The sequence below is a fragment of the Frondihabitans sp. GW821-FHT04F02 genome (assembly GCF_059420045.1).
On record NZ_JBWKSZ010000004.1, the window covers coordinates 392,688 to 448,994 of the forward strand.

The 56,307-nt window shown below is 69.2% G+C and carries 58 protein-coding genes (2 of these 58 running past the window's edge); 49 read left to right on the forward strand and 9 right to left on the reverse strand.

What is annotated here, in order from left to right; translation table 11 throughout:
- The 9 genes from rpsH to map form a co-directional block, all read left to right on the forward strand.
- Positions 1-201 carry the 3' portion of a 30S ribosomal protein S8 gene (rpsH, locus tag AC07TY_RS13490; protein ID WP_123507117.1) on the forward strand. It extends 198 nt beyond the left edge of the window, so 201 of the gene's 399 nt are visible here — the last part of the coding sequence; the start codon falls outside the window, past its left edge; its stop codon occupies positions 199-201.
- Positions 202-207: 6 nt separating this feature from the next.
- A complete protein-coding gene (gene rplF / locus AC07TY_RS13495) occupies positions 208-744 on the forward strand; it encodes a 50S ribosomal protein L6 (RefSeq protein ID WP_123506950.1) in 537 nt (178 codons plus the stop codon).
- A 2-nt stretch (positions 745-746) separates the two neighbouring features.
- Positions 747-1,118 (forward strand): 50S ribosomal protein L18, encoded by a 372-nt coding sequence (rplR, locus tag AC07TY_RS13500; protein WP_123506951.1) that lies wholly within the window; start codon positions 747-749, stop codon positions 1,116-1,118.
- A complete protein-coding gene (gene rpsE / locus AC07TY_RS13505; protein ID WP_494785661.1) occupies positions 1,115-1,837 on the forward strand; it encodes a 30S ribosomal protein S5 in 723 nt (240 codons plus the stop codon). The genes rplR and rpsE overlap by 4 nt, the downstream gene beginning before the upstream one ends.
- Positions 1,837-2,019 (forward strand): 50S ribosomal protein L30, encoded by a 183-nt coding sequence (gene rpmD / locus AC07TY_RS13510; RefSeq protein WP_194600685.1) that lies wholly within the window; start codon positions 1,837-1,839, stop codon positions 2,017-2,019. The genes rpsE and rpmD overlap by 1 nt, the downstream gene beginning before the upstream one ends.
- Complete coding sequence (rplO, locus tag AC07TY_RS13515; protein ID WP_123506953.1) at positions 2,019-2,585, forward strand: 50S ribosomal protein L15; 567 nt, start codon at positions 2,019-2,021, stop codon at positions 2,583-2,585. Before rpmD ends, rplO begins: the two co-directional genes overlap by 1 nt.
- A gap of 69 nt (positions 2,586-2,654) precedes the next feature.
- Positions 2,655-3,977, forward strand: coding sequence for a preprotein translocase subunit SecY (gene secY, locus AC07TY_RS13520; protein WP_123506954.1), 1,323 nt, complete (start codon positions 2,655-2,657; stop codon positions 3,975-3,977).
- The gene (locus tag AC07TY_RS13525) at positions 3,974-4,591 is read left to right on the forward strand and encodes an adenylate kinase (RefSeq protein WP_123506955.1); all 618 of its coding nucleotides are present in this window, start codon (positions 3,974-3,976) and stop codon (positions 4,589-4,591) included. The genes secY and AC07TY_RS13525 overlap by 4 nt, the downstream gene beginning before the upstream one ends.
- 8 nt (positions 4,592-4,599) lie before the next feature.
- Positions 4,600-5,433, forward strand: a complete 834-nt coding sequence (gene map, locus AC07TY_RS13530; RefSeq protein ID WP_123506956.1) for a type I methionyl aminopeptidase — start codon at positions 4,600-4,602, stop codon at positions 5,431-5,433.
- A gap of 94 nt (positions 5,434-5,527) precedes the next feature.
- Here map and AC07TY_RS13535 read toward each other — a convergent pair whose 3' ends face one another.
- Complete coding sequence (locus AC07TY_RS13535) at positions 5,528-6,829, reverse strand: LCP family protein (RefSeq protein WP_233580043.1); 1,302 nt, start codon at positions 6,827-6,829, stop codon at positions 5,528-5,530.
- A gap of 273 nt (positions 6,830-7,102) precedes the next feature.
- On the opposite strand from AC07TY_RS13535, the gene infA reads away from it, so the two are divergent.
- From infA to AC07TY_RS13590, 11 genes are all read left to right on the forward strand, one after another.
- A complete protein-coding gene (gene infA / locus AC07TY_RS13540) occupies positions 7,103-7,324 on the forward strand; it encodes a translation initiation factor IF-1 (protein ID WP_055965022.1) in 222 nt (73 codons plus the stop codon).
- Between the two features lie 87 nt (positions 7,325-7,411).
- Positions 7,412-7,528 (forward strand): 50S ribosomal protein L36, encoded by a 117-nt coding sequence (gene rpmJ / locus AC07TY_RS13545; protein WP_055965025.1) that lies wholly within the window; start codon positions 7,412-7,414, stop codon positions 7,526-7,528.
- Between the two features lie 144 nt (positions 7,529-7,672).
- Complete coding sequence (gene rpsM, locus AC07TY_RS13550; protein WP_123506958.1) at positions 7,673-8,047, forward strand: 30S ribosomal protein S13; 375 nt, start codon at positions 7,673-7,675, stop codon at positions 8,045-8,047.
- Positions 8,048-8,089: 42 nt separating this feature from the next.
- The gene (gene rpsK, locus AC07TY_RS13555; protein ID WP_055799944.1) at positions 8,090-8,488 is read left to right on the forward strand and encodes a 30S ribosomal protein S11; all 399 of its coding nucleotides are present in this window, start codon (positions 8,090-8,092) and stop codon (positions 8,486-8,488) included.
- 191 nt (positions 8,489-8,679) lie between these two features.
- Complete coding sequence (locus AC07TY_RS13560) at positions 8,680-9,672, forward strand: DNA-directed RNA polymerase subunit alpha (protein WP_123506959.1); 993 nt, start codon at positions 8,680-8,682, stop codon at positions 9,670-9,672.
- 46 nt (positions 9,673-9,718) lie between these two features.
- A complete protein-coding gene (gene rplQ, locus AC07TY_RS13565) occupies positions 9,719-10,315 on the forward strand; it encodes a 50S ribosomal protein L17 (protein WP_123506960.1) in 597 nt (198 codons plus the stop codon).
- A 99-nt stretch (positions 10,316-10,414) separates the two neighbouring features.
- A complete protein-coding gene (locus AC07TY_RS13570) occupies positions 10,415-11,323 on the forward strand; it encodes a tRNA pseudouridine synthase A (RefSeq protein WP_494785662.1) in 909 nt (302 codons plus the stop codon).
- Positions 11,324-11,495: 172 nt separating this feature from the next.
- Entirely contained in the window at positions 11,496-11,942 is a 447-nt protein-coding gene (gene rplM, locus AC07TY_RS13575) for a 50S ribosomal protein L13 (protein ID WP_123506962.1), read from the forward strand.
- Between the two features lie 31 nt (positions 11,943-11,973).
- The gene (gene rpsI, locus AC07TY_RS13580) at positions 11,974-12,459 is read left to right on the forward strand and encodes a 30S ribosomal protein S9 (RefSeq protein WP_123506963.1); all 486 of its coding nucleotides are present in this window, start codon (positions 11,974-11,976) and stop codon (positions 12,457-12,459) included.
- Between the two features lie 19 nt (positions 12,460-12,478).
- Positions 12,479-13,849, forward strand: a complete 1,371-nt coding sequence (glmM, locus tag AC07TY_RS13585) for a phosphoglucosamine mutase (protein WP_494785663.1) — start codon at positions 12,479-12,481, stop codon at positions 13,847-13,849.
- A 27-nt stretch (positions 13,850-13,876) separates the two neighbouring features.
- Positions 13,877-15,055, forward strand: coding sequence for an MFS transporter (locus tag AC07TY_RS13590; RefSeq protein ID WP_494785664.1), 1,179 nt, complete (start codon positions 13,877-13,879; stop codon positions 15,053-15,055).
- Between the two features lie 19 nt (positions 15,056-15,074).
- Here the strand turns inward: AC07TY_RS13590 and coaA are convergent, their stop codons facing one another.
- Entirely contained in the window at positions 15,075-16,025 is a 951-nt protein-coding gene (gene coaA / locus AC07TY_RS13595) for a type I pantothenate kinase (RefSeq protein WP_123506965.1), read from the reverse strand.
- 65 nt (positions 16,026-16,090) lie between these two features.
- On the opposite strand from coaA, the gene glmS reads away from it, so the two are divergent.
- From glmS to AC07TY_RS13645, 10 genes are all read left to right on the forward strand, one after another.
- Positions 16,091-17,938 carry a glutamine--fructose-6-phosphate transaminase (isomerizing) gene (glmS, locus tag AC07TY_RS13600; protein ID WP_123506966.1) on the forward strand — a complete coding sequence of 616 codons (1,848 nt, stop codon included), beginning with the start codon at positions 16,091-16,093 and terminating at the stop codon, positions 17,936-17,938.
- Between the two features lie 3 nt (positions 17,939-17,941).
- Positions 17,942-18,316, forward strand: coding sequence for a holo-ACP synthase (locus AC07TY_RS13605; RefSeq protein ID WP_494785665.1), 375 nt, complete (start codon positions 17,942-17,944; stop codon positions 18,314-18,316).
- Complete coding sequence (gene alr, locus AC07TY_RS13610; protein WP_123506967.1) at positions 18,313-19,413, forward strand: alanine racemase; 1,101 nt, start codon at positions 18,313-18,315, stop codon at positions 19,411-19,413. Before AC07TY_RS13605 ends, alr (AC07TY_RS13610) begins: the two co-directional genes overlap by 4 nt.
- Positions 19,410-20,681: an alanine racemase gene (gene alr / locus AC07TY_RS13615; protein WP_494785666.1), complete on the forward strand. Its 1,272-nt coding sequence runs from the start codon at positions 19,410-19,412 to the stop codon at positions 20,679-20,681. Before alr (AC07TY_RS13610) ends, alr (AC07TY_RS13615) begins: the two co-directional genes overlap by 4 nt.
- Entirely contained in the window at positions 20,678-21,190 is a 513-nt protein-coding gene (tsaE, locus tag AC07TY_RS13620; RefSeq protein ID WP_494785667.1) for a tRNA (adenosine(37)-N6)-threonylcarbamoyltransferase complex ATPase subunit type 1 TsaE, read from the forward strand. The genes alr (AC07TY_RS13615) and tsaE overlap by 4 nt, the downstream gene beginning before the upstream one ends.
- A gap of 46 nt (positions 21,191-21,236) precedes the next feature.
- The gene (tsaB, locus tag AC07TY_RS13625; protein ID WP_488625415.1) at positions 21,237-21,938 is read left to right on the forward strand and encodes a tRNA (adenosine(37)-N6)-threonylcarbamoyltransferase complex dimerization subunit type 1 TsaB; all 702 of its coding nucleotides are present in this window, start codon (positions 21,237-21,239) and stop codon (positions 21,936-21,938) included.
- Positions 21,935-22,387, forward strand: coding sequence for a ribosomal protein S18-alanine N-acetyltransferase (gene rimI, locus AC07TY_RS13630; protein ID WP_494785668.1), 453 nt, complete (start codon positions 21,935-21,937; stop codon positions 22,385-22,387). The genes tsaB and rimI overlap by 4 nt, the downstream gene beginning before the upstream one ends.
- The gene (gene tsaD, locus AC07TY_RS13635; RefSeq protein ID WP_488625417.1) at positions 22,384-23,439 is read left to right on the forward strand and encodes a tRNA (adenosine(37)-N6)-threonylcarbamoyltransferase complex transferase subunit TsaD; all 1,056 of its coding nucleotides are present in this window, start codon (positions 22,384-22,386) and stop codon (positions 23,437-23,439) included. The genes rimI and tsaD overlap by 4 nt, the downstream gene beginning before the upstream one ends.
- 146 nt (positions 23,440-23,585) lie before the next feature.
- Positions 23,586-23,888: a DUF4190 domain-containing protein gene (locus tag AC07TY_RS13640; protein WP_488625418.1), complete on the forward strand. Its 303-nt coding sequence runs from the start codon at positions 23,586-23,588 to the stop codon at positions 23,886-23,888.
- Between the two features lie 109 nt (positions 23,889-23,997).
- Complete coding sequence (locus AC07TY_RS13645) at positions 23,998-24,522, forward strand: DUF4190 domain-containing protein (RefSeq protein WP_494785669.1); 525 nt, start codon at positions 23,998-24,000, stop codon at positions 24,520-24,522.
- A 6-nt stretch (positions 24,523-24,528) separates the two neighbouring features.
- On the opposite strand, the gene AC07TY_RS13650 is transcribed toward AC07TY_RS13645, so the two are convergent.
- Positions 24,529-25,719 carry a class I SAM-dependent methyltransferase gene (locus AC07TY_RS13650; protein WP_494785670.1) on the reverse strand — a complete coding sequence of 397 codons (1,191 nt, stop codon included), beginning with the start codon at positions 25,717-25,719 and terminating at the stop codon, positions 24,529-24,531.
- 149 nt (positions 25,720-25,868) lie between these two features.
- Here AC07TY_RS13650 and groES point away from each other — a divergent pair, with 149 nt between their 5' ends.
- The 4 genes from groES (at position 25,869) to AC07TY_RS13670 (ending at position 29,596) form a co-directional block, all read left to right on the forward strand.
- Positions 25,869-26,165 (forward strand): co-chaperone GroES, encoded by a 297-nt coding sequence (groES, locus tag AC07TY_RS13655; RefSeq protein WP_123506974.1) that lies wholly within the window; start codon positions 25,869-25,871, stop codon positions 26,163-26,165.
- 147 nt (positions 26,166-26,312) lie between these two features.
- A complete protein-coding gene (gene rarD, locus AC07TY_RS13660) occupies positions 26,313-27,269 on the forward strand; it encodes an EamA family transporter RarD (protein ID WP_494785671.1) in 957 nt (318 codons plus the stop codon).
- Between the two features lie 111 nt (positions 27,270-27,380).
- The gene (locus AC07TY_RS13665) at positions 27,381-28,712 is read left to right on the forward strand and encodes an ABC transporter substrate-binding protein (RefSeq protein WP_123506976.1); all 1,332 of its coding nucleotides are present in this window, start codon (positions 27,381-27,383) and stop codon (positions 28,710-28,712) included.
- Between the two features lie 128 nt (positions 28,713-28,840).
- Positions 28,841-29,596, forward strand: coding sequence for an SGNH/GDSL hydrolase family protein (locus AC07TY_RS13670; protein ID WP_494785672.1), 756 nt, complete (start codon positions 28,841-28,843; stop codon positions 29,594-29,596).
- Positions 29,597-29,783: 187 nt separating this feature from the next.
- Here the strand turns inward: AC07TY_RS13670 and AC07TY_RS13675 are convergent, their stop codons facing one another.
- From AC07TY_RS13675 to AC07TY_RS13690, 4 genes are read right to left on the reverse strand one after another with little or no spacing between them, the layout of a single operon-like run.
- On the reverse strand, positions 29,784-30,506 hold the full coding sequence (locus AC07TY_RS13675; RefSeq protein WP_370454121.1) for an ABC transporter ATP-binding protein: 723 nt from the start codon (positions 30,504-30,506) through the stop codon (positions 29,784-29,786).
- A gap of 59 nt (positions 30,507-30,565) precedes the next feature.
- Positions 30,566-31,585 carry an ABC transporter ATP-binding protein gene (locus AC07TY_RS13680; RefSeq protein WP_123506979.1) on the reverse strand — a complete coding sequence of 340 codons (1,020 nt, stop codon included), beginning with the start codon at positions 31,583-31,585 and terminating at the stop codon, positions 30,566-30,568.
- Entirely contained in the window at positions 31,578-32,564 is a 987-nt protein-coding gene (locus AC07TY_RS13685) for a branched-chain amino acid ABC transporter permease (RefSeq protein ID WP_123506980.1), read from the reverse strand. Before AC07TY_RS13685 ends, AC07TY_RS13680 begins: the two co-directional genes overlap by 8 nt.
- 12 nt (positions 32,565-32,576) lie before the next feature.
- A complete protein-coding gene (locus AC07TY_RS13690; RefSeq protein WP_370454112.1) occupies positions 32,577-33,878 on the reverse strand; it encodes a branched-chain amino acid ABC transporter permease in 1,302 nt (433 codons plus the stop codon).
- Positions 33,879-34,237: 359 nt separating this feature from the next.
- On the opposite strand from AC07TY_RS13690, the gene guaB reads away from it, so the two are divergent.
- From guaB to guaA, 7 genes are all read left to right on the forward strand, one after another.
- Positions 34,238-35,740 carry an IMP dehydrogenase gene (gene guaB / locus AC07TY_RS13695; protein WP_488625426.1) on the forward strand — a complete coding sequence of 501 codons (1,503 nt, stop codon included), beginning with the start codon at positions 34,238-34,240 and terminating at the stop codon, positions 35,738-35,740.
- Positions 35,741-35,879: 139 nt separating this feature from the next.
- On the forward strand, positions 35,880-37,001 hold the full coding sequence (locus AC07TY_RS13700) for a GuaB3 family IMP dehydrogenase-related protein (protein ID WP_123506982.1): 1,122 nt from the start codon (positions 35,880-35,882) through the stop codon (positions 36,999-37,001).
- Between the two features lie 234 nt (positions 37,002-37,235).
- Positions 37,236-37,778, forward strand: a complete 543-nt coding sequence (locus AC07TY_RS13705; RefSeq protein ID WP_123506983.1) for a cation:proton antiporter regulatory subunit — start codon at positions 37,236-37,238, stop codon at positions 37,776-37,778.
- A 3-nt stretch (positions 37,779-37,781) separates the two neighbouring features.
- Positions 37,782-39,311, forward strand: a complete 1,530-nt coding sequence (locus tag AC07TY_RS13710) for a cation:proton antiporter (RefSeq protein ID WP_494785673.1) — start codon at positions 37,782-37,784, stop codon at positions 39,309-39,311.
- Positions 39,311-40,180, forward strand: a complete 870-nt coding sequence (locus tag AC07TY_RS13715) for an SURF1 family cytochrome oxidase biogenesis protein (RefSeq protein ID WP_494785674.1) — start codon at positions 39,311-39,313, stop codon at positions 40,178-40,180. Before AC07TY_RS13710 ends, AC07TY_RS13715 begins: the two co-directional genes overlap by 1 nt.
- 10 nt (positions 40,181-40,190) lie before the next feature.
- Positions 40,191-40,634 (forward strand): DUF3817 domain-containing protein, encoded by a 444-nt coding sequence (locus tag AC07TY_RS13720; RefSeq protein ID WP_494785675.1) that lies wholly within the window; start codon positions 40,191-40,193, stop codon positions 40,632-40,634.
- On the forward strand, positions 40,631-42,214 hold the full coding sequence (gene guaA, locus AC07TY_RS13725) for a glutamine-hydrolyzing GMP synthase (protein ID WP_123506987.1): 1,584 nt from the start codon (positions 40,631-40,633) through the stop codon (positions 42,212-42,214). The genes AC07TY_RS13720 and guaA overlap by 4 nt, the downstream gene beginning before the upstream one ends.
- A gap of 622 nt (positions 42,215-42,836) precedes the next feature.
- Here guaA and AC07TY_RS13730 read toward each other — a convergent pair.
- Entirely contained in the window at positions 42,837-43,676 is an 840-nt protein-coding gene (locus AC07TY_RS13730) for a Bax inhibitor-1/YccA family protein (protein WP_123506988.1), read from the reverse strand.
- Positions 43,677-43,876: 200 nt separating this feature from the next.
- Here AC07TY_RS13730 and AC07TY_RS13735 point away from each other — a divergent pair, with 200 nt between their 5' ends.
- Together AC07TY_RS13735 and AC07TY_RS13740 are read left to right on the forward strand one after the other, a co-directional pair.
- Positions 43,877-44,881, forward strand: a complete 1,005-nt coding sequence (locus AC07TY_RS13735; RefSeq protein ID WP_494785676.1) for a glycerophosphodiester phosphodiesterase family protein — start codon at positions 43,877-43,879, stop codon at positions 44,879-44,881.
- Between the two features lie 37 nt (positions 44,882-44,918).
- On the forward strand, positions 44,919-47,396 hold the full coding sequence (locus AC07TY_RS13740; protein WP_123506990.1) for an ATP-dependent helicase: 2,478 nt from the start codon (positions 44,919-44,921) through the stop codon (positions 47,394-47,396).
- A gap of 53 nt (positions 47,397-47,449) precedes the next feature.
- Here the strand turns inward: AC07TY_RS13740 and AC07TY_RS13745 are convergent, their stop codons facing one another.
- Positions 47,450-49,435, reverse strand: coding sequence for a hypothetical protein (locus AC07TY_RS13745; RefSeq protein WP_494785677.1), 1,986 nt, complete (start codon positions 49,433-49,435; stop codon positions 47,450-47,452).
- A gap of 280 nt (positions 49,436-49,715) precedes the next feature.
- Between AC07TY_RS13745 and sucC the strand changes: the two genes are divergently transcribed.
- The 6 genes from sucC to AC07TY_RS13775 form a co-directional block, all read left to right on the forward strand.
- Positions 49,716-50,894, forward strand: a complete 1,179-nt coding sequence (gene sucC, locus AC07TY_RS13750) for an ADP-forming succinate--CoA ligase subunit beta (protein ID WP_494785678.1) — start codon at positions 49,716-49,718, stop codon at positions 50,892-50,894.
- Positions 50,895-50,907: 13 nt separating this feature from the next.
- Positions 50,908-51,801, forward strand: a complete 894-nt coding sequence (gene sucD / locus AC07TY_RS13755; RefSeq protein ID WP_494785679.1) for a succinate--CoA ligase subunit alpha — start codon at positions 50,908-50,910, stop codon at positions 51,799-51,801.
- A 201-nt stretch (positions 51,802-52,002) separates the two neighbouring features.
- Complete coding sequence (locus tag AC07TY_RS13760; RefSeq protein ID WP_494785680.1) at positions 52,003-53,433, forward strand: cell division protein PerM; 1,431 nt, start codon at positions 52,003-52,005, stop codon at positions 53,431-53,433.
- A 47-nt stretch (positions 53,434-53,480) separates the two neighbouring features.
- Positions 53,481-54,074, forward strand: a complete 594-nt coding sequence (gene purN / locus AC07TY_RS13765; protein WP_494785681.1) for a phosphoribosylglycinamide formyltransferase — start codon at positions 53,481-53,483, stop codon at positions 54,072-54,074.
- Positions 54,071-55,750 carry a bifunctional phosphoribosylaminoimidazolecarboxamide formyltransferase/IMP cyclohydrolase gene (gene purH, locus AC07TY_RS13770; RefSeq protein ID WP_494785682.1) on the forward strand — a complete coding sequence of 560 codons (1,680 nt, stop codon included), beginning with the start codon at positions 54,071-54,073 and terminating at the stop codon, positions 55,748-55,750. Before purN ends, purH begins: the two co-directional genes overlap by 4 nt.
- A 451-nt stretch (positions 55,751-56,201) precedes the next feature.
- Positions 56,202-56,307, forward strand: the 5' portion of a protein-coding gene (locus tag AC07TY_RS13775) for an ABC transporter ATP-binding protein (RefSeq protein WP_488625437.1). 1,706 nt of this gene lie beyond the right edge of the window; 106 of the gene's 1,812 nt are visible here — the first part of the coding sequence; the start codon lies at positions 56,202-56,204; the stop codon falls past the right edge of the window.

The following is a 56,307-nucleotide window of genomic DNA, read 5'->3' on the forward strand; positions in this document are numbered from 1 at the left end:
GGCCCCGCTCGCGAGCGCTCCTTCGTGGGCATCAAGCGCGTGTCGAAGCCGGGCCTCCGTGTCTACGCGAAGTCGACCGAGATCCCTCAGGTTCTCGGCGGTCTCGGCGTGGCCATCCTGTCGACTTCCTCCGGTCTGCTGACCGACCGCGAGGCCGAGAAGAAGGGCGTGGGTGGGGAAGTCCTCGCCTACGTGTGGTAATCCGTCATGTCACGAATCGGACGACTCCCCATTCCGATCCCCACCGGGGTCGATGTGAAGATCGACGGCCAGGCCGTCACCGTCAAGGGCCCGAAGGGCGAGCTCTCGCTCGTCATCGCGAGCCCCATCGAGGCGAAGCTGGAAGAGGGCACCGTTCTGGTGACCCGTCCTGACGACGAGCGCTCCTCGCGTTCGCTGCACGGCCTCACCCGCACTCTCATCGCGAACCAGATCACCGGCGTCACCGAGGGCTACACCAAGGGCCTCGAGATCGTCGGCACCGGTTACCGCGTGCAGGCCAAGGGTCAGAACGTCGAGTTCGCGCTCGGCTACTCGCACCCCATCACCGTCGAGCCGCCCGCGGGCATCAGCTTCACGGTCGAAGGCAACAACAAGATCACGGTCGTCGGCATCGACAAGCAGGCCGTCGGCGAAGTCGCCGCCAACATCCGCAAGCTGCGCAAGCCCGAGCCCTACAAGGGCAAGGGTGTCCGCTACGCCGGCGAGGTCGTCCGCCGCAAGGCCGGAAAGTCAGGTAAGTAATCATGGGTCTCGGAACTAGAGGCAAGAGCAAGTCGGCCGCTACCAGCCGCCGTCACACCCGCCTGCGCAAGAAGATCGTGGGCACCGAGCTGCGCCCGCGTCTCGTCGTCAACCGATCGGCCCGCCACGTCTTCGTGCAGGTCGTCGATGACAGCAAGGGCCACACCGTCGCCAGCGCATCGACCCTCGAGGCCGACCTGCGTACGTTCGACGGTGACAAGACCGCCAAGGCCAAGAAGGTCGGCGAGCTCGTCGCCGAGCGCGCCAAGGCTGCCGGAATCGAAGCGGTCGTTTTCGACCGCGGTGGTAACAAGTACGCCGGACGCGTCGCGGCAATTGCCGAGGGCGCCCGGGAAGGTGGGTTGAACCTGTGAGCGACGCAACGAACAAGACCCCCGAGGCTGAGGCCCCGGCTGTCGTCGAGCGCCCCGTCGAGACGGCTGCCGGCTCCGAGTCGAACAACCGCGAAGGCGGCAACACCGGTCGTACCGACCGTCGTGGCGCCGGTCGCGGCGACCGGAACCAGGGCCGCGGCGGACGCGACGACCGCGACAAGAGCCAGTTCCTGGAGCGCGTCGTCACCATCAACCGCGTGTCCAAGGTCGTCAAGGGTGGTCGTCGCTTCAGCTTCACCGCTCTCGTCGTCGTCGGCGACGGCAACGGACTCGTCGGTGTCGGCTACGGCAAGGCCCGCGAGGTCCCCACGGCCATCTCGAAGGGCGTCGAGGAGGCGAAGAAGAACTTCTTCCGCGTCCCTCGCATCGCCAACACGATCCCGCACCCCGTCCAGGGTGAGGCTGCAGCCGGTGTCGTCCTGCTGCGTCCTGCTGCGGCCGGTACCGGTGTTATCGCCGGTGGTCCCGTCCGCGCCGTGCTCGAGTGCGCCGGCATCCACGACGTCCTGAGCAAGTCGCTCGGCTCGTCGAACACCATCAACATCGTGCACGCGACCGTCGCGGCACTGAGGCAGCTGGAAGAGCCGCGCGCCGTCGCAGCTCGCCGCGGTCTCGACATCGACGCCGTCGCACCCGCTCGTCTGCTTCGTGTCGAGGCTGAGGCTCGCGCTGCCGCAACTGAGAAGGCAGGTGCCTGATGGCTCAGCTCCGCGTGACTCAGATCAAGTCCAAAATTAGCGAGAAGCAGAACCAGCGCGACACGCTGCGCAGCTTGGGTCTCAAGCGAATCGGCCAGACGGTCGTTCGCCCGGACGACAAGCAGAACCGCGGTTACGTCGTCACGGTCGCTCACCTCGTCAAGGTCGAGGAGATTGACTAATGGCTGAAGCAAAGGAAGCAACCACCGAGGCTGCTGCCCCCAAGGCAGCTGCCAAGAAGCCCGCTACCAAGGCGGCTTCGACCAAGGCCGCCGCGGCGAAGTCGGAGACCTCCGACGTGGCCCGTCCGCAGATCCTCAAAGTCCACCACCTTCGTCCGGCTCCCGGTGCCAAGAAGGCTCGGACCCGCGTGGGTCGCGGTGAGGGCTCGAAGGGCAAGACGGCAGGCCGTGGTACCAAGGGAACCAAGGCCCGCTACCAGGTCAAGGTCGGCTTCGAGGGTGGGCAGATGCCGTTGCACATGCGCACCCCGAAGCTCCGCGGCTTCAAGAACCCGTTCCGCGTCGAGTACCAGGTCGTCAACCTCGACAAGCTGAACGACCTCTACCCGGCCGGCGGAGACGTCACCGTGAGCGACCTCGTCGCCAAGGGGGCCGTTCGCAAGAACGAGAAGGTCAAGGTTCTCGGTCAGGGTGACCTGTCCGTGAAGCTGACCGTCTCCGTCGACAAGGTCTCCGGCTCTGCCGAAGAGAAGATCGTCGCCGCAGGCGGAACCGTCACCAAGTAATACCTGAGGGGGTGGCCCGGATACGGGCCGCCCCCATCAGTCGTCTATCCTCATCACCGGGAGGCCCTTGTGTTCAGAGCTGTATCGCGGATTCTCCGCACACCCGACCTACGCCGAAAGATCGGGTTCACGCTCGGCATCATCGCGCTCTTCCGCCTGGGAAGCTTCATTCCCTCGCCGTTCGTCGACTACAGCAACGTCCAGGTCTGCCTGGCCGGCAACCAGTCGACGTCCGGTCTCTACGAGCTCGTCAACCTGTTCTCCGGCGGCGCGCTCCTCCAGCTCTCGATCTTCGCGCTGGGCATCATGCCCTACATCACGTCGTCGATCATCGTGCAGCTGCTCCGCGTGGTCATCCCGCACTTCGACAACCTCTACAAAGAGGGTCAGTCGGGCCAGGCCAAGCTCACGCAGTACACGCGCTACCTCACGATCGCGCTGGGCATCCTCCAGTCGACGACCCTCATCACCGTCGCCCGCTCGGGTGCGCTGTTCGGCTCGTCGACCGTCTCCGAGTGCAGCCAGCTGATCACGAACAACGCCTGGTATGCCATCCTCCTCATGGTCATCACCATGACGGCCGGCACCGGACTCATCATGTGGATGGGTGAGCTCATCACCGAGCGCGGCATCGGCAACGGCATGTCGCTCCTGATCTTCACCTCGATCGCCGCCAAGTTCCCCACGGCCCTCTGGGCCATCGAGCAGGCCAAGAGCTTCGAGGTCTTCCTGATGGTCATCGTGGTCGGCATCGTGATCATGGGTCTCGTCGTCTTCGTCGAGCAGTCGCAGCGGCGGATACCCGTCCAGTACGCCAAGCGGATGGTCGGTCGCCGAACCTACGGCGGCAACAACACGTACATCCCGATCAAGGTCAACATGGCCGGCGTGGTGCCCGTCATCTTCGCCTCGTCGCTGCTGTACCTGCCGGCGCTCGTGGCCCAGTTCAACACGCCCTCCGACGGCTCGGCTCCGGCTGCCTGGGTCACCTGGGTGCAGACGAACCTCACCTCGGGCGACAAGCCTCTCTACATGCTCCTGTACTTCATGCTCATCATCGGCTTCACCTACTTCTACGTGGCGATCACGTTCAACCCCGAAGAGGTCGCCGACAACATGAAGAAGTACGGCGGGTTCATCCCCGGCATCCGCGCCGGTCGACCCACCGCCGACTACCTCGACTACGTCCTGACGCGCGTGACGCTCCCCGGATCGCTCTACCTGGGCCTGGTAGCCCTCATCCCGCTCATAGCGCTGGCCACCGTCGGGGCGAACCAGAACTTCCCCTTCGGCGGGGCGAGCATCCTGATCATCGTCGGTGTCGGTCTCGAGACCGTGAAGCAGGTCGATTCCCAGCTGCAGCAGCGTCACTACGAGGGGCTCCTTCGATGACCGACGGTCCGAGTGCGGACGGCGCACGTCTCCTGATCGTCGGGCCTCCCGGCGCCGGCAAGGGCACACAGGCGGTGCGCATCGCCGAGTCGTACGGCATCCCGGCCATCTCGACGGGAGACATCTTCCGCGCCAACGTCAAGAACGAGACGCCCCTCGGCCTCAAGGTCAAGGCGATCATGGACGCTGGCGACTACGTGCCCGACTCGCTGACCAACGAGCTCATCGACGACCGCCTCGCACAGTCCGACGCGGCCGAGGGCTTCCTCCTCGACGGCTATCCGCGCACGTCCGACCAGGTCGCGCACCTCGACGCCCTCCTCGCGTCGTCGGGTCTCGAACTCACCGCCGTCGTCCAGCTCGTCGCCGATCGCGACGAGATCGTGGAGCGTCTGCGCAAGCGCGCCGTCGACCAGGGGCGCAGCGACGACACTGAAGATGCGATCCGTCATCGCCAGGACGTCTACCTCCGCGAGACGGGTCCGCTCATCTCGGCCTACGCCGACCGCGGGATCCTTCTGGAGGTCGATGGTCTCGGCACGATCGACGAGGTCGCCGACCGCATCGACGAAGTGCTGTCGGCACGGGGCATCCGCCCCACCGCCGCGGCCTGACGCGGGCAGTGGCGTTCTCCAAGCCGGGCATCTACAAGAAACCCGACGAACTCCGGCGCCTCGTGGCGCCGGGGCTGCTGACGAGTGCCTCGCTCGACGCGGTGGCGGCGGCGATACGCCCCGGACTCACCACGGGTGAGCTGGATGCGATCGCCGAGCGGGTCATCCGCGACGGCGGGGGTGAGCCGAACTTCATGCTGGTCCCCGGCTACCGTCACACGGTGTGCTCGTCGGTGAACTCAGACGTCGTCCATGGGATCCCCGGCGGTCGGGTGCTGCAGCCCGGCGACATCGTGTCGATCGACAGCGGCGCCCAGCTCGACGGCTGGAACGGCGACAGCGCCCGCTCCTTCGTGCTGGACGGCGACCCCGACGACGATCGCGCCCTCGTGCGGACGACCCTCAACCGCGTCACGGAGCAGTCGCTCTGGCACGGCATCGCCGCTCTCGCGTCGGCCAAGCACCTCAACGAGGTCGGCGACGCCATCGAGGGCTACGTCGAAGAGCAGGGCGAGTTCGGGATCCTCGAAGACTATGTCGGGCACGGCATCGGCCGATCGATGCACGAGGAGCCCCCGGTCTTCAACTACCGTGTCCGCGGCCGCGGCCCTGCAGTTCGTCCCGGTCTCGTCGTCGCCATCGAGCCGATGATCACCGCCGGCGGCATCGACACCGTCACCCAGGACGACGACTGGACGGTCACGACCGTCGACGGCTCCGATGCCGCGCACTGGGAGCACTCGGTGGCGGTGCACGCGGACGGCATCTGGGTGCTGACGGCGGCCGACGGCGGAGCCGCGGGGCTGGCCCCGTTCGGCATCAGGCCCGTCCCGATCCCGTAGCCCCGGACCCCGGTCGAGCACGGTGCCGTTGCGACCGCGTCAGAACGGCGGCCACCGGAGTCGGTGGGCGCCGTTCCTGCGCTGACGAGTGCTTCTAGTAGCCGTTGCCGACGGAGCAGGTCGCCTCGGAGGCCGCCTGCCCGGTGATGGTGGAGGGCAGGGCCGTCGACGAGGAGGTCGGCGTCGAGGTGGCCTTGCCGGTGGCTGTCGACGACGACGTGCCGCTGGAGGCGGACGACCCCGAGGAGGTGCCGGTTGACGTGCCCGACGAGGCGCCGCTGCCGGAGGTGCCCGACGACTCCGCCTGCGATGCCCGGCCCGTGCTGTCGTCGCCGAGCGAGAACTTCGTGTCGTTCTGCAGGGCTGTGTCCAGGACGGTGGCGTCGGCCTCGCTGGCCACGACCCGGTTGGAATCCTGGGGATCGGCCGTCGTCGGGTACTGGACGAACAGGACGTTCGACAGGTCGATGTTCTTGAGAGCCAGGCCGAGCTCGACCATGGTGTCGGTGTTGCTGAGGCTGGTCGAGAGCGTCATGTTCTTCACAGCCGCCGACGCCAGCGCGTAGAGCTTGACGGGGTTGCCGAGGGTTCCGGCGGACGCGATCTTGCGCATCATCGCCGAGAGGAAGACCTGCTGCGACGAGATGCGCGCGAGATCGCTGCCGTCGCCGACGCCGTGACGGGTGCGGAGGAAGGCGAGCGCGGTCGAGCCCTGGAGGACGTGCTTGCCGGCGGTCAGATCGAGGCCGGTGTCGCTGTCGACGATGGGGGAGGCGACGCACACGGTGACCCCGCCGATCGCATTCGACATCGAGATGACGCCGTCGAACGTGATCTCGGCTGCGTAGGGGATGGTGAGGCCGGTCATCGACTCGACCGTCGCGACCGTGCAGCCGAGGCCCTGGCCGAGGGTCGTGTTGAACTGCTGATAGGAGAGCGCAGGGAAGGTCGACCCGTCGGTGCCGGTGCAGGAGGGGATGTCGACCATCAGGTCGCGCGGGAAGCTGACGGCCGTCATCTGCTTGTGGTCGGCCGACAGGTGGATCAGGATCGTGACGTCGTTGCGGCTGCCGTCGGCGACGCCGGCCTGCACCTCGGTCTGGCCGGAGCGCGTGTCGCTGCCGACGAGGAGGATGTTGGCGCCCCCCTCGATGGCTCCGATGGAGGTCTGCTGGGCGATCCTGTCTTCCTTGGAGCCGATCGACACGCTCTTCACCGAGCTGGCGACGTCGTGGAAGGCGTAGGCGCCGACACCCGCCACCGTGACGACGGAGACGCCCAGCGCGACCGCGACGATCATCGCCGCGAAGCGGATCGGGTGAGGTCGACCAAGGCGGCCATGGCGGGCGGCGCCGGGGATACGGGGGGCTCGGCGGCTCGAACGCTCTTCGGGCACGGGTCTCTCTTTCGTTGCTCTGAGGCGCACGCCCGGTGATCGCCGTAGGCGGACGAACCGAACGACTCAGGGTCGACTGCGGCGTGTCGAGTTGACCCACCAGGTTGGCAAACAGTAGCGCAATCCCATAAGATTGACCCTTGGTGCCGTGGGCGCCTGCCCGCGTGCAATCTTCAAGCTGCTTCCTGTGAATCCGCTTGAGCCGCGACAGGTCATTCTCCGGCGCCACTCCCCGCAAGACCAGAACAACCAATTTTTAGCGACAGTGAGGCTATGGCCAAAAAAGACGGTGTCATCGAAATCGAAGGCGCAGTGGTCGAAGCGCTGCCCAACGCGATGTTTCGCGTTGAGCTGAGCAACGGACACAAGGTCCTCGCGCACATCTCCGGCAAGATGCGGCAGCACTACATCCGCATCCTCCCCGAAGACCGTGTGATCGTGGAGCTCAGCCCCTACGACTTGACCCGCGGCCGGATCGTCTACCGATACAAGTAGGCCAGTCCTAGAAACACGGCGCGTTCTGGAAAGGAACGGCCCGGCGCACCCGTCGGGCACGAGGCCAGCGAGTCAAAAGGAAGCAACATGAAGGTCAAGCCCAGCGTCAAGCGCATCTGCGAGCACTGCAAGGTGATTCGCCGCAACGGTCGCGTCATGGTGATCTGCAACAGCAACCCGCGCCACAAGCAGCGCCAGGGCTGAGCGGTTCCCTAGCTCCACCAGCATCACCCCACTGCAGCACCAGAGCCGTCCGGCGCCGAGAGGCGCAGGACGGGGACACCCCGGGCGGAGGCCCTGGCACCGGCGCTGCGACACACCTCCACCATCTCTCAAGGAGAAGCCACAATGGCACGTCTAGCAGGCGTTGACATCCCGCGCGACAAGCGCGTGGAAGTCGCACTGACCTACATCTACGGAGTCGGCCGCACCCGCTCGCTCAAGGCTCTGGCCGAGACCGAGATCGACGGCAACATCCGCGTCAAGGACCTCACCGACGACCAGCTCGTCGCGCTCCGCGACTACATCGAAGGCAACTTCAAGGTCGAGGGTGACCTCCGCCGTGAGGTGGCCGCCGACATCCGCCGCAAGGTCGAGATCGGCAGCTACGAGGGCATCCGCCACCGCCGCGGCCTGCCCGTCCGCGGACAGCGCACCAAGACGAACGCTCGCACCCGCAAGGGCCCGAAGCGCACCGTCGCCGGCAAGAAGAAGGCTCGCTAGGCCCGGCGTCCGCCGTAGCCTTCAAGGTTGTAGGAGAAAAAATTGGCAGCACCTAAGTCGGCCGCGCGCAAGCCCCGCCGTAAAGAGAAGAAGAACGTCGCCGTGGGCCAGGCCCACATCAAGTCGACGTTCAACAACACCATCGTTTCGATCACCGACCCGTCCGGTGCCGTCCTGAGCTGGGCTTCGTCCGGCGCGGTCGGCTTCAAGGGCTCGCGCAAGTCGACGCCGTTCGCCGCACAGCTCGCCGCTGAGTCGGCTGCGCGTCAGGCGCAGGAGCACGGCGTCAAGAAGGTCGACGTGTTCGTGAAGGGTCCGGGCTCGGGCCGCGAGACCGCGATCCGCTCGCTCCAGGCCGCCGGCCTCGAGGTGGGCTCGATCAACGACGTCACCCCGCAGGCGCACAACGGCTGCCGCCCGCCGAAGCGCCGTCGCGTCTGAGTTAAGCGTCGCGCCGCGCCTCTGACAGCCCCTTCCCGGGGTGTCAGAGGCCGCGGCGCTCGCCTCGTTCTACCGTCACCCGGGCGCGTCCGCGCACTCGGGGCACCTCACAACTCAAAAGACCGACTGACAGCCACCCAGTCGTACCGCCAAGAGTCATATAGCGGACTCTTCGCCGAAAGGAATCCACAGTGCTCATTGCACAGCGCCCCACTCTCACCGAGGAGAACATCTCGGAGTTCCGCTCCCGCTTCGTGATCGAGCCCCTCGAGCCCGGCTTCGGCTACACGCTCGGCAACTCGATGCGTCGCACCCTCCTTTCGTCGATCCCCGGAGCGGCTGTCACCAGCATCCGTATCGACGGCGTCCTGCACGAGTTCACGACCGTTCCCGGTGTCAAGGAAGACGTCACCGAGATCATCCTGAACATCAAGAGCCTGGTCGTCTCGAGCGAGCACGACGAGCCCATCACCGCCTACCTGCGCAAGCAGGGCGCCGGTCAGGTCACCGCCGCCGACATCTCGGTCCCGGCCGGTGTCGAGGTGCACAACCCCGAACTCGTCATCGCGACGCTGAACGACAAGGCGAAGTTCGAGCTGGAGCTCACCATCGAGCGCGGCCGCGGCTACGTCACCGCGGTGCAGAACCGCTCGGAGTTCTCCGAGGCCGGCCAGATCCCGATCGACTCGATCTACTCGCCCGTCCTCAAGGTCACTTACCGCGTCGAGGCGACTCGTGCCGGTGAGCGCACGGACTTCGACCGCCTGGTCGTCGACGTCGAGACCAAGCCCGCGATCAGCCCCCGCGACGCCATCGCCTCGGCCGGCCGCACGCTGACCGAGCTGTTCGGACTCGCTCGCGAGCTCAACAACGCGGCCGAGGGCATCGAGATCGGCCCGGCTCCCGTCGACGCCGTCCTCTCGAGCGAGCTCCAGACCCCGATCGAAGACCTCGACCTGTCGGTCCGCTCGTACAACTGCCTCAAGCGCGAGGGCATCAACACGGTCTCCGAGCTCGTCGCTCTGTCCGAGACGCAGCTGATGAACATCCGCAACTTCGGTCAGAAGTCGGTCGACGAGGTGAAGGACAAGCTCGTCGAGCTCGGCCTCTCGCTCAAGGACACCGTGCCCGGTTTCGACGGCGCCCACTTCTACAGCGGCTACGACGAGGAGGAGACCAACTAGGTCTCCGCCCGCCCGCCCTCCTCACTCACACACTTAGGAATCCACTATGCCCAAGCCCACGAAGGGTGCCCGCCTCGGCGGCGGTCCCGCCCACGAGCGTCTCCTCCTGGCCAACATGGCCGGTCAGCTGTTCACCTACAAGAGCATCAAGACGACCGAGACGAAGGCCAAGCGCCTCCGTCCCGTCGCCGAACGCCTGGTCACGTTCGCGAAGCGCGGCGACCTCCACTCGCGTCGTCGCGTGATGAGCATCCTCCGCAACAAGGAGACCACGCACATCCTGATGTCGGAGGTCGCGCCGCTGCTCGAGCTGCGCGAAGGCGGCTACACCCGCATCACGAAGCTCGGCTTCCGCAAGGGCGACAACGCCTCGATGGTCCAGATCGAGCTCGTGCTCGAGCCGGTGACCCCGAAGGCCAAGAAGTCCTCGTCGAAGAAGGCCGCCGCCCCCGCGACGACCGAGGCCCTCATCGAGGAGCCCGCCGAAGAGCTCACCGCCTCCGACGAGACGATCATCGAGGCGACCACCGAGGCCCCCGAGGCCGAGGCGCAGGGCACGACCGAGGCTGACGCCGAGGCCGCATTCGAGGACGCCCCCGCCGACGAGGCGGCCGAGGCTCCGGCCGACGGCGACAAGAAGTAGTCCGTTCCACTGCACCACAGCCGTGAAGGCCCGCCTCCTCCGGGAGGCGGGCCTTCTGGCGTCCCGCCGACGATCGCGTGCGTAGACTTTTCTCTCGTGATGAGCGACGCCCCCGAGCCCGAGGTTCGGCTGAAGAGCGGAGACACGCGACTCCGGCTCGACATCTCGTACGACGGCACCCGATTCAACGGCTGGAGCACGCAACCGGGCCTGCGCACCGTCCAGGGCGAGATCGAGGCGGCCATGGCGACCACGTTCCAGCGCACGCTCCCGGCTCCGAGGCTCGTCGTCGCGGGGCGTACCGACACGGGCGTCCACGCGACCGGCCAGGTCGCCCACCTCGACCTCAGCCCCGAGCAGCTCGCCTTTCTCCAGGTCCCGCACCGCAACAAGACGAAGTACCCTCCCTTCCCGCCCGCGAAGCGCCTCGCCCGGCGGATCAACGGCCTGGCCGGCGCCGAGGACGACCTCTTCGTCACCGACGCGACGATCGTCGACGGCGCCTTCGACGCCCGCTACTCGGCGCTGTGGCGGGAGTACGAGTACCGCGTCTCGGACCTCACCGGCCCCCGGCACCCGATCCGCCGTCTCGACACGCTGTGGACCGACGTCACCGTCGACGTCGACCTCATGAATGCCGCCGCGCTCTCGCTCCTCGGCCTGGACGACTGGGCCGCCTACTGCCGACAGCGCGAAGGCGCCACGACGATCCGCACCCTCCAGGAGTTCCACTGGCGTCGCGACCCCGACGGCGTGCTGGTCGCGCGTGTCCGTGCCGACGCCTTCTGCCACAGCATGGTCCGGTCGCTGGTCGGCGCCACGCTCGCCGTGGGGCAGGGGCTGCTCGCGGTCGACGACGCCGTGCGGATCCGCGACTCCCGGGCCCGCAAGGGGCAGTTTAAGGTCGCGGCGGCCCACGGCCTCACGCTGCGCGAGGTCCGCTACCCCGAAGCGCAGGAACTCGGGGCCCGCGCGTCCGTCACGCGGGCCCGCCGTCAGTCGATGTGACGCCTGTTGCCGCCCGGCCGGTGATCCTGTAGCGTATCCCCTTGGTGTCTGCGCAACTGCGCGCTTCACCCGAAGTTGAGCCCTCCACCTGACTCATTCGCCCGCATCGCGATCGAATGGCAACGGAGCGGGATTCACGAACCTCTCACCTCGACAAGAAAGCAGCACTACTGTGACGCGCACTTTCTCCCCCAAGCCGGCTGATGTCCAGCCGGAGTGGCTGATCATCGACGCGAACGACATCGTTCTCGGCCGTCTCGCCAGCCACGTCGCCGCCCTCCTCCGCGGCAAGCACAAGCCGACCTTCGCTCCGCACATGGACATGGGCGACTTCGTCATCGTCATCAACGCCGAGAAGATCGCCCTGACCGGCTCGAAGCTCCAGACCAAGCTGGCCTACCGCCACTCGGGCTACCCGGGCGGCCTCTCGGCTCAGACGTACTCCGAGATGCTCGAGAAGCACCCGACTCGCGCCGTCGAGAAGGCCATCCGAGGCATGCTGCCGAAGAACTCGCTGGGCCGCGCCCAGATCGCAAAGCTGAAGGTGTACGCGGGTCCTGAGCACCCCCACGCCGCGCAGAAGCCCACGGTGTACACCCTCGACCAGGTCGCCCAGTAGCGACCGCTGAAGACCTAAAGGACTTATTACAGTGGCTAGCATCGCCGATTCCATCGAATCCACCCCCGAGAGCTTCACGACCGAGAGCGCCGCTCCTGTCGCTGCTGCAGCTCCCCGCCCCGTCCTGACCGTCGGCGGCGGCGCCGTCGGCCGTCGCAAGCAGGCCATCGCCCGCGTGCGCCTCGTCCCCGGCACCGGCAACTTCGTCGTCAACGGCCGCACCCTCGAGGACTACTTCCCGAACAAGCTGCACCAGCAGCTGATCAACGACCCGTTCAAGGTCCTCGACCTGCTCGGCTCGTACGACGTCGTCGCGAAGATCTCCGGCGGTGGCCCTTCGGGTCAGGCCGGCGCCCTCCGCCTCGGCATCAGCCGCACGCTGAACGAGATCGATGAAGAGAACAACCGCGCCGAGCTGAAGAAGGCGGGCTTCCTCAGCCGCGACGCTCGCGTCAAGGAGCGCAAGAAGGCTGGTCTCAAGAAGGCCCGTAAGGCTCCTCAGTTCTCCAAGCGCTAACACCTGGCGAGGCTTCGCGATGACGCGACTTTTCGGAACCGACGGAGTTCGGGGCCTTGCCAACCGTGAGCTGACGGCCGCGCTCGCCCTGGGTCTCGCCCAGGCGAGCGCGGTCGTGCTCACGAAGGGGCACCACGCCGATGCCCGCCGCGCCGAGGGGCGACGTCCTGTCGCCGTCCTCGCGCGGGACCCTCGCATCTCGGGGGAGTTCCTCGCCGCTGCGGTGGCCGCCGGTCTCGCGTCCTCCGGGGTCGACGTGCTCGATGCCGGGGTGATTCCGACGCCGGCTCTCGCCTTCCTCGTCGAGAACTCCGGCTCCGACTTCGGCGTCATGATCAGCGCGTCGCACAACCCGGCTCCTGACAACGGCATCAAGTTCTTCGCGTTCGGCGGCACGAAGCTGCCCGATGAGGTCGAAGACCGCATCGAGGCCACGATGGACGCCCCCCGGCTCATGCCGGTGGGTGGCGACGTCGGCCGCATCCGGCGGTTCGCCGATGCCGAAGACCGCTACGTCGTGCACCTGATGGGCGCGGTGCGCAACCGCCTGGACGGCATCCACGTCGTGCTGGACTGCGCCCACGGCGCGGCCGCCGGCGTCTCGCCCGAGGTCTTCCACGACCTCGGTGCCCGTGTCACCGTCATCGGCGCCGACCCCGACGGCATCAACATCAACGACGGCGTGGGCTCGACCCATCTCGACCAGCTCGCCGCCGCCGTGCTCGAGCACGGCGCCGATGTCGGCATCGCCCACGACGGCGACGCCGACCGGTGCCTGGCTGTCGACGCCTCGGGCGCCGCCATCGACGGCGACCAGATCATGGCGATCCTCGCCATCGCGCTCAAGGAGCGCGGCGACCTCGCCCAGGACACCCTCGTCGCCACCGTCATGTCGAACCTCGGCCTCAAGCGCGCGATGCGCGACAACGGGATCGCGGTCGTCGAGACCGGCGTGGGCGACCGCTACGTGCTCGAGGCCATGAACGAGCACGGCTACAGCCTCGGCGGCGAGCAGTCGGGCCACATCGTCTTCCAGCAGCACGCCACCACCGGCGACGGCATCCTCACCGGCCTCTCGCTCGTGGCCGAGATGGCCCGCACGGGCAAGTCGCTCGCCGAGCTCGCTTCGGTCATGACCGTCTTCCCGCAGATCCTGATCAACGTCCGCGACGTCGACCGCTCGGCCCTCGACGGCAACGAGGTCGTCGCCGCAGCCGTCGCCGAGGCCGAGGCCGAGCTGGGCGACTCGGGGCGGGTGCTCCTTCGCCCGTCGGGCACCGAGCAGCTCGTCCGCGTCATGGTCGAGGCGGCGTCGCAGGACGACGCGGACCGCATCGCGCACCGTCTCGCCGACGTCGTCCGCGTGCAGCTGGCCGCCACGCCCGCCTAGCCGACTCCGGAGCGGTACCGTCGACCGGTGACGTCCAACCCCCGCTCGACTCTCGGCTTCGCCGCAACCCTCTTCGTCTTCGCCGTGGTCATGATCGGCACCACGCTGCCGACGCCCATCTACCCGGAGCTGCAGCGGGAGTTCGGCTTCAGCGGCTCGACGACGACGGTGCTATTCGCGGTGTACGCCGGCGGTGTCATCGTCGCTCTCGTGACGGTCGGCCGCCTCAGTCAAGTCGTCGGGCGAAAGCCGCTGCTCCTCGCGGGCATCGTGCTCTCGCTGATCAGCGCCGTGCTCTTCGCGATCGCCACGGCCGAGTCGCTGCTCTTCATCGGCCGCATCATCTCCGGATTCTCTGCGGGCATCCTCACCAGCACGGGCACGGTCGCCGTCCTGGAGGCGGCACCCGACTCGAAGCGCCGCATCGCCGGACCTCTCGCGACGGCGGCGAACATCGGCGGCCTCGGTCTCGGCATGCTCCTCGCAGGACTCGTGGCGCAGCTCACGCCGTGGCCGACCAGGGCGCCGTTCGTGATGCACGCCGTCCTTCTCGTCATCGCCGGCATCGCCCTCCTCGCGATCCGAGAGAGCGTGGAGAAGCAGCCGGGAGCCCGCTTCCGCCTGCAGCGGCCCGGTGTGCCGGTCGAAGCGCGCTCCGTGTTCGCGGCGGCGGCCTTCGGAGCGACGGCGGGCTTCGCGGTCTGCGGCCTGTTCTCATCGGTCGCGCCGAACTTCGTCGGGATCGTGCTCGGCATCCACTCGCCCCTCGTCGTCGGCGTCGTGACGGCCTCGCTGTTCATCGCGTCGGCCGCGGCGCAGATCGCCTTCGGCGGTCTCGCGGTGCGGCGAGCCATCGCGCTCGGCGCCGTGCTCCTGTTCATCGGCATGGCCCTGCTGGCGGCGGCCCTGCCCCTCGCGTCACTCGCCCTTCTGGTAGTGGCCTCGATCGTCTCGGGCGCGGGTCAGGGACTCCTCTTCAGCTTCGGCCTGCGCGCCATCACCGGTGCCTCGCCGGATGCCGTCAGGACGGAGGCCACGAGCGCCTACTTCATCGTCGCGTACCTCGCGATCTCCGTCCCCGCTATCCTCGCCGGGGTCGCGGTGAAGCTCGTTGGGCTGTCCGAGACGGGGATCGGATTCGCCGTCGCGGCCGCAATCGTGTGCGTCTTCGCCTTCTCGGGTCGGCGGCGCTTTCCCGCGAGCTGAGGCCCGTCGAGAGGCGCCTCTAGATCTTCCGGAGCAGCACCGACGCCACCTTGTGGTCGGCGCCCTTCCGCAGCACGAGCGTCGCGCGCGAGCGGGTGGGCTGCACGTTCTGCTTCAGGTTCGGCTCGTTGACGCTCCGCCAGACCTGCCGGGCGAAGCCGAGCGCCTCGTCTTCGGGGATCTCGGCGAAGCGATGGAAGAACGAGTCCTTCTGGTTGAACGCGCCTTCGCGCAGCGATCGGAACCGCTCGACGAACCAGTCCTCGATGTCGTGGGTGCGCGCGTCGACGTAGACGGTGAAGTCGAACAGGTCGGACAGGGCGAGGCGGCCGCCGATGGGCGGCTGCAGCACGTTGAGGCCCTCGACGATGAGGATGTCGGGCTGGCGCACGACGACCTCGGCACCGGGCACGATGTCGTACTCGAGGTGCGAGTAGAACGGCGCGCGCACCTCGGGGGCGCCGCTCTTGACCAGCGAGACGAACTTGAGCAGCGATCGTCGGTCGTACGACTCGGGGAAGCCCTTGCGGTCCATGATGCCGCGACGCTCGAGCTCGGCGTTCGGGTACAGGAACCCGTCGGTGGTGATCAGCTCGACGCGCGGGGTGTCGCTCCAGCGCGAGAGCAGCTCGCGGAGCAGGCGCGCGACGGTCGACTTGCCGACGGCGACGCTCCCGGCGACGCCGATCACGAACGGGGTCCGCTGGGCCCGCTCGCCGAGGAAGTCGCTGGTCGCCCGATGCAGGTTCCGGGCGCCGGCAGCGTAAAGGTTGATGAGGCGGCTGAGCGGCACGTAGACGTCGCTGACCTCCTGCAGGTCGAGCCGGTCGCCCAGCCCCCGAAGCTGCACCAGCTCGGTCTCGGTCAGGGGATTCTGCGCCCGAGGTGCCAACGCCGCCCACGCGTCGCGATGGATCTCGACGAACGGGGTGGGGTGGGTCGGGGGAGCGGCTGCGGTCGCATCGGCCATAAGTAGAGAGGCTATACGCCGAGCGGCGGACGAGTCCCCGGGCGGCGTCGAATAGGCTGGCTGGCATGTGTGGAATCGTTGGATATGTCGGCTCTGACAAGAGCGTCGAGGTTCTCCTCGGCGGCTTGAAGCGTCTGGAGTACCGGGGCTACGACTCGGCCGGAATCGCCGTGATCGCGCCCGACGGCTCGCTCGGCATGCGCAAGAAGGCCGGCAAGCTGCAGATGCTGGTCGACGACCTGACCGCGGCGCCGCTGGCCGACGGCAGCACCGGAATCGGCCACACGCGGTGGGCGACGCACGGCGGCCCGACCGACCAGAACGCGCACCCGCACCTCGCCGACGGCGGCCGGCTCGCCCTCATCCACAACGGCATCATCGAGAACTTCTCCGAGCTCAAAGAAGAGCTGCTGCTCGAGGGAGTGCAGTTCCTGAGCGAGACCGACTCCGAGGTGGCCGCTCACCTGGTGGCCCGCGCCTACCGCGAGACCGGCGACCTCGGCGAGGCCCTTCGCGCGGTCGTGAAGCGCCTCGAGGGGGCCTTCACCCTGCTGGTGGTGCACGCCGACCAGCCCGGCGTCGTGGTCGGGGCGCGCAGGAACTCCCCGCTGGTCATCGGCCTCGGCGACGGTGAGAACTTCCTCGGGTCCGACGTCGCCGCGTTCATCGAGTTCACGCATCGCGCCATGGCCATCGGCCAGGACCAGCTCGTCACGATCACCGCCGACGAGGTCACCGTCGTCGACTTCGACGGCAACCCCGTCGAGGCCACCGAGTTCGAGGTCACCTGGGACGCCAAGGCGGCCGAGAAGGGCGGCTGGTCGAGCTTCATGGCGAAGGAGATCTCGGAGGAGCCCGAGGCCGTCGCCAACACGCTGCTGGGCCGCGCCGTCGACGGCGCCGTGCACCTCGACGACCTGGAGCCGCTCCGAGAGCGCCTCCTGACCGTCAACCGGCTCATCATCATCGCCTGCGGCACAGCCGCCTACGCCGGGATCCTCGGCAAGTACGCGATCGAGCAGTGGTCGCGCCTCCCCGTCGAGGTCGAGCTCGCGCACGAGTTCCGCTACCGCGACCCGGTGCTCGACGAGCACACGCTCGTCGTGTCGATCAGCCAGTCGGGCGAGACGATGGACACCCTCATGGCCGTCAAGTTCGCTCGCGAGCAGGGCGCCCAGGTGCTGTCGATCTGCAACACGCAGGGCGCGACGATCCCGCGCGAGAGCGACGCCGTCATCTACACGCACGCCGGCCCCGAGGTCGCTGTCGCGTCGACCAAGGCGTTCGTCGCGCAGGGCACGGCGCTCTTCCTGCTCGGCCTGCACCTCGCGACGATCCGCGGCACGCTGACCGCCGACGAGATCGCCGAGCAGGTCGACGACCTCAAGGCCATCCCGGAGAAGATCTCGCGAGTGCTCGAGACCGGCGAGCGCATCAAGACGCTGGCCGGCTGGATGGCCGACACCCGCTCCGTGCTCTTCCTCGGCCGCCACGTCGGCTACCCGATCGCGCTCGAGGGCGCTCTCAAGCTCAAGGAGCTCGCGTACATCCACGCCGAGGGCTTCGCCGCCGGCGAGCTGAAGCACGGCCCCATCGCTCTGATCGAGCCGGGCCAGATCGTCTTCGTGATCGTGCCGTCGCCCCGCGACCCGCGATCGCTGCACGCCAAGGTCGTCTCGAACATCCAGGAGATCCGCGCTCGCGGCGCACGCGTCATCGCGATCGCCGAGGAGGGCGACGCGGCGGTCCTGCCGTTCGCCGACGAGGTGCTGCACATCCCGCTCGCGGCGCCCCTGTTCGAGCCGCTCCTCGCGGTCGTCCCGCTCCACATCTTCGGCATGGAGCTGGCGAGCGCCAAGGGGCTCGACGTCGACCAGCCGCGCAACCTCGCCAAGAGCGTCACGGTCGAGTAGCTCGTGGCCATCGTGGGGATCGGGGTCGACGTCGTCGACGTCGGCCGTTTCGAGCGCTCGCTCGAGCGGACCCCGGCGTTGCGCGCCCGGCTGTTCACCCCGACCGAGCTGGTCCGCGAGGGCGAGCCGCGCCGGATCGAGTCGCTCGCGGCCCGGTTCGCCGCCAAGGAGGCGTTCATCAAGGCCGTCGGCGGGTCGACCGGGATCTCCTGGCACGACATGGTCGTCGGCGCCGACGATCAGCGCGCGCCCTCGCTGCTGCTGAGCGGCGGTGCCGCGGTGCTGGCCGAGTCCCGGTCGGTCACGCGCGTGCACCTCTCGCTCAGCCACGACGCCGGCATCGCGACGGCGTTCGTCGTCGCGGAGAGCAGCTCGTGACCCGCGAGGCCGTCGTCGCGGTCGACCGCGCGGCGCTGCAGCACAACGTCGACGTGCTCCGCCGCGCCGTCGCCCCCGCCGCCGTGATGGCCGTCGTCAAGGCGAACGCCTACGGCCACGGCGCAGTCGAATCGGCGCTGGCGTTCGAGGAGGCCGGGGTCGACTGGCTGGGCGTGGTCGACCTCGACGAGGCGGTGGCCCTGCGCGAAGGCGGTGTCGACGCGTCGATCCTGAGCTGGCTGCACGCACCCGGCGAGACGTTCGAGCGGGCGGCGGCGTTCCGCATCACGCCGGCGGTCTCGGACCTGGAGCAGCTCGAGGCGTGTGCTGCCGCAGGAGTTCCTGCGGTCCATCTCGTGATCGACACGGGGCTCAGCCGCAACGGCGCCACCTCGTCGGAGTGGCCAGCCCTCTTCGACCGGGCGGCCGAGCTCGCGGGCGTCGTCGAGATCGAAGGGCTGATGACCCACCTCTCGAACACGTCGCCGCACGAGGACGGCCACCAGATGGCGGCGTTCGTGCGCGCGGTCGGACTGCTCGCCGAGCGCGGCATCACTCCACCGCTGCAGCACCTCGCCGCGTCGGCGGCCGCGCTGTCGTACCAGGCGTCGCGCATCACGATGGTGCGGTTCGGGCTGGCGATGTACGGCCTGAGCCCGTTCGACGACCGCGCCAGCGCCGACCTCGGTCTGAGGCCCGCGATGACCCTGTCGGCTCCGGTCATCGGCATCAAGGCGGTCCCCGCCGGCGAGGGCACCTCGTACGGCTACACCTGGCGCGCGAGCGTCGACACCCGGCTGGCGCTGCTGCCGATCGGATACGCCGACGGCATCGCCCGGCACGCCGGCAACAGCGCCCAGGTGCTGCTCGGCGGCAGGATGCGCCCCGTCGTCGGCCGCGTCGCCATGAACGCCCTCACGGTCGACATCGGGCCCGACGACCCGGCCGACCCCGTGCGCCTCGGCGACGAGGCCGTGTTCTGGGGCGACGAGGCCGCAGGCCACCCCACCGCCGCCGACTGGGCCGACGCCACCGGCACGATCAACTACGAGGTCGTCGCGACGCTGTCGCCGCGGCTGCCGAGGAGCTGCCGATGAGCGCCCGCACATCGCCGTCCGCTGCGCCGTGGCTGCGCCGAGCGACGATCGACCTCGACGCGTACCGCTCGAACCTCGGCCGCCTGCGCGAGCTGGTCGCTCCCGCCGAGCTGATGGCCGTTGTCAAGGCCGACGGCTACGGGCACGGCGCCACCCACCTCGCTGCGGCCGCGCTCGAGGTCGGGGTCCGCTGGTTCGGCACGCTCGACCTCCGCAACGCCCACGAGCTGCGCGCCGCCGGGTTCCGTCCGCCGGCCGGGCCGGACGGCACGGCCGACCCCGACGCAGTCGCGCTCTTCGCCTGGCAGTTCTCGTTCACCGAGACGTTCGAGCGCGCCGTGTCCGAGCGGATCGACCTCGGCATCTCGTCGCTCGCGCAGCTCGAGTCCGTCGCCCGCGCCGTCGAGGCCGTCTCGCAGGCGTCGAGCCCCGATTCGGGCGGCGCCGTCGACCCGGCGCTGACCGCGCTGGTGCACCTCAACGTCGACACCGGCCTGCACCGCGACGGCGTCCTGCCCGCCGACTGGGAGCCGCTCGTCACTCGCGCCGTCGAGCTCGTCGGCGCCGGAGTCATCCGTCTCCGAGGCATCTACTCGCACCTCGCCGAGGCCTCCGACGACGAAGACACCGACTCGGCCGTGCTGCTCACCGAGGCCGTCGAGCGCGCGAACTCCCTCGGAGCGCGGTTCGACCGCCGGCATCTCACCGCCTCGAGCGCCGGCATGGAGCGGCCCGAGCTGCGCCTCGACATGGTCCGCATGGGCTCGAACACCTACGGCATCCCCGTCACCGACGGAGTCTCGGCCGCCGACCGCGGACTCACCTCGGTGATGACGCTCAGCGCCCGCGTGGCCCGGGTCAAGAGGATCGCCGCAGGAACGGGCGTCTCGTACGACTACACCTACCGCGCCCCGCACGAGACCACCGTCGCCCTCGTCCCCGTGGGCTACGCCGACGGGGTGTCGCGACGCGCCCAGCACGGGGTCTCCGTGGCCCTCCGCGGCAAGCGGTACCCCATCGTCGGCCGCGTCGCGATGGACCAGTTCTTGATCGACGTCGGCGACGACCCCGTCGAGGTCGGCGACGAGGTGACCCTGTTCGGCACCGGCTCGCGCGGCGAGATGACGGTCGGAGAGTGGGCCGACGTCATCGGCACGATCGGCGAGGAGGTCTGCTCGGGGATCGGCCCGCGGGTGCCGCGGGCCTATCTCTCTGAGGGCGCTGACCTGTCTGAGGGTGCCGGCCTCTCCGAGAGCGCCGACCTGTGACGGTCGTGTGGGAGGGGACGATCGACGACTCGAGCGCCATGGAGAGGTTCGGGCGGCGGGTGGGCGGGTTCCTGCGCGCGGGCGACCTGCTGGTGCTGACGGGCCCCCTCGGAGCGGGCAAGACGACCATGACGCGCGGACTCGGCCTCGGCGTCGGGGTGCGCGGGCAGGTGGCGTCGCCCACGTTCGTGCTGGCACGCACGCACCCCGCGCTGCACGCCGGCGGGCCGCCGCTGGTGCACGTGGACGCGTACCGGCTGGGCTCCGCGGCCGAGCTCGACGACCTCGACATCGACTACGACCGATCGATCGTCGTCGTGGAGTGGGGCGCGGGGCTGCTCGACGGCGTCACGGAGTCGTGGCTCGAGGTGACGATCGAGAGGCCGACGGGGGCGGGATCAGCCGCTCTCGAGGCGGAGACCGAGGCCGAGGCGGAGATCGACGAGCCGCGGCACGTGGTCGTCGAGGGGCACGGGCCGCGCTGGGACGGCGTGGCGCTGCGGCTCTGATCCGCCGACGCGGCGCCGCGCCCCGGCGGCGAACTACGATTGACGCATGCTTCTGGCGATCGACACCTCCGCGGGCACATCGGTCGCCGTGGTCGACCGCGACGGCGGCGTCCTGGCCGAGGCCACCGAGTTCGACACGCGCCGTCATGCCGAGGTCGTCGGCGAGCTGATCGCCGCGTGCCTCGACGAGTCGGGCATCGCGCCGCACGGCCTCAGCGCCGTCGTCGCGGGCATGGGCCCCGGGCCGTTCACGGGCCTGCGCGTCGGAATCGCGGCCGCGCGCGCCTTCGCGTTCGGCGCCGGCAAGCCCTGTCTGCCGCTCGTCAGCCACGACGCCATCGCCTTCGAGCGGCTCGGCGGCCTGGCCGTGGCGACCGGCTCTGCGGATGCTGCCCCAGCGACGACCGGCACCGCGAGGCCGTTGCTCGTCGTCACCGACGCGCGCCGCCGCGAGGTGTACTGGAGCGCGTACAGCGGGCTCGACGAGGCGGGGCTCCCCGTGCGGATCGGGGCGCCCGCGCTGACCCGGCCGGCGGAGCTCGACGAGGCGGTGTCGAGTTCCTGCGGTGCGGACTTCGCCGCGGCCGCCACGCGCACGGATCCCGCGGCGACGACCGTGTCGGCCGGCGCTCTCGGCATGCTCGGCGAGACCCTGTTCGCGAACCGGCGCCCGTTCGCCGCCGACGAGCCCCTCTACCTGCGGTCGCCCGACGTGACGGTCCCGGGCGCACCGAAGCGCGTCTCGTGAGCGTCGAGTACCGCCGCGCCGTGGCAGACGACCTCGACGTGCTGATGGGCCTCGAGCAGTCGCTGTTCGCGAACGACGCGTGGAGCCGCGAGCTGATGGCCGCCGAGCTCGCGAACCCGCAGTGCCTCTACCTCGTGGCCGAGCAGAGCGGCGAGGTCGTCGCGTACTCGGGCATCGTCGTGGCGCCCGGTGGTCCGGAGTCGGACGTCCAGACGATCGCCGTGGTCGCGGAGGCGCGGCGGCAGGGCATCGCGCGCGAGCTCATGCGGCTCATGCTCGACGAGGCGTCCTCACGGGGCGCGCGCGAGACCTTCCTCGAGGTGAGGGTCGACAACCCCGGTGCCCAGGCCCTCTACGAGCTGCTCGGCTTCGTCGGGATCGCCGTGCGCCCGCGCTACTACATGCCCGACGGCGTGGACGCGCTCGTGATGAAGAAGGAGCTGCCGTGAGCAACCCGCCACTCGTGCTGGGCATCGAGACCAGCTGCGACGAGACCGGCGTCGGGATCGTCCGGGGCCGCACCCTGCTGGCCAACGTGATCGCCTCGTCGATGGACGAGCACGCCCGGTACGGAGGCGTGGTCCCCGAGATCGCCGCGCGTGCCCATCTGGAGGCGCTCCAGCCCGCGCTCACCGCGGCACTCGCCGAGGCGGGCGTCGCACTCGACGACCTCGACGCCATCGCCGTCACCAGCGGCCCGGGGCTCGCCGGGGCGCTGATGGTCGGCGTCGGAGCGGCCAAGGCCCTTGCGCTCGGTGCCGGCAAGCCGCTGTACGCCGTCAACCACCTCGTCGGACACGTCGGGGCCGACGTGCTCCGCGACGACGGCACCGCCATCGAGCTGCCGACGATCGCGCTGCTCGTGTCGGGGGGCCACACGTCGCTGCTGCACGTGCGCGACCTGCTCGACGACGTCGAGCTGCTCGGCGAGACCATCGACGACGCTGCGGGGGAGGCCTTCGACAAGGTCGCGCGCCTTCTGGGGCTGCCCTACCCCGGTGGCCCGCAGATCGACCGCGTGGCGGCCGAGGGCGACCCGAGGGCCATCCGCTTCCCACGCGGGCTCACCCTGCCGAAAGACCTGGCGAAGCACCGCTACGACTTCTCGTTCTCGGGGCTCAAGACGGCGGTCGCCCGCCACGTCGAGAAGCTCGAGAACGCCGGTGAGCCGGTTCCCGTCGCCGACGTGGCCGCGAGCTTCCGAGAGGCCGTCGTCGACGTGCTGCTGACGAAGGCGCTCGCCGCGTGCGCCGACCGGGGCGTACCGCGACTGCTGCTCGGCGGCGGCGTCGTGGCCAACGCGAGGGTGCGACAGGTGGCCGCCGAGCGGTGCTCCGCCGCCGGGATCGAGCTGCGGATCCCTCCGCTGTCCCTGTGCACCGACAACGGCGCCATGATCGCCGCACTCGGGGCCGAGCTGGCCGCCCGCGGCCGCACCCCGTCGCCGCTCGGATTCGGGGCCGACTCGACCCTGCCGGTCACGAGCGCGCAGGCGGTCTAAGCGACACCCGGGGTACATCCTGAGGGGCACTCAGAATGCCGTGGTCTATCGTCCTGTCCAGTTCGTCTCCGCGCGAACTCGGACGGAACCCCCGGCCGCACACCCGAACAAGGAGTTGCACGACGATGTCCGATTCAACGCCCCCCGTGGCCCCGCCCAGCAATGACGCCTACGCCCAGCCCGGAGCAGCTGCCGGCAAGCTGAACGGCCTCGCGGTCGCCTCGCTCGTCGTCGGAATCGTGGGAGTCACGTTCGTCCTGTCGTTCTACGGGATCCCGGGCCTGGTGGCCCTGATCCTCGGTATCGTCTCCCGTCGCCAGATCAAGGCCACCGGCCAGCGCGGTGCCGGTTTCGCACTCGCCGGCATCATCCTCGGTGCCATCGGCATCGTCATCGGCATCCTCTCGATCATCCTGGCTTCGGCGGTCGTCGCGAACATGAACAAGTAGTCGTCCGCGAAGGCGGGGTCGCTCGTCGGCCCCGCCTTTCGCGTCCCTTCGGTAGGGTCGAGGGCGTACAACCCGCCCCGCGACACCGATCACACACCGGAGCAGCAGCATGACCGACCAGAACCAGCCCGGCCAGGAGCCCACGGGTCAGCAGCCGCCCGCGTACGGCTCGACCCCGCCCGCCTACGGCCAGCAGCCACCGGCGTACGGATCGACCCCGCCGGCCTACGGCTCCGGCGACGCGGGCAAGCAGCAGTACGGCTACGGACAGCAGCCCGGGTACGGCCAGCAGACGTCGGGCTACTCGCAGCAGCCCTACGGGGCGCAGCCGTACGGCGGGGGCTACCAGCCGGTCGGCACGAACGGGCTGGCAATCGCAGCGCTCATCACCGGCATCGCCATCGTCTTCACCGGCGGCTTCTCGGGAATCGCTTCCTTGATCCTCGGAATCCTGGCCAAGCGCCGCATCCGCGAGACCCACCAGGAGGGCAGCGGTCTTGCAACCGCCGGAATCGTGCTCGGCATCATCGGAATCGTCTTCGCGATCCTGAGCATCGTCGGCCTCGTCCTGCTGTTCGCGCTTGCCGGCACGGAGGGCTTCACCGAGGGCACCAGCGGCAGCTACCCGTACTAGAGGGAGTCAGGCGACGCGCTCGCAGAGCAGCGCCGTGTGCCGCCCCGCCACGCGCGTCAGGATGAGCGTCGCCTCGTTCGACCCCTTGAGCTGCAGCCGCCTGCGGAACGCCGCCGGGTCGACGTCGACGCCCCGCTTCTTGATCTCGACCCGGCCGATGCCGCGCGCCTTGAGCTCCTGGCGCAGGCGCTTCTCGTCGAGCGGAAGCGTCTCGACCACCCGGAAGCACTGGGCGAACGGCGTCGGCTCCGAAGTCGGCGCCGTCAGGTAGGCGATGTCGCGGCTGATGGTCGTCGCGCCGAGCGATCGGGCCAGATCGCCGATGAGGCGGGCCCGGATCACCGACCCGTCGGGCTCGTAGACGAACTCGGAGAGTTCGCCGACCTCGACGTCGCCGGAGTCGCCGGGCGCTGTCATCTCGGCCGGGCCGTCGGGGCCGAGCACCAGTGCGGCCCGCCTGATGCCGGGCCGGGCGAGAGGGCCGAACCAGACGCCGACCTCGACGACCGAGCGGTCGACCGAGATCCACTGGCACTCGGCGTCCGAGGGCATCAGCTCGCGGTCGACGCCGGGACCGAGCTTGACGCCGGTCGGGAAGCGCTCGGCGAAGCCGAACGCGACGTCGAGGGTGGGCGACCACTGCGAGGGGTCTTGAATCCGGGAGGTCTGGCCGGTGCCGGCGGTGCGGCGCGCCGGATCGAGGAAGACGCCGTCGACGCCGTCGAGGTCGACCTCCTCGGCCGTGGCGTGCACGACGGAGGCGGCGCTCCACGGGGCGAGGTTGAACGACGCTATGGCGGCCGTCACCTCGTCGCGGTCGACGGCGACCACGCCCATTTCGAGCGCCGCGAACGCCAGCGCGTCGCCGCCGATGCCGCAGCCCAGGTCGGCGACCCGGGTGACACCGGCCTTGCGGAAGCGCCCGGCGTGGCTCGATGCCACCGCAAGCCGCGTCGCCTGCTCGAGGCCCGCCTCGGTGAAGAGCATGCTGTCGGCGAAGTCGCCGAACTTCGCGTGGCCCTTGGCGCGCAGCTTCGCCTGGCTGAGCACGGCCGCGACGAGCTCGGGGGAGTGCCCCTCCTTGCGCAGCCGCGCCACCTGCGACACCACATCGGCCTTCTGATCGAAGGGCGGCAGCGAGTCGAGCAGCCGCAGCCCGTCGGGGGTGAGGAGGGTGCGGAGCTCGGAAGTGTCCATGGCCCAATCGTGCCACTGCTAGCACTCGGATTGACCGAGTGCCAGCCACGCCCTACAGTTGAACTGGCACTCACCCGCGTGAAGTGCCAACAACACAATCTCTGTTCTTAGCAACACCGTCGCAGCTCGTGAGAAAGAAGAGGTCAACCGTGTCGGTCAACATCAAGCCGCTCGAAGATCGCATCGTCATCCGTCAGGTCGAGGCCGAGCAGACCACTGCCTCCGGTCTCGTGATCCCGGACACCGCCAAGGAGAAGCCCCAGGAGGGCGAGGTCGTCGCCGTGGGCCCCGGCCGCATCGACGACAACGGCAACCGCGTCCCGCTCGACGTCGCCGTCGGCGACAAGGTCATCTACTCGAAGTACGGCGGAACCGAGGTCAAGTACTCGGGCGAAGACCTGCTGGTCCTCTCCGCTCGCGACGTGCTCGCGGTCATCGTCAAGTAACGACGACGTTCACGAAGAACCCCGCCTCCTCGGAGGCGGGGTTCTTCTGTGTCGACGGTCATCCAGGAACGCGACGTGGCAGTTTGTGCGCGCACGCTGGCGGTCACGAGCCGCCCCGGTGTCGGCGGCCGCGGATAGTCTTTCGAGGTGACCCAGACAGACACCCCTCGCGCCGGCCTCCTCTACGCGGTGGCGGCCTACGGCCTCTGGGGCGTCCTCCCGGTCTACTTCCTCCTGCTGCGCCCCTCGGGTGCGATCGAGATCGTCGCCTTCCGCATCCTCTGGTCGCTGGTGTTCTGCGCGATCCTGCTTGCCGTGACCCGCTCGTTCGGCCGCTTCGCGGCCCTGGCACGCGACCGGACGATCACCGGCACGCTCGCACTTGCGGGGGCGTTCATCGTCGTCAACTGGACCACGTTCATCTTCGCCACTCTCACCGGCCACGTGGTCGAGGCCGCCCTCGGGTACTTCATCAACCCGCTCGTGACAGTGCTGCTCGGCGTCTTCGTGCTGCGCGAGACGCTCAAGCCGCTGCAGTGGGTGGCGGTGGGCGTCAGCGTCGTCGCGATTCTCGTGATCGCGATCGGCTACGGGTCGTTCCCGTGGATCTCGCTGGTGCTGGCGTTCTCGTTCGGCTTCTACGGCCTGATCAAGAAGCGCGTCGGCGGCCGGGTCGACGCGGTCAGCGGCCTGACCATCGAGACGATGGCGGTCGCGATCCCCGCCGGCATCGCGCTCGCCGTCGTCGGTGCGACCTCGGGTCTCGCGTTCGGCAGCAGCGGCACGGGGCACGTCGTGGCCGTCGTCGGCACGGGCGTGATCACCGCCGTGCCCCTCCTCCTGTTCGCCTCGGCCGCCCGCCGTCTCCCGCTGTCGACGCTGGGACTCACCCAGTACATCGCGCCGATCCTGCAGCTCATCGTCGGCGTGGCCGTGCTCCACGAGCCGATGACCACGTCGCGCTGGGTCGGCTTCGCCCTCATCTGGGTCGCGCTCGTGATCCTGAGCATCCACGCGGTCTCGTCGGGACGCCGCGAGCGGGTGTCGGGGGCTCGACGACTCCCAGTCACCACATCACGAATTGCTAACGAAACCCCAAGGTGACCCCGGCAACACACACGCGAAACAATCGCCGCATAGGTTCTAACCCATTCACACGGTTGGGCTGCACGCCATCGTGCCGCCGCATCACCACCGTCAAGAAAGGGTTCACGGATGATCAGATCCACCACAGCCGTGAAGGCGCTAGCGATCATGGGGGCAGTCTCTGTCGCCCTGGTCGGCTGCTCCTCCACGAGCACCCCCTCCGCTTCGACCTCTGCTTCGTCGACGTCGACGAAGAAGGCCGACCCGGCAGCGGCCTGCAAGCCGGGCACGCCCAGCACTGACGCCCTCAAGATCGGCACGATGCTGCCGCTCACGGGATCCCTCGCGTACCTCGGCCCGCCCGCTATCGCGGGTGCAGGCCTGGCCCTCGACGACATCAACAAGGCCGGCGGCGTCCTCGGCAAGGACGCCTCGATCTCGACCGCCACCGACTCGGGCGACTCCAGCGACCTCACGGTGTCCACCGCGGCCGCGGCGAAGCTGAAGGCCGCCAAGGTCTCCGTCGTCCTCGGCGCCGAGTCGTCGAGCGTCACGCTGAACGTCATCGACCAGATCACCTCGAGCTGCACCATCGAGATCTCGCCGGCCAACACGGCGTCGTCGCTCTCGGGCTACTCGTCGTACTACTACCGCACCGCTCCGCCGGACTCCGTTCAGGGCTCGGCGCTCGGCCAGCTCGTCGTCAACGACGGTCACGCCAAGGTCGCCTTCCTGGTCTTCAACGACTCGTACGGCACCGGCCTCCGCGACTCGACGCAGAAGGCCATCGAGGCTGCCGGCGGCTCGGTCGTCTACGGCGGCACCGGCAAGAGCCAGGAGTTCCCTCCCGGCCAGACCACGTTCTCGACCGAGGTGACCGCGGCTCTCGCCACCAAGCCCGACGCGATCGTGATCCTCGCGTTCGACGAGACCAAGTCGATCGTCCCCGAGCTCGTCGCCCAGAACTACGACCTCAAAGACACGTACATGTCTGACGGCAACACGGCCGACTACTCGAAGGACTTCGAGGCGGGGACGCTCAACGGCGGCCAGGGCACCATTCCCGGTGCTCAGCCCAACGACGACCTCAAGAAGCGCCTGAGCGCCTGGTACAAGTCGAACAACGGCAAGACGCTCGCCGACTACTCGTACGCCGCCGAGTCCTACGACGCCATCACCCTGACCGCTCTCGCGGCCGAGGCCGGCAAGGGCACGGATGCTCCGACGATCCAGTCCAAGATGGCAGCGGTCTCCGGTGCTGACGGCGGCACGAAGTGCACGTCGTACGCCGACTGCAAGACCCTCCTCGACGCGGGCAAGGACATCCAGTACACGGGTCCCTCCGGCATCGGTCCGTTCAACACGAACAACGACCCGTCGAGCGCCTACATCGGCATCTACAAGTACGACAAGAACAACAAGCCGGTGTACCAGAGCAGCATCCAGGGTGACGTGAAGTAGTCAGTCCCCATCTCGAAGAGGCCCGGCAGGAACTCTCCTGCCGGGCCTCTTCACGTCGTCGAGAAGTCCTCCATATCGGGGACAGTCGTTGGGGTCGAAGAGCCTCTTGTCATGCCACGATTGACGTGATGACACCGCAGCCCGGGGCGCTTCCCCCAGCGCCGACCCAGCGGCGTCGCGCGACGACAGAAGCACTCCTCCTGCTCGCCAGACCCCTGCTGGCGCTCTCCTTCGCCCTGTACCGGGTCGAGGTCCGGCGCAATCTCTACCCGCGTGACGCTCCCGTGACTCAGATCGAGGGCGTCGACCCTCAGGGTCTGCTCTTCGCCGGCGACATCGCCGTGGCCGGACACGGCGTGCTCAGCCACGGACTGACCGTCGCCGCGCAGGCGTCGTACGGCATCGCCGCCGCCAGCGATCGCGGCGCGCACCTGACGATGATCAGTCAGACCGACCTCACGATGGCACAGCTCGCCGCGCGTACGCGCTACGGGGCCGACGGCGTCGAGATCGCGTTCCTGATGCTGGGGATCCCCGACGTGCTCCTGGCTACGCGCTCCGAGAAGTGGGCGGCAGACCTCCGGGTGGTCGCCGAGCGGATCCGGTCGGAGTCGCAGTTCCGCGCGGTCCGGATCGTGGTCTCGGGCATCCCGCCGCTGTCGGACTTCCGGGCGATCCGCCCGGCCGTGCGCCGCATCATCGACCGGCAGGTCGAGCGGCTCAACGCCGTCAGCCAGGAGGTCGCCGCGTCGACGCCCGGGATGGTCTTCGTGCCGTTCCCGACCTGGAGGCTGGGCGACATGTACGTCAACAGGCTGTTCTCGTGGAAGACCCTGCACGAGGTCTGGGCCGAGGCGCTCGCCGCCGCAGTCGCCCCCCGCTGAGCTCCGCTTCGCGCCATACTGGCGCTGCTCGGCGGTACTGTCACGGATGGCCGCAGGTCACGCTAGGTCGCGAGTGGGCTCGGGTGCGTGAGAGGCAAGGCAAAGCCCCGGAGACACTGGCGGAGCCATGTCCCCGGGGCGACAACGCGGCGCTGCGTCGTGAGAACGACACAGGACGCGCCTGAGGTCACTTGCCGTCGACGTCCTTGGCGAGGGTGCCGAGGTAGAGCTCGATGACCTTGGGGTCGTCGGCCAGCTCGTGGCCCGTGCCGGAGTACGCGTTCCTGCCCTGGTCGAGCACGTAGCCCCGATCGCAGATCTGGAGGCAGCGGCGGGCATTCTGCTCGACCATGATGACGGAGACGCCGGCCTTGTTGATGCGGCGGGTGCGAATGAACGTCTCGTCCTGGCGGACCGGCGAGAGGCCGGCGCTGGGCTCGTCGAGGAGGAGCACCTTCGGGTCCATCATCAGGGCGCGGGCCATGGCCACGCTCTGGCGCTCGCCGCCCGAGAGCGAGCCGGCGCGCTGGTCGCGGCGGTCGGCGAGCACAGGGAACAGGTCGAAGATGACGTCGAGGCGCTCCTCGAACTTCTTCGGGCGCAGGAACATGCCCATCTGGAGGTTCTCCTGGATGGTCAGCGACGGGAAGACGTTGTTCGTCTGCGGCACGAAGCCCACCCCGGCCTGGACGAGCTTGTTGGCCTTGAGGTTCGTGATGTCCTCGCCGCCGAGAGTGACGCTGCCGGAGTGGATCTTCACGAGGCCGAACAGCGCCTTCAGCAGCGTCGACTTGCCGGCGCCGTTCGGGCCGATGATGCCGATGAGCTCGCCCGGGTAGCAGACGAGGTCGCAGTCGTTCAAGATGTTCACGCCCGGCAGGTAGCCGGCGACGAGGTGCTCGGCGCGCATGATCGGCTCCTGGCCGGCGAACTTCTCCGTGCCCTTGTGGACGGTGGTGTCGACGATGCTCATGCCTTGCCCTCTTCGTTGTGCTCGGTCTCGACCCGCGCGGCGTCTTCCTCTTTGACCTCGGCCTCGAGCTCCTCTATCGACTCGTCGGTGAGGAGCGAGTCGTCGCCCAGGTCGGTGTCGTGGTGCGCGCCCAGGTACGCGTCGATGACGGCCTGGTCGTCCATGACGGTGTCGGCGGGGCCCTCGGCGACGATCCTGCCCTCGGCCATGACGATCACCCAGTCCGAGATGTGCCGCACCATGTGCATGTCGTGCTCGACGAACAGCACCGTCGTTCCCTCATCGCGAAGGCTCTGGATGTGACCGAGCAGCGACTGGGTCAGCGCCGGGTTCACACCGGCCATGGGCTCGTCCAGCATGATCATGGCGGGGTCGCTCATGAGCGCGCGTGCCATCTCGAGCAGCTTGCGCTGGCCTCCGGAGAGGCTGCCGGCGTAGTCGTCCTTCTTCTCGTACAGCTTGAAGCGCTTGAGCAGGTCGGCGGCCTTGGCCTCGATCTCGGCCTCGCGGGCCTTCCACAGCGGCTTGACGATCGCGACGAAGAAGTTCTCGCCGGGCTGGTCGCGCGCCCCGAGGAGCATGTTCTGCATGACGGTCAGACGCGAGAGCGCCTTCGTCAGCTGGAACGTGCGGACCATGCCGCTCTTGGCCACCTTGGCGGCGCCGACAGCGCCCATGGCTCGGCCGTTGAAGACCCAGCGCGCGGTTCCTGCGCCCCGGTTCGTCAGAGTCGGTGCCGAGTTGGGCTTGTCGAAGCCGGTGAGGAGGTTGAAGAACGTCGTCTTGCCGGCGCCGTTGGGGCCGATGAGAGCGGTGATCGCGCCGCGCTGGACCTCGACGTGCTGCACGTCGACGGCGGTCATGCCGCCGAAGCGGCGGACGACGTTGTCGACCGTGAGGATCGAGTCGGGCTTCGACGAGCCGGGGGCCTTGTCGACGGTCGCCAGCTTCTTGCGGAGCTCGACGCGGTCGTAGTCGTATCCGGGCTGGGTGCCGGTTGCGGTTGTCTCAGACACTGAACGACAGCTCCTTCTTGTTGCCCAGGATGCCCTGGGGTCTGAAGATGATCAGGCACATCAGTGCTACTCCCACGAGGACGTACGAGAACTGCACGGTCTGCTGGGTCGACATGATGCTGTCGGGGATGAAGCTCTGCGCGAGCGACTGGATGAGCAGGCGCATGACGAAGAACAGGATCGCACCGAGCACCGGGCCGAAGACCGTGGCGGCACCTCCCAGCAGGAGGGCCGTGTAGATGAAGAACGTCGTCGAGCGGCCGAGTCCGTCGGGCTGGACCGACGAGGGCAGCACGTAGATGATGCCCGCCACGGCGCCGATCAGGCCGCCGAGCACGAGCGCCTGGAGCTTGTAGCTGTAGACGTTCTTGCCGAGGCTGCGCACGGCGTCCTCGTCTTCGCGGATGCCCTTGAGCAGGCGGCCCCACGGGCTGCGGGCCAGAGCCCAGATCAGCAGCAGGAAGACGCCGACGAGACCCCAGCCGACGATGCGGATCCACCAGCCGTTGACGCCGTTGTTGTCGTAGTCGAACCAGAGGATCTGCGTGCTGCCGTCGGGCAGGGGCGAGAGCGCCTGGAACGGGCCGTTGTAGGTGTTGCCGGTGATGCCGTTCGAGCCGCCGGTGAGGTCGGTCAGGATGCTCGACCGGCCGACCATCCGGATGATCTCGGCCGCCGAGATCGTCACGATGGCCAGGTAGTCGCCTCTCAGCTTCAGCGTCGGCAAGCCGAGGATGAACGCGAACAGGAGAGCGCAGAGGAGAGCGACGAGCACCGCGGCGAAGAGCGGCAGGCCGCGGTCGATCGAGATGGCGAAGCCGTAGGCGCCGAGCAGGAGGAACGCCGCCTGGCCGATGTTGAGCAGGCCGGCGAAGCCGAAGTGCACGTTGAGGCCGATCGCCGCGATGGCGAAGGCCGCGGTCGACGGCGCGAGCGCCTGGACCGTGAGGGACTGGAAGAGCTGAACGAGGTAATCCATGAGTGGTCTCCCTTAACCGATTCGCTCGCGCCGGCCGAAGATGCCTTGCGGGCGGAACAGCAGGATGATGATGAGGATGAAGAGCGCCGTGGCGTACTTGAAGTCGCCGGGGAGCACGAGGTTCGTCAGCTCGACGATGATGCCGACGATCATCGAGCCGACCAGGGCGCCGAACGCGGTGCCGAGGCCGCCGAGGGTGACCGCCGCGAAGATCAGCAGCAGGATCTGAAGCCCCGTCTGCCAGTTGACGCCGTTGAGCACCAGGCCGAGCATCACGCCCGAGAGGCCGGCGAGACCCGCGGCCACCGTCCAGACCAGGCGGATGATGCGGTCGACGTCGATGCCCGACGCGGCCGCGAGGGCGGGGTTGTCCGACACGGCGCGGGTGGCGCGTCCGGTGCGGGTGCGCAGCAGGAAGAACGCCGCGCCGCCGAGGACCAGGATCGAGATGCCCATCGCCACGTACGACTGGACCGTGAGGGTCACGCCGGCGATGGTGACGACCTTGGGGTTCGCCGTCTGGATGCGCACCGTCGCGGCGCCGTAGAAGTACTGGAACGCGTACTGCAGCGCGATCGAGAGGCCGATCGTGACGATCATCAGCTGGGTGAGGCTGAGGCCCTTCTTGCGGAGCGGCTTCCAGATGAAGGCGTCCTGCGCGAAGCCGGTGGCCGCCGAGATCACCACGGTGATGATCGCCGCCAGGATGAGGTTGAGCCCGAGCACGTTGGCGAACGTGTAGGCCAGGAGGCCGCCGAGGGTCACCTGCTCGCCGTGGGCGAAGCTCTGCAGGCCGGTGGTGCCGTAGACCAGCGACAGGCCGATCGCGGCCAGGGCGAGCAGCAGGCCGAGGCGGATGCCCGACATCAGCTGCTGCGCGAAGCGCTGCCACGAGAAGTCGTTGCCCGAGTTGTTGTTGTCGATCGTCGCGCCCTTGGTGGTCGACAGCTGGAACAGCGTGCCAGCCTGCGAGCCGAGGGAGACCTGCACCTTGCGGTCGTTCGTCGCGGCGTTGGCGAGGTACTGGCCGCTCGGCAGCGTGGACTCGTCCAGCGACACCGTGTAGGTGCCCGCCGTCTTGACGGGGATGGCCCACTTGCCCGCGGCGTTCGACGTGCCGGTGAGGGCGTCGCCCGAGTCGGGCTTCGCCGTGATGGTCACGCCCTCGGCCGGCTTGCGGTCGCTCGTGAAGAGCGTGCCCTGGATGCAGCCGGTCGTGGCGTCCACCGTGCAGGTGGACGACGTCGCCGCGCTCGCCGCGCCGGGGGCGAAGGCGAGCGAGACGATGGTCGCCAGCAGTCCCAGCATCAGCATCGATGCGAGCACGACCAGCGAATGCCGGCGTCCGACGCGCACGGAGCGCGAGCTCCGAAGCGGTGGTGTGTTCGTGGGTACGAGAATCACAGAACCTCCTGAACGGCCCAGTCGGACATTTCCCCGAGGGTCTGGCTCGCCGTCGTCGTTGACAGTACTTTCCCTATGTGTCGGCTGTGTTTCCGCGAAAACACGGTCGAGACACAGGAGTCTAAATGGTTCCTAGGGCTGCCACGCGCCAGGACGGCCCCGACGGGCGGGAATGATCCGCCGACTGCCGGGTTAAGATGTATCACCGGTCATCGAAGGCGAAAACCGGGCCCCATCAGTCGCAGCTTCATTCACTCAAAAGGTGGCACATGGACCAGCCGGACCCCTTCGGTTTCATCGGACTCACGTACGACGACGTCATGCTCCTGCCGGGGCACACCGACGTCATCCCCTCCGAGGCCGATACCTCGTCGCAGCTGACGAAGCGGATCCGCGTAGCCGTCCCGCTGCTCTCCGCCGCGATGGACACCGTCACCGAGTCGCGCATGGCCATCGCCATGGCGCGTCAGGGCGGTCTCGGCATCATCCACCGCAACCTCTCGATCGCCGACCAGGCCGCACACGTCGACAAGGTCAAGCGCAGCGAGTCGGGCATGATCACCAACCCCGTCACGACGACGCCCGACGCGACGGTCGCCGACGTCGACGCCCTGTGCGGCCAGTTCCGCGTCTCCGGCCTCCCCGTGGTCGAGCCCGACGGCACGCTCGTCGGCATCATCACCAACCGCGACATGCGCTTCGTCTCGAAGTTCGAGATGGCCACGACGTTCGTCCGCGACGTCATGACCAAGGCCCCGCTCATCACGGCCCCCGAGGGCGTCGACCCCGACTCCGCCGTCGCGATCTTCGCGCAGCACAAGATCGAGAAGCTGCCCCTCGTCGACGAGGCCGGCAGGCTCCGCGGCCTCATCACGGTGAAGGACTTCGACAAGACCGAGAAGTACCCGAACGCCACGAAAGACGACGCCGGCCGCCTTCGCGTCGGAGCCGCCATCGGCTTCTTCGGCGACGCCTGGCAGCGCGCCCAGGCGCTCCGCGACGCGGGCGTCGACGTGCTCGTCGTCGACACGGCCAACGGCGAGAGCTATGGCGAGCTCGACATGATCAAGCGCATCAAGGCCGATCCGTCGTTCGCCCACATCGACGTCATCGGCGGCAACGTCGCGACCCGTTCCGGTGCCCAGGCGCTCATCGACGCGGGCGCCGACGCCATCAAGGTCGGCGTGGGCCCCGGCTCGATCTGCACCACCCGCGTCGTCTCCGGCGTCGGCGTGCCCCAGGTCACGGCGGTCTACGAGGCGTCGCTCGCCGCTCGCGAGGCCGGAGTGCCGGTGATCGCCGACGGCGGCCTCCAGTACTCGGGCGACATCGCCAAGGCGCTCGTCGCCGGCGCCGACACGGTCATGCTCGGCTCGCTCCTCGCCGGCTGCGACGAGAGCCCCGGCGACCTGGTCTTCGTGAACGGCAAGCAGTTCAAGAACTACCGCGGCATGGGCTCGCTCGGCGCTATGCAGACGCGCGGCAAGAACACGTCGTACTCGAAAGACCGCTACTTCCAGGCCGACGTGCCCAGCGACGACAAGCTCATCCCCGAGGGCGTCGAGGGCCAGGTGCCCTACCGCGGCGCTCTCGGCGGCGTGGTCTACCAGCTCACCGGCGGCCTGCGCCAGTCGATGTTCTACGTCGGCGGCCGCACCGTCCCCGAGCTGAAGGCGCGCGGCAAGTTCGTCCGCATCACCGCCGCCGGCCTCAAAGAGAGCCACCCTCACGACCTGCAGATGGTCGTCGAGGCGCCGAACTACCGCGGCTAGCCGCTCCCGCCTCGACCCCGCCGTTTCGGTTCGACCCCGCCTGTCCGCAGGCGGGGTCGTGCCGTTCAGGAGGGCCCGGCGCAGGAACTCCGGCGGCCGCCGTCCGGCCCCGCCAGAGGGCGACCGCTAGGGTTGAGCCGTGACTGAGGTAGAGATCGGCGTCGCCAAGCGCGCGCGCAGGGCATATGCGTTCGACGACATCGCGGTCGTCCCGTCGAGGCGGACGCGCGATCCGCGCGATGTCAACGTCGGGTGGTCGATCGACGCGTTCCAGTTCGAGACGCCCATCATCGCGGCCCCGATGGACTCCGTCGTCAGCCCCGAGACGGCGATCCGCATCGGCCGGCTCGGCGGACTCGGCGTCCTCGACCTCGAGGGCGTGTGGACCCGCTACGACGACCCCGAGGCCGTCCTGCGGGAGATCCGCGAGCTGCCCGACGAGGTCGCCACCGCCCGCATGCAGGAGATCTACGCCGCTCCGATCCGTCCGGAGCTCGTGACGGAGCGCCTCGCCCAGATCCGCGCCGCGGGCGTGCCCGTCGCCGGGGCGCTCAGCCCGCAGCGCACCCAGGACCTCTACCAGACGGTCGTCGACGCCGGCGTCGACATCTTCGTCATCCGCGGCACCACGGTGTCAGCCGAGCACGTCTCGAAGAGCAGCGAGCCGCTCAACCTCAAGAAGTTCATCTACGAGCTCGACGTGCCCGTCATCGTCGGCGGGGCCTCGACCTACACCGCGGCGCTGCACCTCATGCGCACCGGCGCGGCGGGTGTGCTCGTCGGATTCGGCGGAGGCGCGGCGTCGACCACCCGCACCTCGCTCGGCATCCACGCGCCCATGGCCACGGCCCTCGCCGACGTCGCCGGCGCGCGCCGCGACTACCTGGACGAGTCGGGCGGACGCTACGTCCACGTCATCGCCGACGGCGGACTCGGCACGTCCGGCGACATCGTCAAGGCCGTCGCGGTCGGAGCCGATGCCGTCATGCTCGGCGCCGCGCTCGCCCGCGCCACCGACGTGCCCGGCGGCGGCTACCACTGGGGCGCCGAGGCGCACCACCCCGAGCTGCCCCGCGGCCGCCGCGTCCAGGTCGGCTCGACCGGAACCCTCGAGAACATCCTCTTCGGGCCGGCGCCGACCGCCGACGGCCAGGCGAACCTGATCGGCGCGCTGCGTCGCTCGATGGCGACGACCGGCTACAGCGATCTCAAGGAGTTCCAGCGCGTCGAGGTCGTTGTCGCGCCGTACCACAAGCAGTAGCGGCCGGGAGTTCCAGCGCGTCGAGGTCGTTGTCGCGCCGTACCACAAGCAGTAGCTGCGCTTGCGAGTTCCTGCGCCCTGCCCGAGTTCGCTGTGGGCTTCCGGCCGGGGTCCGCGGCAGGGAAGTAGTTCGTCTCCTGGAGAGTTATCCACAGGAGTGGCGCAGCCCGGCTTCCGTCGATTTCCGCGACGGTAAGCTGAGACGACTGCCCCCGAGCTCCAGGAGACCATCAGATGGTTGACGTGCGTCGTGTGAAACTCCCCGGGGTGGGAGTCCTTCACACCTTCATCACCGACGACGGTGGCAAGTGCGGTGTCATCACCCACCGATCCGGTCATAGCGACCTGATCACCTTCAGCGACGCCGCTGACGGCGACGCGGCGACGAAGGTGTCGCTGCGCCTCAGCGAAGACGAGGCCCACACGCTCGCCGAGCTGCTGGGCGGCACGCGCATCACCGAGTCGCTCTCGGCCCTCGAGACCCTGCCCGGCCTCACCATCGACTGGTTCACCGTCGACTACGACGACCACATCGCCGGCCAGCCGCTCGGCGACCTGGCAGCGAAGGGCGTCGTCGGCCTGACCGTCGTCGCCGTCGTCCGCGGCGAGACCGCGAACCCCGCCCCGTCCGGCGACTTCCGCGTGTTCCCGGGCGACACCCTCGTCGTCGCCGGCTCGCCCGAGAAGGTCGCCAAGGCGTTCTCGTTCTACCGGAGCGGCGGAGTCAAAGCGGCCGCCGCGGCCGTCGCCTCCATCGACTCGCCGCCGGGGGCTTAGTAGATGCACCTTGGCGAAGAGCTCGTCGTACTGGGCGTACTCCTTCTTCTGGCGTACGTCCTCGGCAGGCTGGCCAAGCTCATCGGGCTTCCCACCATCCCGATCTACATGCTCGTGGGCCTTCTCGCGAGCCCGCACGTCGGCTGGTTCCCGCTCGACTTCCACTCCGACAAGATCGAGCTCATCGCGATCTTCGGCCTCATCCTGCTGCTGTTCAACCTGGGGCTCGAGTTCGACCAGGACGAGTTCTTCGGCAACGTCGGCCGTCTCGTCCTCTCGGGCGGCAGCTACATCGCCATCAACATGGTCGTCGGGCTCGCGTTCGGCTTCTGGCTCGGGTGGGGCAGTCGCGAAGCCCTGATCGTCGCCGGTATCACCGCCACCTCGTCGAGTGCGATCGTGACGAAGCTCCTGATCGAGCTCGGCCGGCTGGCGAACCGCGAGACGCCGATGATCCTCGGCGTCACCGTCGTCGAAGACATCTTCATCGCGATCTATCTCGCGATCGTCTCCGTCGTCCTCAGCGGCGAGACCGACCCGCTGCCGGTCGTCGGCAAGCTCGGGGTCGCGTTCCTGTTCCTGATCGTGATGTTCACGATCGCGCGGTGGGGCGGCAAGTACGTCTCACGGCTCATTCGCACCAAAGACGACGAGCTCTTCACCGTCCTCTTCTTCGGGCTGGCCGTCCTGTTCGCGGGCATCGGCGAGATCCTCGGCGTCACGGATGCGATCGGCGCCTTCCTCATCGGACTCGTCTGCGGTGCCACGCGGTTCCGCAACCGCATCGAGACATTCGCGCTGCCGATGCGCGACGTGTTCGCCGCGTTCTTCTTCCTGAACTTCGGTCTGAGTCTCAACCCGGGCACCTTCCCCGAGGTGGTGTGGCCCGTCGCGGGAGCCGTCCTGATGACGATCGTGCTGAACGCCGGCGCGGGCCAGTTCGTGGCGTGGATCAACAAGCTGGGGCCGCAGGCGGGCATCAACGCGTCCGCGATCCTCCACAACCGCGGCGAGTTCGCGCTGATCCTCGCCACGCTGTCGCTCGGCGCGGGGCTCGATGACCGCATCCAGCCCTTCGCCGGCCTGTACGTGCTGGTGATGGCGGTCATCGGTCCGTTGCTCGCGGCGAATTCCACCAGGATCGGCGGCCTACTCTTGCGTTCGCGGAAGCGCCCGGCGAAGGCCGGTCGCGACGGCGAGGTCGAACCCCGAGACATCACCGCTCCGCGCGGCGCCGAGGGGATCGCCCTGATGGAAGCGGCACTGGCCGGCGACGTGTCCGACGAGAACGACGTCGACGGAGTCGGCAGCGACAACGAGGCCGACGGCATCGAGTCGGGCGGCGACGCTCGGCCCGGGGTGCGCGAGCCGGTGACGGCCGCGGCGCAGAACGACCCCTACGACGACTACGGCGAGTTCCTGCCCGATGACGAGCCCGTGTTCGACGCCGCCGCAGAGCAGGCCGGGCAGCAGTCCGACCAGCGCGCGACACGGCAGCCCGATCCGGTACGACAGAGAGACCCCGAGTACTGATGCACGACACCGACGTGAGGCCAGGCCCGACAGAGGCGACCCTTCCCGACACGATGTGGGAGGTCGCTCGTCGACCCCGCTGGATCGGCGCGCTCGTCTTCGCGCTCGCGGTGGCCGCGCTGTTCGCGTTCCTCGGGCACTGGCAGCTCGACCGCAGCGTCGAGAGCCTCAAGCCGGCCAACACCGGCTCCGAGACCCGCAAGGTGCTCTCCGACATCACCGAGCCGCAGACCGACTTCCTCGACCGGCTCACCGGCCAGAAGGTGTCGGCGACCGGCGCGTTCGAGCAGGGCGACTTCCGCGTGCTGAGCGGCCGCCTCAACGACGGCAAGACGGGCTACTGGCTGGTCGGCCGGTTCGTCGACTCGGCGAACGACGCGACCCTGGCGGTGGCGGTGGGGTGGGCCCCGACCGCGGCGGGAGCCCGGGCGGCGGAGGTCGACGTTCCTGCGACCTCGATCTCTCTCGACGGCCGGTACCTGCCGAGCGAGGCCGCCGACGACGGCAAATTCCAGCAGGGGGAGGCGACGGTGCTCTCGGTACCCGAGCTCATCAACGAGTGGAACGACTTCTCAGGCAACGTCTACAACGGCTACGTGGTCTCGGCGACGACCTACGGCGACCTGACCGCGATCTCCTCGCCGCCGCCGATCGACAAGGCGACGATCAACTGGCTCAACCTGTTCTACGCGGTCGAGTGGGCCGTGTTCGCGGGCTTCGCGATCTTCCTCTGGTTCCGTCTGGTGCGCGACGCATTCGAGCGCGAGATCGAAGAGGCGCAGGAACTCCTCGCGGCCTCCGACCCCGCCGCCGCAGCCTCTCTCGACGCCGGGGCACCCGCCGACGGCCGCCGGACCGACCTCGATTAGACTTGCCCCCATGCCCCTGAAGCCCCGCCCGCGCAACATCCCCAAGATCCCGGGGGCGGTGCGCCTGTACAAGATCTCCGCCTACGTGACGGGCGTGATGCTGCTGCTGCTGGTCTTCGAGATGGTCATCAAGTACACGCCGCTGGCGACCGAGATGGCCATCGGCGATGCCCGCGGGTTCTTCGTGCCGCGCGGCACGATCGCTGGCGGGGCATTCGACCTCTCGCTGGGCATCCTCATCGCCCACGGCTGGCTGTACGTCGTCTACCTGTTCACCGACTTCCGCCTCTGGAGCATCATGCGCTGGCCGTTCTCGCGGTTCATCCTGATCGCCCTCGGCGGCGTCGTCCCCCTGATGTCCTTCTTCGTGGAGCGCCGCATGGCTCAGATCGCATTGTCCGAGTACGAGACCCTGCAGGCCGACCGCGCCTCGGTTCAGGCGGCTGCCGCATGAGCGAGGAGACAGTCCAGAAGCCCGTCCTCGTCGTCGACTTCGGCGCCCAGTACGCCCAGCTGATCGCGCGCCGGGTGCGCGAGGCCGGCGTGTACTCCGAGATCGTGCCGCACACCATCACCGCGGCCGAGGTCGCGGCGAAGAGCCCCGTCGGCATCGTGCTCAGCGGCGGGCCGTCCAGCGTCTACGAAGAGGGCGCCCCGGCGCTCGACGGCGGCATCCTCGATCTCGACGTCCCCGTGCTCGGCATCTGCTACGGATTCCAGGCCATGGCTGTCGCGCTCGGCGGCGAGGTCGCCCAGACCGGCGACCGCGAGTACGGCGCCACCGACGTGACCATCACGGGCACCGAGTCGACCCTGCTCGACGGCCAGCCCGGATCGCAGACCACCTGGATGAGCCACGGCGACTCCGTCTCGAAGGCACCCGAGGGCTTCGAGGTCCTCGCCTCGAGCGCCTCGACCCCGGTCGCGGCCTTCGCCTCCGACGCCCGTCGTCTCTACGGAGTGCAGTGGCACCCCGAGGTCAAGCACTCGACCTACGGCCAGGCCGTGCTCGAGAACTTCCTCCACCGGGCTGCCGGCATCCCCGCCGACTGGAACAGCGGCAACGTCATCGCCGAGCAGGTCGCCCGCATCCAGGAGCAGGTCGGCTCGTCGCGCGTCATCTGCGGCCTGTCGGGAGGCGTCGACTCCGCCGTCGCGGCCGCCATCGTGCAGAAGGCCGTCGGCGAGCAGCTGACCTGCATCTTCGTCGACCACGGCCTCCTCCGTGCCGACGAACGTGAGCAGGTCGAGAACGACTACGTCGCCGCGACCAACGTGCGCCTCGTCACTATCGACGCCCGCGACCAGTTCCTCGACGCCCTCGCCGGAGTCACCGACCCCGAGCAGAAGCGCAAGATCATCGGCCGCGAGTTCATCCGGTCGTTCGAGGAGGCCGCGACGGCGCTCGTCCTCGAGTCCGACGCCTCGGGCAACGGCGAGCCGGTCAAGTTCCTGGTGCAGGGCACCCTCTACCCCGACGTCGTCGAGTCGGGCGGCGGCACCGGCACCGCGAACATCAAGAGCCACCACAACGTCGGTGGCCTCCCCGAAGATCTGCAGTTCGAGCTCGTCGAGCCGCTTCGGACGCTCTTCAAAGACGAGGTCCGCGCTATCGGCCGCGAGCTCGGCCTGCCCGAGGTCATCGTCGGCCGCCAGCCCTTCCCTGGCCCCGGCCTCGGCATCCGCATCGTCGGCGAGGTCACGCACGACCGCCTCGAGCTGCTCCGCAAGGCCGACAAGATCGCTCGCACCGAGCTCACCGCCGCCGGTCTCGACGGCGAGATCTGGCAGTGCCCGGTCGTATTGCTCGCCGACGTCCGCTCCGTCGGCGTCCAGGGCGACGGCCGCACCTACGGGCACCCGATCGTGCTCCGCCCCGTCTCGTCCGAAGACGCCATGACCGCAGACTGGACGCGCCTGCCGTACGACGTCCTCGCGCGCATCTCGAACCGCATCACGAACGAGGTGGCCGGGGTCAACCGCGTCGTCCTCGACGTCACCTCGAAGCCGCCGGGAACCATCGAGTGGGAGTAGCCGCGCGGCGCTAGGGGCGGCGTTCGGGGCCGGCGTTCGCGTGCCCGGCGCGAAGTGGCCCTTGCCGTCGCCGCAGGTGTGCACGGCGCGAGATGGCTCTTGTCGTCGGCGGAGGCGTGCCCGGCGCGAGATAGCTCTTGTCGTCGGGGGAGGCGTGCCCGGCGCGAGATGGCTCTTGTCGTTGGGGGAGGCGTGCCCGGACGACAGGCGTGGCCATTTCGTCGCGGGGGCGCCGCGGGTTCGCGGCGCGGCGCCGCGGTGCCGCGGGCGCGCGCGAGATCGGCGAGAGCGTGAGCGCCGAGATGGCCGTGGCCGTCGGCTCGGACCCGGTTCGCCGACGCGGAGAGCCATCTCGCGCGGGGCGGGGCTGTCCCGCGCGACTCGGGCGGGGCGTGCGTGCTGCGAAGTGGCTCTGCCCGTCGCCCTGCCGGGCGCAGGCCGACGCGCACGGCCATCTCGCGCGGGCCGGGGCTGTCCCCGCGCGCCTCGGGCGGGGCGTGCGTGCCGCGAAGTGGCTCTGCCCGTCGCCCTGCCGGGCGCAGGCCGACGCGCACGGCCACCTCGCGCGCCCGGGCACACGAAAGGGCCGCCCTCCCGGAGGAGGGCGGCCCTTCAGCGACGGCTAGTTGTTGCCGCGCAGGATCGCGAGCATGCGCAGGATCTCGGTGTACAGCCACACGATCGTGACGACGAGGCCGAAGGCGGCCTGCCAGCCGAAGATGCGCGGGGCGCCGTTGTCGACGCCGACCTTGATCTGCGTGAAGTCGAGCACCAGCGAGTACGCGGCGAGCAGCACCACGACGATGCCGATCCAGAAGCCGAGCGGAATCCCGAGGAACTCGATCGAGCGCAGGCCGAACTGGCCTGAGGTGACGCCGGTCAGCTGCAGGACGAAGTTGATCAGCGAGAAGACGGCGTAGCCGACGATGGCGACCAGGAAGATCTGCGTCGCGCGCTTGGAGGCGCGGACCTTGCCCGACGCGAACAGGGCGAGCGTCACGGCAAAGACGCCGAGCGTGCCGAGGACCGCCTGGATGACGATGCCATCCCATCGCGACTCGAAGATCGCCGAGATGCCGCCGACGAAGATGCCCTCGAAGCCGGCGTAGGCCAGGACCAGCGCGGCGGACGGCCTCTTCTTGAAGATGTTGACCATCGCGAGCACGAACCCGACGATGGCGCCGACGAGCATGAGCTGCGGAACCCACCAGCCGACGGCGGCGCCGGCGAGAAGGACGACGAACGCGCCGAACGTCTTCGCGATGGTGTCTTCGTAGGTCATGCGGTCGGTCTGATCGGGCGACGCGCTGGGCTTGCTGTAGAGCTCCTGGAGCTGCTCGGCCGTCATGTCGGCCTTCGCGAGCGACAGTCCGGCGTTCTGCTCCTGACGCCACTTGTTCAGGTCATTGCCGTTGTTCGAAAAGGCCGGCGACTGACTGAAGCCGGGATTCGAGTGAGCCATTGGGTCCTCCGGGGATCCGTTGCTGGTGGGTGATGCAGTGGTGATCGGTGCGTGGTGATCGCTGATGCCTTGTTGAGCGTTCACTGTATCGGCACCTGTCGCGAGAGCCCTGAGAATATGCCTGATGAGAGGCTGATTCGCGAGAGGCAAACATGCACATCGTGCAGAGTTGCGGCTCACAGTGCGGCTAGCGTTGACGCGTGAGCCACGAACCCCTCGTCATCGCCCACCGCGGAGCCAGCGGACACCGCCCGGAGCACGGCCTCGACGCGTACCGTCTCGCGGTCGAGCTCGGCGCCGACGCGATCGAGCCCGACATCGTCGCGACCCGCGACGGCGTGCTGGTGCTGCGGCACGAGAACGAGATCTCCGGGACGACGGATGTGGGGCGGCGTTCCGAGTTCCTGCGCCTGAAGACCACGAAGGAGGTCGACGGAGCCGTGCAGACCGGATGGTTCACGGAGGACTTCACCTGGGCCGAGCTGTCGACGCTGCGCGTGCGCGAGAGGCTGCCGGAACTGCGCCCCGCCAGTGCGGCCCACGACGGGGAGGGCGGGATCCTGCGCCTGAGCGACCTGCTCTCGCTTCTCGACGGCGATGAGGCCCGCGCCCGCGGGGTCGGGCTGGTGGCCGAGGTGAAGCACGCGACGTACTTCGACTCGATCGGCCTGCCGCTCGGCGAGCTCGTCGCGGCCGAGCTGGCTGCCGCGGGCTGGACGGACGACCCCCGCCTCACGTTCGAGAGCTTCGAGCGGACCGTTCTCGACGACCTCCGCACCCGCGGCGCGGGCGGCAGCTACGTCTACCTGCTCGACGCCGAGGGAGCCGCCTACGACCTGGTCTCGCGCGACGGCTCCGCGGCCTCGACGTACGCGTCTCAGCTGACCGCCGCCGGTCTCGACGGCCTCGCGTCGGGGCTCGACGGGATCTCAGTGCCGAAGAAGATGCTGCTCGGGCCGACCGGCGAGGCCGACCCGGCCCTGGTGGGCCTCGCTCACGCTCGAGGGCTAGCGATCTACACGTGGACCCTCCGCCCCGAGAACGCCTTCCTGGCCAGGTCGAACCGGTCGGGCGGCGCTCGCGCGGAGCACGGCGACTGGCGCACCGAGTTCTCCGAGATCGCCTCGACCGGCGTCGACGGGCTGTTCGCGGACTTCCCGGAGCTCGCCCGCGAGGCGCTCCGGACGGAGGTCTCCGCCGACTGAGGTCGATGTCGGTGGCGGCGCTTAAGCTTGTCGGATCATGACGATAGTGCTCGAGCCCTTCGACAACTCCGGCGAGAACCAGGCCGGCGACAGCGGTGCTCCGCGCGCCTCGTTCTCGGAGCGCCTGGTCGCAGGGCTGAACCCGCAGCAGCGCGAGGCGGTCGAGTACCGCGGCCAGTCCCTCTTGATCGTGGCGGGCGCAGGATCCGGCAAGACCAGCGTGCTGACCCGCCGTATCGCGGGCCTGATCGACTCCCGCGAGGCCTGGCCCAGCCAGATCCTGGCCATCACATTCACCAACAAGGCCGCCGCCGAGATGCGCGAGCGAGTCGCGGCGCTGATCGGGCAGTCGTCCGAGGGCATGTGGATCTCGACGTTCCACTCCGCCTGCGTCCGCATCCTCCGCCGCGAGGCCGAGCAGTTCGGCTTCACGAAGAGCTTCACCATCTACGACAGCGCCGACTCGCGCGCGCTGCTCAAGCGGATCATCAAGGAGCTCGACGCCGACAGCCTCGGCTTCACCGTCAGCCAGGCCTCGGGCAGGATCTCGAAGCTCAAGAACGAGCTGAGCGACGTCGAGAGCTACTCGCGGCAGATCAACATGGGCGACCCGCAGGAGGTCATGTTCCTCGAGATCTTCCGCCAGTACACGCGGGAGCTCCAGCGGGCGAACGCGTTCGACTTCGACGACCTGATCGCGCAGACCGTCTACCTGTTCCGCGCCTTCCCGCATGTGGCGGCCGTCTACCAGCGCCGATTCAGGCACATCCTCGTCGACGAGTACCAGGACACCAACCACGCCCAGTACGCGCTCATCCGCGAACTGACCCGACCCGTCGATCCCGAGCACGTCGACGAACTGGAGCGCGGCGGCCAGTTCGTCGCGACGCTGAAGGACGGCAGCGGGAGGATCCCCGGCGCCTCGCTCACCGTCGTCGGCGACTCCGACCAGTCGATCTACGCGTTCCGCGGAGCCGACATCCGCAACATCACCGAGTTCGAGCACGATTTCCCGCACTCGAAGGTGATTCTGCTCGAGCAGAACTACCGCTCCACCCAGAACATCCTCGACGCGGCGAACTCGGTCATCGCCAACAACTTCGACCGGCAGGCCAAGAACCTGTTCACGACGGTCGGGTCGGGCGACAAGATCGTCGGGTTCACGGGCTACACCGGCCACGACGAGGCGCAGTTCGTCGCCGACGAGATCCAGGCGCTCCACGACCAGGGGACCGCCTTCAAAGACGTCGCGGTCTTCTACCGGACCAACTCGCAGACCCGCGCGCTGGAGGAGATCTTCATCCGATCCGCCATCCCGTACCGGGTGCTCGGCGGCACGAAGTTCTATGAGCGCGCCGAGATCAAGGACGCCATGGCGTACCTCATCTCGGTTGCCAACCCGGCCGATCCGATGGCGCTCCGTCGCATCATGAACACGCCGAAGCGCGGCATCGGCCCCGCGACCGAGACGGCGCTGCAGCGCTACGCCGACACGAACGAGGTCGGCCTCCGCGACGCCATGCGGAATGCGGGCGAGCTCGGTCTCGGGCCCAAGGTGACGGGCGCGATCACGGGACTGGCCAAGCTGCTCGACGACGTCAGTGCGACGTCGGCAACCGATCCCGTGAGCGACGTCCTCACCGCGCTCATCGAGGGAAGCGGCCTCGTGGCGGCCCTCCGCGCATCGCGCGACCCGCAAGACGAAGCGCGCGCCGAGAATATCGAGGAGCTCGTCGCCGTCACGCGCGAGTTCCAGAAGAACAACCCCGAGGGCACGCTCCTCGACTTCCTCACGGAGGTCACGCTGGTCGCCGCGGCTGACGATCTCGACGACACCAGCGGCACCGTCTCGCTGATGACCCTTCACACCGCCAAGGGTCTGGAGTACGAGGCGGTGTTCCTGACCGGGGTCGAGGAAGACCTGCTCCCGCACCGCATGTCGGCGTCCGAGCCCGGCGGCCCGGCCGAGGAGCGTCGTCTCTTCTATGTCGGCATCACGCGCGCTCGTAAGAACCTCTACCTGTCGCTGGCCATGACCCGCGCGCAGTTCGGCGAGGTCAATGTCGCGATGCCCTCTCGCTACCTCCAGGAGATCCCCGCCGAGCTCATCGACTGGAAGCAGTCGCCCGGCATGGCCAACAGCCGGGGCGGCACGCAGCCGCGGGCCCTCAATGCGTCCCGCGACGGCGGATTCACCGACCGGGGCTTCGGCGGCCGACCGAGGTCGGGCGGCATGAGCGGCGGCGGCGGCATGGGCGGCGGCAGCTACGACCGGGCAGCCGCGGCAGCCAAGACGCGCCCCAAGACCGAGTGGACCAACCGCGTCACCGGCACCGTCCGCGACAACGGCGACCTCGAGCTCGAGGCCGGCGACCGCATCATGCACGTCGACTTCGGCGAGGGCAGGGTCGTGGCCGTCACCGGCAACGGGCCGCGACGCATCGCCGAGGTGCAGTTCGACGAGTCGGGGCGCAAGAAGCTGCTCATCAAGGTCGCGCCGATCACAAAGCTCTAGGGCGACGTGCCCTCCCGGGCCGTGTTCCCGGGGGCCGCGTCCGGACTCGCCGCTCACAGCGCGTCCATGACGTCGGCCTCGAGCGCCCGGCGGTCTCGGACCCTCCGGATGAGACGCACCGCTGCCAGGGCGAGGGTGCCGAGCAGGAGGGTGCCCGCGCCGGCGGCCGCGATCGGAGCGGCGCCGACGCTGCCGGTGAAGGCCAGCAGACGCGGGGGAGCGGGAGACTCCGGCGTCGGCGGCACCGCCGCGGTCGGCGTCGAGGGCGTCTCGGTCATCGGGGGAGTGACCGGAACCGGCGGAGTGACCGTGACACGCGGTGTCGGGGGAGCAGTGGGGGTCTCCGGTGTCGACGGCTCGTCGATCGCGAAGGACTCGTCGTCGTGCGCGAGCAGGTCGGCGAAGGCCGGAACCTCCTGCGAGCCGTCCTCGCGCGGGGCAGACCCCTCTGACCGGAAGACGTAGACGTAGTGCCCCGGCTCGGACGCATCGATGCACGGCGACCGGTAGGTCCCGTCAGCGGAGACGACCGTCTGGGCACGACCGGCCACCGGGTGCGACTCGAGGTCGCCCAGGTCGGTGCCCTCCGCCGGCGCCTCGGAGAACGGGCCGAGCAGGAGGGACTCCACAGGCACGTCGACGCCGGGAAATCCGTCGGCGATGAGGGTGTCGGGGACGCAGGCGCCCGGCTCGTGACTGGAGCCGTCGACGGTCGTCCTGATGGTGGGTGCCGAGGGGACGAACGACACCTCGGTGGCCGTCGCGAACGCCGACCTCCAGGCACCGACGCGGTCACGGCCCTTGGCGATCGGAGTGTCGGCAGGGTCGATCGACTCGACCCAGACGAAGTAGCCGGACGACGGCAGGGTGCACTCCTTGGTCCGGTACACGCCCGGCCCGTTCTGCACCTTCGTCGCGACGGCGCACACGACCGGCGCATCGGACGGCCAGGTCGACGACCGCTTCGGCTGCGTGGCGAACGGGCCGAGCAGGGTGCTCCGGACAGTCACCGGGATCGGCTTCGTCGTGCCGGCGGCCGCGTAGACGCCCCACTCGGTGAGCTGGTCGACGACGGGCTTGACCGAGACGGTCAGCTTGTCGGTGATCTCGGCGCCGGCCTCCGCGCTGGCCGCGCTCGTCGCCGTGACCACGCGGGGGGAGAACGGGCGGGGGGACACCGCGGTTGCCGTCGTGGTGGGAGCGGTCGTGAAGAGGAGCTTCTGGGTTCCTGCGCCGCTCGACCCCACGGTGACCGTCGACCGGTACGGCAGATCGCCGAACGAGACGGTCGCCCTGACGGTGTTCGTCGGGCCGAAGCCCGTGGCGCGGATGGTCTGGCTGCGCCCGTTCGCAACCGACTTGGACGTTGCCTGCCCGGTGCCGAACTTCGCTCCGGCCAGCGTGATCGTGCCGGAGTGCGTCCCGGCCGCGACCCGTGCCGTGCCGCCTTTCGACAGGGTCGTCGTCAGACCGGAGGCGACAGTCCCCGTGCCGGTCGCGCCGAGCTTCAGTGTCACGGTCGCGGCCACGGCCGTCGTGGCCTCGGCCGCTGCGCGCGCGATGAACGTGTGCGCCTTGGCTAGGACGGCATCGCGGCTGCCGTTGGCCCGGCCGGCGTAGTAGCTCAGGGTGCGGCCGTCGAGGCCGGTGATCGACCAGACAGCGAGCTGAGCGGCCGCAGCGGTGTCGGCGTTGGTCGTCCCCGCCCAGGTGCGCGAGATGAATGCCAACTTCGCCAGGTCGGTGGCGCTCAGGCCGAGACCCGGAGGGTCGGTCGAGAGCACGTAGTCGTGGCCGACGGGCGAGGCCTTGCCGACTTCGAGGCAGAACGCGAAGCGCCCGTCGGCGAGCCGGTAGGTGCCGAGCCACGAGGTGCCGTCGCCGGCCCAGAGGTGGCCGCGGCCATGGCCGGTGGACTGGAGCGCCTGCGCGGTCGTAACGGGTGAAAGGGTGACGATCGCCGCCAGGACGGCGATCAGGAGGACGAGGACACGGAGGGGGCGGCGGGAGGAGCGCTGTGGCGCGGCGAGCTGGTTCATGGCACCGACGATGCGGCAACCAGCGGATGCGCCGCGGGCCGCAGGAGGTATCTGTGGATGACTCCTCGGGTCCTGCGCCTGTGGAGAGGAGGAGGTGAGCTGTCTCCACAGGCACGCCCTCGAGTCGGGCCCGCCCGAGGCCGAGGCGCTAGGCTGACTCCGGCCCGAATGTCTCGATGTCGAGAGAGATCGAGACAGAATCCTCAGCGGCCCCGGCACGCCACAAGCGTGTTTTGGCAAGCTGAGTTCGACGCGCAGCGATGCGGATTGGAAGAACAGCGTGGATCTTTTCGAGTACCAGGCCAGAGACCTCTTCGAGGCCTACGGCGTCCCGGTCCTGCCGGGCATCATCGCCGACACCGCCGAGGAGGCGAAGGCGGCCGCCGAGAAGATCGGCGGAGTGACCGTCGTCAAGGCGCAGGTCAAGGCGGGCGGCCGCGGCAAGGCCGGAGGCGTCAAGGTCGCCAAGACCGCCGACGACGCATACAGTGCCGCCGAGGCGATCCTGGGCCTGGACATCAAAGGCCACACGGTCAAGCGCGTGATGATCGCCGGCGGCGCGCAGATCAAGCAGGAGTTCTACTTCTCGGTCCTGCTCGACCGGGCGAACCGCTCGTACCTGTCGCTCTGCAGCGTCGAGGGCGGAATGGAGATCGAAGAGCTGGCGGTCGAGCGTCCCGAGGCGCTGGCGCGCGTCGAGGTCGACCCGCTGACCGGCATCGACCTCGAGAAGGCCGTCGCGATCGCGAAGGCCGGCGGCTTCCCCGACGACCTCGTCGAGAAGGTCGCGCCCGTGCTCGTCAAGCTGTACGACGTCTACAAGGGCGAAGACGCGAGCCTGGTCGAGGTGAACCCGCTCGTACTCACCGAGCAGGGCGACATCGTCGCCCTCGACGGCAAGGTCTCGATCGACGAGAACGCCGACTTCCGGCACCCCGGTCACGCCGAGCTCGAGGACGCCACTGCTGCCGACCCGCTCGAGGCGAAGGCCAAGGCCGCAGGCCTTAACTACGTGAAGCTCGATGGCGAGGTCGGCATCATCGGCAACGGCGCCGGCCTCGTGATGTCGACGCTCGACGTCGTCGCCTACGCGGGTGAGAAGCACGGCGGCGTCAAGCCCGCCAACTTCCTCGACATCGGCGGCGGAGCCTCGGCCGAGGTCATGGCGAACGGCCTCGACGTGATCCTCGGAGACGAGCAGGTCAAGAGCGTGTTCGTCAACGTCTTCGGCGGCATCACCGCCTGCGACGCGGTCGCGAACGGCATCGTCGCGGCTCTCGGAATCCTCGGCGACGCCGCCACCAAGCCGCTCGTCGTGCGCCTCGACGGCAACAACGTCGACGAGGGACGCCGCATCCTCGCCGAGGCGAACCATCCGCTCGTCACCGTCGTCGCCACCATGGACGAAGCCGCCGACAAGGCGGCCGAGCTGGCCTCCGCCGCCGCGGTCGAGAAGTAAGGAACAGCAACCAATGTCGATCTTCCTCACCAAAGACAGCAAGGTCATCGTCCAGGGCATCACAGGCGGCGAGGGCACGAAGCACACCGCGCTCATGCTGAAGGCCGGAACCCAGGTCGTCGGCGGCGTGAACGCCCGCAAGGCCGGCACGACCGTCACGCACGGCGATGTCGAGCTCCCCGTCTTCGGCACGGTCACCGAGGCCATCGAGACGACCGGGGCCGACGTCTCGATCGTCTTCGTTCCCCCGGCCTTCGCCAAGGACGCGGTCGTCGAGGCCATCGAGGCGGGCATCCCGCTCGTCGTCGTCATCACGGAGGGCATTCCGGCGCAGGATGCCGCCGAGTTCTGGGCGCTCGCCAAGTCGAGGGGCGGCACGACCCGCATCATCGGCCCGAACTGCCCCGGCATCATCACTCCCGGCGAGTCCCTCGTCGGCATCACTCCCAACAACATCACCGGCAAGGGGCCGATCGGCCTCGTGTCGAAGTCGGGAACCCTGACCTATCAGATGATGTTCGAGCTGCGCGACCTCGGCTTCTCGACCGCCATCGGCATCGGCGGCGACCCCGTCATCGGCACGACGCACATCGATGCGCTCGCCGCGTTCGAGGCCGACCCCGAGACCCGTGCGATCGTCATGATCGGCGAGATCGGCGGCGACGCCGAGGAGCGCGCCGCCGACTACATCAAGGCCAACGTCACGAAGCCGGTCGTCGGCTACGTCGCCGGCTTCACGGCTCCGGAGGGCAAGACCATGGGCCACGCGGGTGCGATCGTGTCCGGCTCGGCGGGCACCGCCCAGGCCAAGAAGGAGGCCCTCGAGGCCGCGGGTGTCAAGGTCGGCAAGACGCCGAGCGAGACTGCTGCGCTGCTGCGCGAGGTGTTCAGCGAGCTCGCGAGCTGAACCAGTGGGTACGGCGGCGAGCTCGCGAGCTGAACCAGAGCGCGCGGCCGCGGGCCTGTAGCCGCTGCGCCACCGCCTTCGCATTCGGACGCCGGTCGTCGCCGGTGTCGCCGTACGAAAGCGGCGACTTCCTGAAGGGTCGCTCCGCCGTCGGCGGGGCGGCCCTTCGGCGTCGGCGGCCGCCGGTACAGTCATCGCCGTATGAACCGCCCTCTCACCGCCGTCTTCGCCGCGCTCGAGTCCTTGCTCGTCGTGGGCATCGGCGTGGGCGTCCCGGTGGTCTCGCTGACCTTCCTGTGGGCGTTCCAGTACGGCCTTCAGATCGACTGGAGCGTGTTCTGGCGGGCTGGCGCCGACGTCTGGCTGGTCGGCCACGGCGCTGACCTCACGCTGACCCTCTCGAAGTCGGCCGCCAGCGCCACGGGCATCTCCGGTGCGGGGGCGCCGATCCTGATCTCGATCGCCGCTCTCGGATTCGCGCTCACGACCTTCCTGCTCGGCGCTCGCGCGGGCCGCCGGCTCGCCGAGACGAACCACCGCGTCGTCGGCAGCGTCGCCGCGATCGCGTCGTTCGCCGTGTACGCCGCCATCGTCACCGTGACAGCGCGCCAGCCCTCGGCAGACGTGTCGCTGGTGCAGGGCACCGTCTTTCCGACGCTCTTCTTCGGCGTCCCCCTGCTCATCGCGGTCGAGGTGAACCGTCGTCGCCGGGATCAGCCGCCAGGCGTGTTCATCGGTCTGGGTCTCCGAGCATTCGACGAGATCCCGAAGGTCGGCCGTGTGGTCGCCGTCGCCGCCATCCGCTCGGGCCTGGCCGTCTCGGTCGTCGTGTTCGCCGTCGCCGGTCTGCTGGTCGCCCTGCTGCTGGCCACCCACTACGCGGCGATCATCGCGCTCTTCGAGGGCGCGCACGGCGGCGTCCTCGGCGGGCTCGCGCTGACGATCGGCCAGATCGCGCTGCTGCCGAATGTCGTGGCCTGGGCGGCGGCATGGCTCGTCGGTCCGGGGTTCGCGATCGGCGCCGGGTCGTCGGTGTCGCCACTCGCGACGACGCTGGGGCCGATGCCGGCTGTTCCCTTTCTCGGTGCGCTTCCCGCCTCGACGTCGAGCTTCGCGTTCGTCGGCATCCTCGTGCCGGTGGTGGCGTCGTTCGTCGTGGTGACGCTGTTCCGGCCGGCGCTCCAGCGGGCGCTGGGCGAGGTCGACTCGCTCCTGGTCCGCGTCATCGCGGGCGCCGCGACGGGAGTCGCGGCCGGTCTGATCATCGGTGTCACCGCTGCCCTCTCGGCGGGTTCCGCCGGACCGGGTCGCCTCGCCGAGGTCGGCCCCGACGCCTTCGCAGTCGGCGGCTTCGCGGCGCTCGAGATCGGTGTGCCGGCGATGCTCGCCCTCATGGTGCGGCAGCCCGACTGGGCGCTGAGCGACCTGACGGTGGCCGTGGCCGACAGGCTGCCACGGCGGGAGGCCGAGGGCGGCGGGGCGGCTGGGGGAGCTGCAGTTCCTGCGCCCGAAGCACCGGTGAAGCCGCAGGCGGCCGAGAGGGACGACGCCGTAGCCGACCACGACGACCTCACCTCGGGCCTGCCCTCTCTCGCAGACGCCCTCGACGGGGAGACCGACCGAAAGCGGTAGGGCCTAACGAAAGCGGTAGGGCCGACCGCGAACGCTAGGCTTGGCGGGTGCTCAAGCTCGTGGTGCTCATCTCCGGCGGAGGCTCGAATCTCCGGGCCCTCCTCGAGGCCGCGAGCGACGCCGAGTATCCAGCCCGCGTGATCGCGATCGGCGCCGACCGCGACGCCGACGGCTTCGAGCACGCCGAGGCCTTCGGCATCCCGACGTTCTCGGTGCCGTTCACGAGCTTCCCCGACCGCGAGTCGTGGGGCGACGAGCTGCTCGCGACGATCGAGCAGTGGGGTGCCGACCTCGTCGTGCTGAGCGGATTCATGCGCCTGCTGCCGATCCGAGTCGTCGAGGCGCTGACGCCCCACCTGATCAACACCCACCCGGCGTACCTGCCCGAGTTTCCCGGGGCCCACGGCGTCCGCGACGCTCTCGCCGCAGGCGTCAGCCAGACCGGTGCCAGCGTCATCGTGGTCGACGGCGGCGTCGACTCCGGCCCGATCCTGTCGCAGGAGCGCATCCCAGTGCTCCCCGGCGACACCGAATCCACGCTCCACGACCGCATCAAGGTCGTCGAGCGGAGGCTGCTCGTGCAGAGCGTCCTCGACATCGCCAACGGAACCCTCGACCTGACGGAGAAGACCCCCGCATGAGCGGACACGCCATCGACCCCAGCCTCTACCGCGACCGCGACGCCGTGCCGATCAGCCGGGCGCTGATCTCGGTGAGCGACAAGACCGGCCTGCTCGAGCTCGCCGGCGCGCTGGCGAAGGCCGGGGTCGAGATCGTCTCGACGGGATCGACCGCTCAGGCCATCCGCGACGCCGGCCACGACGTCACCGACGTGAGCGCAGTGACCGGCTTCCCGGAGTCGCTCGACGGCCGCGTCAAGACGCTTCACCCCGGCATCCACGCGGGAGTGCTCGCCGACCTGCGCCTCGAGAGCCACGAGCAGCAGCTGCGCGACCTGGACATCAAGCCGTTCGAGCTCGTCGTCGTGAACCTCTACCCGTTCGTCGAGACCGTCGCGTCGGGTGCGGACACCCCGACGGTGATCGAGAACATCGACATCGGAGGGCCCGCGCTCGTCCGCGCCGCCGCCAAGAACCACGCCAACGTCGCCATCGCCGTGTCGCCGACGTCATACGGCCAGATCGTCAAAGCGCTCACGCTCGGCGGCACGACACTTGCGCAGCGCCAGCGACTGGCTGGCGAGGCGTTCGCCCACACGGCCGCGTACGACAGCGCGGTCGCGGCGTACTTCGCGGCGAGCGTGGGCATCAAGAACCCCGCGCAGGGCAGTGTCCCGCAGGGCAGTGCCGCGCAGGGCAGTGTCTCTCAGGGCAGTGTCTCTCAGGAACTCGAGACTGCCGCGTTCGCCCCCGAGCTCACCGTCACCGCAGATCTCCAGCACACGCTCCGCTACGGCGAGAACTCGCACCAGGCCGCCGCGATCTACGCGCAGGCCGGCGGCACGGGCATCGCCCAGGCGACCCAGCTGCACGGCAAGGAGATGTCGTACAACAACTACGTCGACGCCGATGCGGCCGTGCGCGCGGCCTTCGACTTCGAGGCGCCGGCCGTCGCGATCATCAAGCACGCCAACCCCTGCGGCATCGCCGTGGGCGGCCTGCTCGAGGCCGACCCGATCGCCGATGCGCACGCCCGCGCCCACGCCTGCGACCCGGTCTCGGCGTACGGCGGGGTCATCGCCGCAAACCGCACGGTCACCGTCGCGATGGCCGAGACGGTGAAGGACATCTTCACCGAGGTAGTCGTGGCACCCGGCTTCGAGCCCGAGGCGCTGGCGCTCCTGCAGACGAAGAAGAACATCCGCCTGCTGCAGCTGCCCGCCGACTTCGCGCTGGGCGAGCGGGAGATCAAGCAGATCTCGGGCGGCATCCTGCTGCAGGACAGCGACCGCTTCACCGGCTTCTCGTCGGAGGGCTGGACGCTGGTCGCCGGCGACGAGGCGGACGACGCCACGCGCGCCGACCTCGAGTTCGCCTGGATCGCCTCGCGGGCCGTCAAGTCGAACGCGATCCTCCTCGCCGACGACGGCGCCTCGGTCGGCGTCGGCATGGGCCAGGTCAACCGGGTCGACTCGTGCCACCTCGCTGTGAACCGCGCGGGCGACCGGGCGCGCGGATCGGTGGCGGCGTCGGACGCGTTCTTCCCGTTCGCGGACGGACTCGAGGTGCTGCTCGCCGCCGGCGTGCGCGCCGTCGTCCAGCCCGGAGGGTCGATCCGCGACGAGGAGGTCGTCGCCGCGGCACAGAAGGCCGGCGTCACGATGTACTTCACCGGCGAGCGCCACTTCTTCCACTGAGGGCTGACGGGGCGACGGGGCCGTCAGTACTGACGAGCGCGGGATGAGAACGGATTCGTTCGGAAGCCTTGCAATCGTGACCACGGGGCCCATATCCTAAAAGGCTGCTTGCGGTCGCCTTCGAAGTGACTGCGAAATGCACCACGTGACGACATGCGAATGCGAATGCCTCGGGAGGACATGATGACGAACACAGCCCAGACCACGGTCCAGACGGTGACCGTCTTCGTGCGCGCCTCTCTCGAGTTCCGCCGCTCCCCGCGTCCCGCGACGCCAGCGGCCTAGCTCACCGGCTCCCGCACCAATCGATCACGAGCCGCGCTGACGCGCGCCTCAGGGCCTCGGCCCGCGGACACCTCCGCCTGCACCTCGCCGCGCATGACCGACGCGGGGTGACACGACCCATATCGACGGCGCTCCGGCGACCCGTCAGAACGAACCTGGATCAACCATGTCCCACCACCCCCCTCCCACTCCCAAGACGTCGACGCTGCGCACGCTGAGCCGTCTCTATCCCTTCGTGAAACCCGCGATGTCGCGCATCATCCTCGGCATGG

Excerpts from the sequence above, each read along its gene's own strand:
- AC07TY_RS13685 (WP_123506980.1), bottom strand. The coding sequence starts at position 32,564 with ATGGATTACCTCGTTCAGCTCTTCCAGTCCCTCACGGTCCAGGCGCTC.
- AC07TY_RS13760 (WP_494785680.1), top strand. The coding sequence starts at position 52,003 with ATGAACCGCCCTCTCACCGCCGTCTTCGCCGCGCTCGAGTCCTTGCTC.
- AC07TY_RS13715 (WP_494785674.1), top strand. The coding sequence starts at position 39,311 with ATGCACGACACCGACGTGAGGCCAGGCCCGACAGAGGCGACCCTTCCC.
- AC07TY_RS13525 (WP_123506955.1), top strand. The coding sequence starts at position 3,974 with ATGACCGACGGTCCGAGTGCGGACGGCGCACGTCTCCTGATCGTCGGG.
- guaA (WP_123506987.1), top strand. The coding sequence starts at position 40,631 with ATGAGCGAGGAGACAGTCCAGAAGCCCGTCCTCGTCGTCGACTTCGGC.
- guaB (WP_488625426.1), top strand. The coding sequence starts at position 34,238 with ATGGACCAGCCGGACCCCTTCGGTTTCATCGGACTCACGTACGACGAC.
- rpsM (WP_123506958.1), top strand. The coding sequence starts at position 7,673 with ATGGCACGTCTAGCAGGCGTTGACATCCCGCGCGACAAGCGCGTGGAA.
- rplO (WP_123506953.1), top strand. The coding sequence starts at position 2,019 with ATGGCTGAAGCAAAGGAAGCAACCACCGAGGCTGCTGCCCCCAAGGCA.
- AC07TY_RS13645 (WP_494785669.1), top strand. The coding sequence starts at position 23,998 with ATGACCGACCAGAACCAGCCCGGCCAGGAGCCCACGGGTCAGCAGCCG.
- AC07TY_RS13720 (WP_494785675.1), top strand. The coding sequence starts at position 40,191 with ATGCCCCTGAAGCCCCGCCCGCGCAACATCCCCAAGATCCCGGGGGCG.
- AC07TY_RS13690 (WP_370454112.1), bottom strand. The coding sequence starts at position 33,878 with ATGCTGATGCTGGGACTGCTGGCGACCATCGTCTCGCTCGCCTTCGCC.
- purH (WP_494785682.1), top strand. The coding sequence starts at position 54,071 with ATGAGCGGACACGCCATCGACCCCAGCCTCTACCGCGACCGCGACGCC.
- rplF (WP_123506950.1), top strand. The coding sequence starts at position 208 with ATGTCACGAATCGGACGACTCCCCATTCCGATCCCCACCGGGGTCGAT.
- alr (WP_494785666.1), top strand. The coding sequence starts at position 19,410 with ATGAGCGCCCGCACATCGCCGTCCGCTGCGCCGTGGCTGCGCCGAGCG.
- rplQ (WP_123506960.1), top strand. The coding sequence starts at position 9,719 with ATGCCCAAGCCCACGAAGGGTGCCCGCCTCGGCGGCGGTCCCGCCCAC.
- AC07TY_RS13730 (WP_123506988.1), bottom strand. The coding sequence starts at position 43,676 with ATGGCTCACTCGAATCCCGGCTTCAGTCAGTCGCCGGCCTTTTCGAAC.
- AC07TY_RS13670 (WP_494785672.1), top strand. The coding sequence starts at position 28,841 with ATGACACCGCAGCCCGGGGCGCTTCCCCCAGCGCCGACCCAGCGGCGT.
- AC07TY_RS13650 (WP_494785670.1), bottom strand. The coding sequence starts at position 25,719 with ATGGACACTTCCGAGCTCCGCACCCTCCTCACCCCCGACGGGCTGCGG.
- tsaB (WP_488625415.1), top strand. The coding sequence starts at position 21,237 with ATGCTTCTGGCGATCGACACCTCCGCGGGCACATCGGTCGCCGTGGTC.
- AC07TY_RS13705 (WP_123506983.1), top strand. The coding sequence starts at position 37,236 with ATGGTTGACGTGCGTCGTGTGAAACTCCCCGGGGTGGGAGTCCTTCAC.
- AC07TY_RS13570 (WP_494785662.1), top strand. The coding sequence starts at position 10,415 with ATGAGCGACGCCCCCGAGCCCGAGGTTCGGCTGAAGAGCGGAGACACG.
- coaA (WP_123506965.1), bottom strand. The coding sequence starts at position 16,025 with ATGGCCGATGCGACCGCAGCCGCTCCCCCGACCCACCCCACCCCGTTC.
- rpmD (WP_194600685.1), top strand. The coding sequence starts at position 1,837 with ATGGCTCAGCTCCGCGTGACTCAGATCAAGTCCAAAATTAGCGAGAAG.
- sucD (WP_494785679.1), top strand. The coding sequence starts at position 50,908 with ATGTCGATCTTCCTCACCAAAGACAGCAAGGTCATCGTCCAGGGCATC.
- glmM (WP_494785663.1), top strand. The coding sequence starts at position 12,479 with ATGACGCGACTTTTCGGAACCGACGGAGTTCGGGGCCTTGCCAACCGT.
- AC07TY_RS13745 (WP_494785677.1), bottom strand. The coding sequence starts at position 49,435 with ATGAACCAGCTCGCCGCGCCACAGCGCTCCTCCCGCCGCCCCCTCCGT.
- AC07TY_RS13710 (WP_494785673.1), top strand. The coding sequence starts at position 37,782 with ATGCACCTTGGCGAAGAGCTCGTCGTACTGGGCGTACTCCTTCTTCTG.
- rpmJ (WP_055965025.1), top strand. The coding sequence starts at position 7,412 with ATGAAGGTCAAGCCCAGCGTCAAGCGCATCTGCGAGCACTGCAAGGTG.
- rplR (WP_123506951.1), top strand. The coding sequence starts at position 747 with ATGGGTCTCGGAACTAGAGGCAAGAGCAAGTCGGCCGCTACCAGCCGC.
- AC07TY_RS13740 (WP_123506990.1), top strand. The coding sequence starts at position 44,919 with ATGACGATAGTGCTCGAGCCCTTCGACAACTCCGGCGAGAACCAGGCC.
- infA (WP_055965022.1), top strand. The coding sequence starts at position 7,103 with ATGGCCAAAAAAGACGGTGTCATCGAAATCGAAGGCGCAGTGGTCGAA.
- AC07TY_RS13665 (WP_123506976.1), top strand. The coding sequence starts at position 27,381 with ATGATCAGATCCACCACAGCCGTGAAGGCGCTAGCGATCATGGGGGCA.
- AC07TY_RS13675 (WP_370454121.1), bottom strand. The coding sequence starts at position 30,506 with ATGCGCGCCGAGCACCTCGTCGCCGGCTACCTGCCGGGCGTGAACATC.
- glmS (WP_123506966.1), top strand. The coding sequence starts at position 16,091 with ATGTGTGGAATCGTTGGATATGTCGGCTCTGACAAGAGCGTCGAGGTT.